This window comes from Streptomyces sp. NPDC048434, assembly GCF_043200375.1.
Lineage (GTDB): Bacteria > Actinomycetota > Actinomycetes > Streptomycetales > Streptomycetaceae > Streptomyces.
On record NZ_JBICXQ010000023.1, the window covers coordinates 56,417 to 111,447 of the forward strand.

At 72.3% G+C, this 55,031-nt stretch carries 56 protein-coding genes and 1 riboswitch (1 of these 57 cut by a window edge); of the genes, 25 read left to right on the plus strand and 31 right to left on the minus strand.

Annotated features, from left to right (window positions below; all coding sequences use genetic code 11):
- Positions 1-175: 175 nt before the first annotated feature.
- Positions 176-463: a hypothetical protein gene (locus ACGFWI_RS25730; protein ID WP_393908384.1), complete on the plus strand. Its 288-nt coding sequence runs from the start codon at positions 176-178 to the stop codon at positions 461-463.
- 289 nt (positions 464-752) lie between these two features.
- Positions 753-1,151, plus strand: coding sequence for a hypothetical protein (locus ACGFWI_RS25735; protein ID WP_393908475.1), 399 nt, complete (start codon positions 753-755; stop codon positions 1,149-1,151).
- Positions 1,152-1,332: 181 nt separating this feature from the next.
- Here the strand turns inward: ACGFWI_RS25735 and ACGFWI_RS25740 are convergent, their stop codons facing one another.
- The 3 genes from ACGFWI_RS25740 to ACGFWI_RS25750 all read right to left on the minus strand — a co-directional run bounded on the left by ACGFWI_RS25740 (position 1,333) and on the right by ACGFWI_RS25750 (position 3,646).
- Positions 1,333-1,713 (minus strand): hypothetical protein, encoded by a 381-nt coding sequence (locus ACGFWI_RS25740; RefSeq protein WP_393908385.1) that lies wholly within the window; start codon positions 1,711-1,713, stop codon positions 1,333-1,335.
- 205 nt (positions 1,714-1,918) lie between these two features.
- On the minus strand, positions 1,919-2,581 hold the full coding sequence (locus ACGFWI_RS25745; protein ID WP_393908386.1) for a transglycosylase family protein: 663 nt from the start codon (positions 2,579-2,581) through the stop codon (positions 1,919-1,921).
- A 300-nt stretch (positions 2,582-2,881) separates the two neighbouring features.
- The gene (locus ACGFWI_RS25750) at positions 2,882-3,646 is read right to left on the minus strand and encodes a hypothetical protein (protein WP_393908387.1); all 765 of its coding nucleotides are present in this window, start codon (positions 3,644-3,646) and stop codon (positions 2,882-2,884) included.
- Positions 3,647-4,009: 363 nt separating this feature from the next.
- Between ACGFWI_RS25750 and ACGFWI_RS25755 the strand changes: the two genes are divergently transcribed.
- Positions 4,010-5,158 (plus strand): sensor histidine kinase, encoded by a 1,149-nt coding sequence (locus ACGFWI_RS25755; protein ID WP_393908388.1) that lies wholly within the window; start codon positions 4,010-4,012, stop codon positions 5,156-5,158.
- Positions 5,159-5,217: 59 nt separating this feature from the next.
- Positions 5,218-5,973: a response regulator gene (locus ACGFWI_RS25760; RefSeq protein WP_393908389.1), complete on the plus strand. Its 756-nt coding sequence runs from the start codon at positions 5,218-5,220 to the stop codon at positions 5,971-5,973.
- Between the two features lie 34 nt (positions 5,974-6,007).
- On the opposite strand, the gene ACGFWI_RS25765 is transcribed toward ACGFWI_RS25760, so the two are convergent.
- From ACGFWI_RS25765 to ACGFWI_RS25795, 7 genes are all read right to left on the minus strand, one after another.
- Positions 6,008-7,885, minus strand: coding sequence for an FAD/NAD(P)-binding protein (locus ACGFWI_RS25765; protein WP_393908390.1), 1,878 nt, complete (start codon positions 7,883-7,885; stop codon positions 6,008-6,010).
- Positions 7,886-7,968: 83 nt separating this feature from the next.
- A complete protein-coding gene (locus tag ACGFWI_RS25770; protein ID WP_260639602.1) occupies positions 7,969-8,088 on the minus strand; it encodes a class III lanthipeptide in 120 nt (39 codons plus the stop codon).
- Positions 8,089-8,145: 57 nt separating this feature from the next.
- Complete coding sequence (locus ACGFWI_RS25775; protein WP_199838955.1) at positions 8,146-8,232, minus strand: class III lanthipeptide; 87 nt, start codon at positions 8,230-8,232, stop codon at positions 8,146-8,148.
- Between the two features lie 127 nt (positions 8,233-8,359).
- Entirely contained in the window at positions 8,360-8,446 is an 87-nt protein-coding gene (locus ACGFWI_RS25780; protein ID WP_199838955.1) for a class III lanthipeptide, read from the minus strand.
- The gene (gene lanKC, locus ACGFWI_RS25785) at positions 8,447-11,128 is read right to left on the minus strand and encodes a class III lanthionine synthetase LanKC (RefSeq protein ID WP_393908391.1); all 2,682 of its coding nucleotides are present in this window, start codon (positions 11,126-11,128) and stop codon (positions 8,447-8,449) included.
- Entirely contained in the window at positions 11,125-11,904 is a 780-nt protein-coding gene (locus ACGFWI_RS25790) for a GNAT family N-acetyltransferase (RefSeq protein WP_393908392.1), read from the minus strand. Before ACGFWI_RS25790 ends, lanKC begins: the two co-directional genes overlap by 4 nt.
- A 15-nt stretch (positions 11,905-11,919) precedes the next feature.
- Positions 11,920-13,179, minus strand: coding sequence for a beta-ketoacyl-[acyl-carrier-protein] synthase family protein (locus ACGFWI_RS25795; RefSeq protein ID WP_393908393.1), 1,260 nt, complete (start codon positions 13,177-13,179; stop codon positions 11,920-11,922).
- 542 nt (positions 13,180-13,721) lie between these two features.
- Between ACGFWI_RS25795 and ACGFWI_RS25800 the strand changes: the two genes are divergently transcribed.
- The gene (locus ACGFWI_RS25800; protein ID WP_030075520.1) at positions 13,722-13,901 is read left to right on the plus strand and encodes a DUF5708 family protein; all 180 of its coding nucleotides are present in this window, start codon (positions 13,722-13,724) and stop codon (positions 13,899-13,901) included.
- A gap of 60 nt (positions 13,902-13,961) precedes the next feature.
- Here the strand turns inward: ACGFWI_RS25800 and ACGFWI_RS25805 are convergent, their stop codons facing one another.
- Positions 13,962-15,209, minus strand: coding sequence for a helix-turn-helix domain-containing protein (locus ACGFWI_RS25805; protein ID WP_393908394.1), 1,248 nt, complete (start codon positions 15,207-15,209; stop codon positions 13,962-13,964).
- Between the two features lie 371 nt (positions 15,210-15,580).
- Here ACGFWI_RS25805 and ACGFWI_RS25810 point away from each other — a divergent pair, with 371 nt between their 5' ends.
- Together ACGFWI_RS25810 and ACGFWI_RS25815 are read left to right on the plus strand one after the other, a co-directional pair.
- Positions 15,581-16,234: a DUF1707 domain-containing protein gene (locus ACGFWI_RS25810; RefSeq protein ID WP_393908395.1), complete on the plus strand. Its 654-nt coding sequence runs from the start codon at positions 15,581-15,583 to the stop codon at positions 16,232-16,234.
- 14 nt (positions 16,235-16,248) lie between these two features.
- Positions 16,249-17,085 (plus strand): ABC transporter permease, encoded by an 837-nt coding sequence (locus ACGFWI_RS25815; protein WP_393908396.1) that lies wholly within the window; start codon positions 16,249-16,251, stop codon positions 17,083-17,085.
- 627 nt (positions 17,086-17,712) lie between these two features.
- On the opposite strand, the gene ACGFWI_RS25820 is transcribed toward ACGFWI_RS25815, so the two are convergent.
- Together ACGFWI_RS25820 and ACGFWI_RS25825 are read right to left on the minus strand one after the other, a co-directional pair.
- Positions 17,713-19,428, minus strand: a complete 1,716-nt coding sequence (locus ACGFWI_RS25820; protein ID WP_393908397.1) for a thiamine pyrophosphate-binding protein — start codon at positions 19,426-19,428, stop codon at positions 17,713-17,715.
- Positions 19,425-20,666: an aldehyde dehydrogenase family protein gene (locus ACGFWI_RS25825; protein WP_393908398.1), complete on the minus strand. Its 1,242-nt coding sequence runs from the start codon at positions 20,664-20,666 to the stop codon at positions 19,425-19,427. The genes ACGFWI_RS25820 and ACGFWI_RS25825 overlap by 4 nt, the downstream gene beginning before the upstream one ends.
- A gap of 416 nt (positions 20,667-21,082) precedes the next feature.
- On the opposite strand from ACGFWI_RS25825, the gene ACGFWI_RS25830 reads away from it, so the two are divergent.
- Positions 21,083-22,324 (plus strand): helix-turn-helix domain-containing protein, encoded by a 1,242-nt coding sequence (locus ACGFWI_RS25830; protein WP_393908399.1) that lies wholly within the window; start codon positions 21,083-21,085, stop codon positions 22,322-22,324.
- Here ACGFWI_RS25830 and ACGFWI_RS25835 read toward each other — a convergent pair.
- Positions 22,314-22,895, minus strand: a complete 582-nt coding sequence (locus tag ACGFWI_RS25835) for a hypothetical protein (protein WP_393908400.1) — start codon at positions 22,893-22,895, stop codon at positions 22,314-22,316. The genes ACGFWI_RS25830 and ACGFWI_RS25835 overlap by 11 nt on opposite strands.
- Positions 22,896-23,452: 557 nt before the next feature.
- A complete protein-coding gene (locus ACGFWI_RS25840) occupies positions 23,453-23,707 on the minus strand; it encodes an acyl carrier protein (RefSeq protein ID WP_393908476.1) in 255 nt (84 codons plus the stop codon).
- A gap of 327 nt (positions 23,708-24,034) precedes the next feature.
- On the opposite strand from ACGFWI_RS25840, the gene fabI reads away from it, so the two are divergent.
- From fabI to ACGFWI_RS25855, 3 genes are read left to right on the plus strand one after another with little or no spacing between them, the layout of a single operon-like run.
- Positions 24,035-24,805, plus strand: coding sequence for an enoyl-ACP reductase FabI (fabI, locus tag ACGFWI_RS25845; protein WP_393908401.1), 771 nt, complete (start codon positions 24,035-24,037; stop codon positions 24,803-24,805).
- A 6-nt stretch (positions 24,806-24,811) separates the two neighbouring features.
- Positions 24,812-25,300, plus strand: coding sequence for a MaoC family dehydratase (locus ACGFWI_RS25850; protein ID WP_393908402.1), 489 nt, complete (start codon positions 24,812-24,814; stop codon positions 25,298-25,300).
- Positions 25,297-26,796, plus strand: a complete 1,500-nt coding sequence (locus ACGFWI_RS25855) for a class I adenylate-forming enzyme family protein (protein ID WP_393908403.1) — start codon at positions 25,297-25,299, stop codon at positions 26,794-26,796. The genes ACGFWI_RS25850 and ACGFWI_RS25855 overlap by 4 nt, the downstream gene beginning before the upstream one ends.
- 470 nt (positions 26,797-27,266) lie before the next feature.
- On the opposite strand, the gene ACGFWI_RS25860 is transcribed toward ACGFWI_RS25855, so the two are convergent.
- The 4 genes from ACGFWI_RS25860 to ACGFWI_RS25875 form a co-directional block, all read right to left on the minus strand.
- Positions 27,267-27,806: a DUF6344 domain-containing protein gene (locus ACGFWI_RS25860; protein ID WP_393908404.1), complete on the minus strand. Its 540-nt coding sequence runs from the start codon at positions 27,804-27,806 to the stop codon at positions 27,267-27,269.
- Between the two features lie 486 nt (positions 27,807-28,292).
- The gene (locus ACGFWI_RS25865; protein ID WP_393908405.1) at positions 28,293-28,709 is read right to left on the minus strand and encodes a DUF5994 family protein; all 417 of its coding nucleotides are present in this window, start codon (positions 28,707-28,709) and stop codon (positions 28,293-28,295) included.
- On the minus strand, positions 28,706-29,692 hold the full coding sequence (locus ACGFWI_RS25870; protein WP_393908406.1) for an acyl-CoA desaturase: 987 nt from the start codon (positions 29,690-29,692) through the stop codon (positions 28,706-28,708). The genes ACGFWI_RS25865 and ACGFWI_RS25870 overlap by 4 nt, the downstream gene beginning before the upstream one ends.
- Positions 29,689-29,919, minus strand: a complete 231-nt coding sequence (locus ACGFWI_RS25875) for a hypothetical protein (RefSeq protein WP_393908407.1) — start codon at positions 29,917-29,919, stop codon at positions 29,689-29,691. The genes ACGFWI_RS25870 and ACGFWI_RS25875 overlap by 4 nt, the downstream gene beginning before the upstream one ends.
- 358 nt (positions 29,920-30,277) lie before the next feature.
- Here ACGFWI_RS25875 and ACGFWI_RS25880 point away from each other — a divergent pair, with 358 nt between their 5' ends.
- The 4 genes from ACGFWI_RS25880 (at position 30,278) to ACGFWI_RS25895 (ending at position 33,749) form a co-directional block, all read left to right on the plus strand.
- Entirely contained in the window at positions 30,278-30,769 is a 492-nt protein-coding gene (locus tag ACGFWI_RS25880) for a BlaI/MecI/CopY family transcriptional regulator (protein WP_393908408.1), read from the plus strand.
- Positions 30,770-30,772: 3 nt separating this feature from the next.
- Positions 30,773-31,738, plus strand: a complete 966-nt coding sequence (locus tag ACGFWI_RS25885; RefSeq protein ID WP_393908409.1) for a M56 family metallopeptidase — start codon at positions 30,773-30,775, stop codon at positions 31,736-31,738.
- Positions 31,739-31,880: 142 nt separating this feature from the next.
- Entirely contained in the window at positions 31,881-32,129 is a 249-nt protein-coding gene (locus ACGFWI_RS25890) for a hypothetical protein (RefSeq protein WP_393908410.1), read from the plus strand.
- A 291-nt stretch (positions 32,130-32,420) separates the two neighbouring features.
- The gene (locus ACGFWI_RS25895) at positions 32,421-33,749 is read left to right on the plus strand and encodes an LCP family protein (protein WP_393908477.1); all 1,329 of its coding nucleotides are present in this window, start codon (positions 32,421-32,423) and stop codon (positions 33,747-33,749) included.
- A gap of 161 nt (positions 33,750-33,910) precedes the next feature.
- Here ACGFWI_RS25895 and ACGFWI_RS25900 read toward each other — a convergent pair whose 3' ends face one another.
- A complete protein-coding gene (locus tag ACGFWI_RS25900; protein WP_393908411.1) occupies positions 33,911-34,183 on the minus strand; it encodes a DUF1876 domain-containing protein in 273 nt (90 codons plus the stop codon).
- Between the two features lie 219 nt (positions 34,184-34,402).
- Here ACGFWI_RS25900 and ACGFWI_RS25905 point away from each other — a divergent pair, with 219 nt between their 5' ends.
- Positions 34,403-35,134: a DUF4097 domain-containing protein gene (locus ACGFWI_RS25905; RefSeq protein WP_393908412.1), complete on the plus strand. Its 732-nt coding sequence runs from the start codon at positions 34,403-34,405 to the stop codon at positions 35,132-35,134.
- 97 nt (positions 35,135-35,231) lie between these two features.
- Here ACGFWI_RS25905 and cobN read toward each other — a convergent pair whose 3' ends face one another.
- A complete protein-coding gene (gene cobN, locus ACGFWI_RS25910; protein WP_393908413.1) occupies positions 35,232-38,834 on the minus strand; it encodes a cobaltochelatase subunit CobN in 3,603 nt (1,200 codons plus the stop codon).
- A gap of 37 nt (positions 38,835-38,871) precedes the next feature.
- Positions 38,872-38,997, minus strand: a riboswitch (cobalamin riboswitch).
- 166 nt (positions 38,998-39,163) lie between these two features.
- On the opposite strand from cobN, the gene cobG reads away from it, so the two are divergent.
- From cobG to ACGFWI_RS25925, 3 genes are all read left to right on the plus strand, one after another.
- On the plus strand, positions 39,164-40,522 hold the full coding sequence (gene cobG / locus ACGFWI_RS25915; RefSeq protein ID WP_393908414.1) for a precorrin-3B synthase: 1,359 nt from the start codon (positions 39,164-39,166) through the stop codon (positions 40,520-40,522).
- Between the two features lie 91 nt (positions 40,523-40,613).
- Positions 40,614-41,246 (plus strand): precorrin-8X methylmutase, encoded by a 633-nt coding sequence (locus ACGFWI_RS25920; protein ID WP_393908478.1) that lies wholly within the window; start codon positions 40,614-40,616, stop codon positions 41,244-41,246.
- Positions 41,247-41,248: 2 nt separating this feature from the next.
- Complete coding sequence (locus tag ACGFWI_RS25925; RefSeq protein ID WP_393908415.1) at positions 41,249-42,916, plus strand: precorrin-2 C(20)-methyltransferase; 1,668 nt, start codon at positions 41,249-41,251, stop codon at positions 42,914-42,916.
- A gap of 64 nt (positions 42,917-42,980) precedes the next feature.
- Here the strand turns inward: ACGFWI_RS25925 and ACGFWI_RS25930 are convergent, their stop codons facing one another.
- The 5 genes from ACGFWI_RS25930 to ACGFWI_RS25950 all read right to left on the minus strand — a co-directional run bounded on the left by ACGFWI_RS25930 (position 42,981) and on the right by ACGFWI_RS25950 (position 45,884).
- On the minus strand, positions 42,981-43,790 hold the full coding sequence (locus tag ACGFWI_RS25930; protein ID WP_393908416.1) for a hypothetical protein: 810 nt from the start codon (positions 43,788-43,790) through the stop codon (positions 42,981-42,983).
- A gap of 45 nt (positions 43,791-43,835) precedes the next feature.
- Positions 43,836-44,318 carry a hypothetical protein gene (locus ACGFWI_RS25935; RefSeq protein ID WP_393908417.1) on the minus strand — a complete coding sequence of 161 codons (483 nt, stop codon included), beginning with the start codon at positions 44,316-44,318 and terminating at the stop codon, positions 43,836-43,838.
- A 303-nt stretch (positions 44,319-44,621) separates the two neighbouring features.
- Positions 44,622-44,831, minus strand: a complete 210-nt coding sequence (locus tag ACGFWI_RS25940) for a DUF397 domain-containing protein (protein ID WP_393908418.1) — start codon at positions 44,829-44,831, stop codon at positions 44,622-44,624.
- Positions 44,832-44,853: 22 nt separating this feature from the next.
- The gene (locus tag ACGFWI_RS25945; RefSeq protein ID WP_393908419.1) at positions 44,854-45,063 is read right to left on the minus strand and encodes a DUF397 domain-containing protein; all 210 of its coding nucleotides are present in this window, start codon (positions 45,061-45,063) and stop codon (positions 44,854-44,856) included.
- Positions 45,060-45,884 carry a helix-turn-helix domain-containing protein gene (locus tag ACGFWI_RS25950; protein ID WP_393908420.1) on the minus strand — a complete coding sequence of 275 codons (825 nt, stop codon included), beginning with the start codon at positions 45,882-45,884 and terminating at the stop codon, positions 45,060-45,062. The genes ACGFWI_RS25945 and ACGFWI_RS25950 overlap by 4 nt, the downstream gene beginning before the upstream one ends.
- A 131-nt stretch (positions 45,885-46,015) precedes the next feature.
- Between ACGFWI_RS25950 and ACGFWI_RS25955 the strand changes: the two genes are divergently transcribed.
- Positions 46,016-46,243 (plus strand): hypothetical protein, encoded by a 228-nt coding sequence (locus tag ACGFWI_RS25955; RefSeq protein WP_393908421.1) that lies wholly within the window; start codon positions 46,016-46,018, stop codon positions 46,241-46,243.
- A gap of 114 nt (positions 46,244-46,357) precedes the next feature.
- Here the strand turns inward: ACGFWI_RS25955 and ACGFWI_RS25960 are convergent, their stop codons facing one another.
- Positions 46,358-47,137 carry a cobalt-precorrin-6A reductase gene (locus tag ACGFWI_RS25960; protein WP_393908422.1) on the minus strand — a complete coding sequence of 260 codons (780 nt, stop codon included), beginning with the start codon at positions 47,135-47,137 and terminating at the stop codon, positions 46,358-46,360.
- A 17-nt stretch (positions 47,138-47,154) separates the two neighbouring features.
- Between ACGFWI_RS25960 and ACGFWI_RS25965 the strand changes: the two genes are divergently transcribed.
- Entirely contained in the window at positions 47,155-48,348 is a 1,194-nt protein-coding gene (locus tag ACGFWI_RS25965; protein WP_393908423.1) for a cobalt-precorrin-5B (C(1))-methyltransferase, read from the plus strand.
- Between the two features lie 24 nt (positions 48,349-48,372).
- On the opposite strand, the gene ACGFWI_RS25970 is transcribed toward ACGFWI_RS25965, so the two are convergent.
- Entirely contained in the window at positions 48,373-48,738 is a 366-nt protein-coding gene (locus ACGFWI_RS25970; protein ID WP_393908424.1) for a hypothetical protein, read from the minus strand.
- A 643-nt stretch (positions 48,739-49,381) separates the two neighbouring features.
- Between ACGFWI_RS25970 and ACGFWI_RS25975 the strand changes: the two genes are divergently transcribed.
- Positions 49,382-49,600 (plus strand): hypothetical protein, encoded by a 219-nt coding sequence (locus ACGFWI_RS25975; protein WP_393908425.1) that lies wholly within the window; start codon positions 49,382-49,384, stop codon positions 49,598-49,600.
- A gap of 191 nt (positions 49,601-49,791) precedes the next feature.
- Here ACGFWI_RS25975 and cobM read toward each other — a convergent pair whose 3' ends face one another.
- The 3 genes from cobM to ACGFWI_RS25990 all read right to left on the minus strand — a co-directional run bounded on the left by cobM (position 49,792) and on the right by ACGFWI_RS25990 (position 52,380).
- Positions 49,792-50,565, minus strand: coding sequence for a precorrin-4 C(11)-methyltransferase (gene cobM, locus ACGFWI_RS25980; RefSeq protein ID WP_393908426.1), 774 nt, complete (start codon positions 50,563-50,565; stop codon positions 49,792-49,794).
- On the minus strand, positions 50,562-51,878 hold the full coding sequence (gene cbiE, locus ACGFWI_RS25985; RefSeq protein WP_393908427.1) for a precorrin-6y C5,15-methyltransferase (decarboxylating) subunit CbiE: 1,317 nt from the start codon (positions 51,876-51,878) through the stop codon (positions 50,562-50,564). The genes cobM and cbiE overlap by 4 nt, the downstream gene beginning before the upstream one ends.
- Positions 51,879-52,110: 232 nt before the next feature.
- Positions 52,111-52,380, minus strand: coding sequence for a hypothetical protein (locus tag ACGFWI_RS25990; RefSeq protein WP_393908428.1), 270 nt, complete (start codon positions 52,378-52,380; stop codon positions 52,111-52,113).
- A gap of 226 nt (positions 52,381-52,606) precedes the next feature.
- On the opposite strand from ACGFWI_RS25990, the gene ACGFWI_RS25995 reads away from it, so the two are divergent.
- The 3 genes from ACGFWI_RS25995 to ACGFWI_RS26005 form a co-directional block, all read left to right on the plus strand.
- The gene (locus tag ACGFWI_RS25995; RefSeq protein ID WP_393908429.1) at positions 52,607-53,626 is read left to right on the plus strand and encodes a cation diffusion facilitator family transporter; all 1,020 of its coding nucleotides are present in this window, start codon (positions 52,607-52,609) and stop codon (positions 53,624-53,626) included.
- Positions 53,627-53,719: 93 nt separating this feature from the next.
- Positions 53,720-54,385 (plus strand): hypothetical protein, encoded by a 666-nt coding sequence (locus ACGFWI_RS26000; protein ID WP_393908430.1) that lies wholly within the window; start codon positions 53,720-53,722, stop codon positions 54,383-54,385.
- Between the two features lie 207 nt (positions 54,386-54,592).
- A protein-coding gene (locus tag ACGFWI_RS26005; RefSeq protein WP_393908431.1) for a hypothetical protein crosses the window boundary here: on the plus strand, positions 54,593-55,031 show its start. Its footprint extends 557 nt past the window's final position; only the first 439 of its 996 coding nucleotides appear in the window; it begins with the start codon at positions 54,593-54,595; its stop codon lies beyond the right edge, outside the window.

The window sequence follows — 55,031 nt, forward strand, 5'->3', positions numbered from 1 at the left end:
CCAGCCGGCCCGGCGCCCGGTCCCTCCGAGCAGGCCTTGGCGACCTGCACTCCGTGGACCGGCCGATCCGGCGTCCACCACAATTGTCGCTCGCGGAACCTGCTGGCGGTACGAGAGGACTGCCGGTCGTACGGGTGGCACGCTGGTCGTACGGACGGAATGCCGGAGGTGCGTCATGGGACACAGCCACCACTTCCACCTGGACCAAGGTGATCACTCGATCACCGTGAACGTCGGGCCCGGCCGGGCCGGGGAGATCGAGCTGCTGGTCGACGGCAAGGTGGTCGCGTACCGGAAGGAGCACAGCCCCGGCATGAATGTGCTGACCGGCGAACTCCCCGAAGAGCCCGCCCACCCCTTCCGGATCCTCCTGCGCCAGCCGCACCTGGTCCCCTCCATGCCCCGCTGCACGCTGGAGCTGGACGGTGTGGAGCAGCCCATGCCGGAGCGGCTGGTGCTGTGAGCGCCGGTGAGCTGCCCGTCGGATGACGGCAAGCTCCCGGTGGCACGACCGGAGGCGGACCGGCCCCCGGTGACGCGGCGTGACCGGGAGGTGCCCGTCGGCCTGCCCGCGGACGCGTGTGTGTCCGTCCCCGCAGCGGAAAGCGCCCGAGGTTTTGGGCCACCCGGCTGATTGTGGCCGACGAGCGTTTCGCTTCCCGCGGGTTGAACGACGATGCGGACCGACAACGGCAGCACGATACGTCTGGCATCAGAAGGACGAAGCGGCGAGGAGCGACGTGAGAAGAATTGTGCAGACGGGAAGTGTCGTCGGGGCGTGCGGGCTGGTGCTGTTCGGCGGCGGGCTGGCCCGCGCGCAGACCATTCCGGGCGATTCCCTGCTCTCCGCCGCGGTGGGCGCCGATGTAGGCACCGTGGCCGGCATGGTCTCCGGGGTGATCTGCAACAACCGCCTCGCCGACTTCAACTACAAGTCGCCGGTGGTCAAGTCGCCGCACCCCTGCATCAACGGGCCCGTGCACAGCGGCAACAGCCTGAACAGCGGAAACTTCCTCAACCACGGAAACCCGAACAACAGCGGCAACATCGCCAACACGAACGGGTCCACCAACAGCGCCAACTCCGCCTCGGGCGATTCGGTCGCCAGCAGCAACAACATCCAGCGCATCCTCGGAGGCCTCTTCCACTGACACGGAGCTGAACTCCTGAGAAGGCCGGGACCACGGCCTCTTCGCGAGTCGTCCCCCGATCGCCCGGCGAACTCCGCCGGGCGATCGCCGTTTCCGGCCCCGGCCCCCGAGCGCCCCGCCGCCGGACATGACTCCGGCCCCGGAGCGAGCCCGGGGCCGGAGGGGTCGGATCAGCGTCGGGTCACAGCTTCTGCTTGTCGTGGCGGCCGACGTTCTGCAGGTGGTTGCGGGTCCTCGACTCGACGCCGTGCGTCTCGTTGTGCGAGTTGGTGTTTCCGTTGATGTTGGTCGGGCTCCCGCTGTCGTTGTTGTTGCCCCGCATGTAGACGTTCTGCGAGTTCCTGAGGTTTCCGCTGTTCAGCGGTCCGTTGATGCAGAACTGGGTCCGGCGCGGGCAGCGGATTCCGGTGCGGATCTCGGCGATGGTGTCGCTGTCCCACACGCTGTCACCGCCCCCGCGCCACGGCCCGCCCCACGCCTGGGCGGGCGACGCCCCACCGACGGCCAGGAGCAGGCCGCAGGCTCCTGCGATCACATAATTGATGCGTGCGTTGTTCTTCACTGTGTGCTCCTGCACCTCGCGGTTTGGTACCCCGCGGTCTTGCTACCGGGCCTTCCCCCATCCGCCAAGCCTGAGCAACGGCCCGTCCCGCTCATTCACTCTGAACGATCAGTGGATTCACCGTGACGGCCCTCCCCGCGACCCCGGCAGCGGGCTTCGCCGGCGAGGTGGAGGTACCGCATCCGGCACGGCCCGGGCGCCGGCCTCACCCCCGCAGCCGCAGCCGCTGGCCCGGGTAGATGTGGTCCGGTCCCTGGTCGAGCGTGTGTTTGTTCAGTGCGTACAGGGCCTTGGCGCCGCCCGGGGCGTGGGTGCGTTCGGCGATGGCGGAGAGACAGTCCCCGGGATGGACGACATAGCTGCGGGCGGTGGTGCCGGTGGTCGGGGTGTGGGCGCGCGGGGCCGCGGCCTGGGCGGCCGAGGGGGCCTGCCGGGCGGCGGGGGCGGAGCCGTCGTCGGAGTCGCCCGTGGAGCTGCCGCCGGCGCCGCCGGCGCCGCTCGTGGACGCACGGGCGCAGTTGGGCCACGCGGACAGTCCACGGTCCCGGACGATGCGCCTGCCGACGGTGATCTGCTCGGCGCGGCTGGCGAGGTCGGCACGCGGGGCATAGCGGCGACCGCCGTAGGCGCGCCAGGTGGCGAGGTCGATCTGCAGACCTCCGTGGTAGCCGTTGCCGGTGTTGATGTGCCAGCGGCCGTTGCTCTCGCAGGCGGCGATGCGCTCCCAGTCGGGCCTCGGCGAGCCGGAGAACGGGCCGGCCGCCGCGGCGCTCGGGCCGGCGAGGGCGGCCAGGCCCACGACGCTCAGGAGGACCAGCAGCGCGGACAGCAGCGTTTCGACGGACCGTTTGGCGAGGGGCGACGGCATCACGGGAATCCTCCGCTGTGCTCCGGCTACGCCGTGACGGAGTACTCGCCACGACCGGTGGGCACGCACCAACTAACCCGGCAATATGGTTTTCGGCATGCCTGGGGAGCACGACATGCGCGTGTTTCACCCGGGTGGGTGCAGAGTGCGAGGTCCCCGCGTCTCATGGCCTCTTGACCCCGTGGCCGTGCGATTGCGCCGCTATTCCTGTGCCGTCGCCCTACGTCAAGGTCCGAATTCAAGCCAGCCAAAGCAATTTCGGCCCGGTGCGCTTGCCGCCGTCCATGTGGGAACGGGCATTTACGTGACCGAATAGGCGAAAGACGGGGTGAGATCGAGGGGTTCCGGGGTGGCGACGGCGAACTCGTAGGAGGGGGACAAGGAGAAGTTCCTTACGAAGACCGGGACTTCGAAGCCATAAGGTCCGGGGACGATGACTGTGCCACGGTCGGCGGGGAAACCGGCCTCGATGCGTTCGGGCGCGATGGACAGGCCGCGGCCAACGGCCTGCAGGGCGGCGTCCTTGCGGACCCAGAAACGGGTGATGAGGCGTTCCCGCTCGGCGGCCGGGCGGCCGGCCGCGGTGCGTGACTCATGGGCCGTCAGCACCTCGTACGGGGTGTGCGGCGGGGAGGCTTCGGGCCGGACGGATTCCACCGAGAAGCCCATCTGGCCGGCGTCGTCGCCGCACGCCACGATCAGCAGGCCGCGGGTTCCGTACAGCTCCCAGTGGGTGGCGGTGGCCATCGCGGCGCCCACCCGGTCGGGAAGCCGGGCCAGCAGCCAGCTGCGGGACGCACCGTCGAGGGTGGCCCGGGAGTGGCCGTTGAGGCCCAGGCAGCTGTCGGGGGACAGTCCCGTTCCCGAACCGCGGGAAGGGGTGGATCCTATGGGGACGACGAATATCGGAACGGGTGTGGACGAAAGATCCGGGTGATCGTGAGCAGCTGCGGATGCGGCTGCGAGCGGTGCCGGGTGCGCCTGGCCGGGGTGTTGCCGGTGATGATGAACGCCCAGGTCAAGGGGATCCGGACAGAGTTCGAGAAGAGCGGCGTTCGTTTCCACGTACTTTCCGTCCTCCGCAGTTGAGCGGTGCCAAGGCCGTCCTGGGTGAGTGACGGCCCGTCATTCAGTGAGGTCTCTCCCCCTTTTTCGCCTACATCGATCGATACAGACAGCCCAAGGTTTGCAGATCCTCCGGAACCTTCGAGTCATCCCTCTTGCTGATGTACGGCTACATACTTCGATGTACTGGAGACCGACCCAAATTCGGGCGCCAGGGCCAGGAGAACGGGCAATGCACCGAAGTACTGTCCTCATGTGTGGTTACGTCTTTTCACAAGTACGCACGCGCGCCGCCGCCCCATACCGCTCCGTGACCTCAGACTGGCAGTGGGTTTCTTTGCCGGCTGTCTGATCCTGTATGTCGTGGGCGGCCCACAGGTGATGGGGGGCGATATCCCCGTTTGGCAGGCCGTCCTGCCCGTCCTCGTGCTGTGTGCCGCGACTGCCCTGCGCAGTGCCCTGCCGCCGGTCGCGGTCGCCGTCGGCACCCTCACCGTCACGGTGGAGACCACGTCCAGCGGTGGCCTGGGCCCCGTCCTCATCTATACGGATCTGCTCTATGCGGCCGCGCTGTACGGAGCTCCGTGGCTGTGCCGGCTGCTGCAGTTCGGGACCGTCGCGGCCACCCTCGCCACCACCGTGGCCCTGGTCCTCACCGGCGACCGTTCGGAGGGGGTGACGACCGGTGTCATCGTCGCGCTGCTGCTCATCTCCCCCGTATGGACCGGGGTGTTGATACGGAACCACAAGGAGCGGGCGGATGCCGAACGGCAGCGTGCCGCGCAGATCAACCGGCTGGCGGAGCTGGACCGCAAGACCGTGCTGCAGACCGAGCGCACCCGTATGGCCCGTGAGCTGCACGATCTGGTGGCCAACCACCTCAGCGCCATCGCCATCCACTCCAGCGCCGTGCTCTCCCTGACCGAGACGAAGGAGGAGAAGAACGGCGTCGCCGAGGAGGATCCGGTGCTGCGGGCGCTCGCGGTGATCCGCGAGAACAGTGTGCAGGGACTGGCCGAAATGCGGCGGATGGTGGTGCTGTTGCGGTCCGACCGGGGGGTGGACGACGACTGGGACCGGCCCCAGTTGAACGCGCTGGAGGCGCTGGTCGAACAGGCCCGGCCGGCCGCCGACGCGGCGGCGCTGACCCTGCACACCGAGTTCCCCGAGAGCTTCCCCGACGTGTCGTCGGTGATCGAGGTGACGGCGTACCGCATCGTGCAGGAGGCGCTGACCAATGTCCTCAAGCATGCCTCGGCGGGGCGGGTGCGGATCCGCTGTGAGGCCGGCGCCGAGCAGCTGACCATCTCGGTCGACAGCCCGCTGATCCGGCCCGACGGCCGGGCCCGGCAGCGCCCCGTGGAGCACCTGACCACCGGAGCGGGCGCCGGGCTCGCCGGGATGTCCGAGCGGGCCGCGCTGGTCGGCGGCATCTTCGACGCGGGACCCGACCGCACCGCCCCCGGACGCTGGCGGGTGCGGGCCGTGCTCCCGCTGACCCAGAACTCCTAGGACCGTGCCGGACGTCGCGGGCCCGCGCTCATCCGAAACCAACGGGGGTGACGAGAAAGGTGGAGCAGCCAGTGGAGGAACTCATGGCGGACGAGCGGAGGGGCAGGCCGGCCGGTGCGCCGGCGGAGGCCCCGGTGGGCCGGCCCGAGGGCATACGGGTGCTGGTGGCCGATGACCAGGCCGCTGTGCGGTCCGGGCTGGTCCTGGTGCTGCAGACCGACCCGGGCATCACGGTGGTCGGCGAGGCCGGTGACGGTGCGGCCGCGGTCCGGATGGCCGCCGAGCTGCGGCCCGATGTGGTGCTGATGGACGTACAGATGCCGCAGCTCAACGGGGTCGCGGCCACCCGCAGGATCGTGGAGCGCGGACTCGCCGAGGTGCTGGTGCTGACCACCTTCGACCTCAACGAGTACATCTTCGGGGCGCTACGGGCCGGGGCCGGCGGCTTCATCCTCAAGAACGCGGAACCGGCCGTACTGGTCAGCGCGGTACGGGAGGTGGCACACGGGGACGGGTTCCTCACCCCGGCCATCGCCCGGCGGCTGATCACCGAGTTCGCCGGCCGCCCGCCGGTGGCGGGCCCCACACTCCCGGAGGGCGCCGCGCAGGCCCTCGACACCCTCACCAAAAGGGAGTTGGAGGTGCTGGCCTGTATCGCCCGCGGGCTGGCCAACAGCGCCATCGCGGAAACCCTCAACCTCGCGGAGGGCACCGTGAAGACACACACCAGCCGCATTCTGTCGAAGCTGCATCTGCGCAGCCGGGTGCAGGCAGCGATCCTGGCACAGCAGCACGGGATCGCCCTGCAGGGCTGAACGGGCCGCGTGCGGGGGGGTGCGGCCCCCCGCGTCACCCGTCGGTGAGCAGCCGGCGCGCCAGGGCGTCGTTCTGGCGGAAGTAGACGGCGTTGGTGTGCGGACGGGGGAACTGGGCCGGCCCGGCGACGATCCGGTCCCGGTGCACGGTGCCGGACGCGTCGACGGGGTGCAGTCCCGCACCGGACAGCCGCAGCATGCCGCCCGCACCGCCCTCGGTGCCGTCCTGGACCAGCTCACCGCGGGACAGCAGGGCACCCAGCAGGGGGTCGGCGGCCTCGCCGGGACCGGGGGCCGCCAGCCGGGCGTCGAGGAGGACGGCCGCCTCGTGGACGGCACCGGGAACGGCAGGGCTGGCCGCACGGAACACACCGCCGCCCGGGACCCGCTCCCCGGCCCCGGCCCCGCCCCCGTCTCCGTCTCCGTCTCCGTCTCCGTCTCCGTCTCCGGCCACGGTCTCCACCCGCATACCGGGCCCCACGAACGTCACGATCCCCGCCTCGGCGAGCGCCAGCAGCTGCTCGGCGCGCAGCGGCGGCGGGCCCGAGCTGAGGTAGGTGCCGATCGCGAAGCGGTCCAGCGCCTCCGCGACCTGGGGGGCGTCCAGGCCGCCGGAGCGCCACAGCTCCTCGATGACCACGCCGGCCCGCTGCAGGGCGTCGACCAGCGCGGTGTCGACGCCGCGCGCCGGACCGGTACGGCCGCGCAGGACCTCGGCGAGGTGGCCGCGCAACTGCCGCTGCAGCGCGTCGGTGCCGGGGAAGTGCAGCCCGGCGAGCGGAGCGGCCAGCCGCTCCAGGTCGAACCGGTCGGCGGGGTCGGGCACCGCCGCACGGGCGAGCTTGGCCAGCCGGTCGGCGTCGGTGAGCAGCAGCGTGTACTGGGCGTCGAAGTCCTGCCAGGTCATACGGGTACGGGCGGGCTGTCCGGCGAAGAGCGCGCGGTAGTGGGCCCAGCCCAGTTCGGCCACCACCAGCGGCCAGACCTCGCGGCCGAAGGAGGCACCGGGCCGGGACAGCAGGGCCCGGCAGGCCTCGACGGTGGCGAAGCGCGGGGCGGCGGGCGGCGCCAGGGGGGTGGCCGGCGCCGTGTGAGCCGGTTTCGGCGGCAGGGGGACGCCGCGGCGGGAGCCGGCGTACAGGCGGGGCTCGCGCCCGGACGGCAGATAGCGCAGCGGGCCGCCGGGGGTGCGGACGAAGCGGCCGCCGCGGCCCTCCGTCAGCAGCGCCACACAGTCGATGAAGACCAGTCCGAGGCCACGGACGACGACGGGCGCGCCGGGCGGGATGCGCTCCAGCGCGTCCGGGTCGGCGGGCCCGGGGCCGATCCGGGTCAGACCGGCCGGCACGGGGGCGGCGAGGGTCTCGGTATGGCCCTGGGCGAACACCACCCGGTCGGCGAGGAAGGGGGGTTCTCCGGAGTCGAGGATCACCTGCTGGCGGCCCCGTCCGTCCGGTGCCGCCCCGCCGTCGGCCGTGCGCCGCAGATCGGTCACCCGGGCCCGGTGGACGAACAGCCGCACCGAGGCGGGCCGTTCGCGGGTCACCGTCTCGAAGAAATGGCGCAGATAGCGGCCCTGGTCGCGGCGGGCGGCGTAGGCGCCGTCGTGGAGCGGGGAGCCGAGCCAGCCGGCGGTGGTGGGGCCGGGGCGCGGCGGGCCGGCGCACTCCACGCTCTCGTCCGGGTACATCGTGACCTGCTCGGCGGCGGAGTTCATCCACAGCAGACCGGGCTGGTCGGTGCGCCAGGTGCGGCCCGCGCCCGGTGGGTACGGGTCGACGATGTGCAGGTCCAGGGGGCGGTCGCCGTACAGGGCGGGGACGTTGGCGAGGATCCGCTCGACGATCGAGGCACCGCGCGGGCCGCAGCCGATGAGGCAGAGGGTGCGCACCGCGTCAGCATGGTCGTTCAACTGGCCTCCGTCCGTGGGCCCTTGTCCGGAAAACACAGGGGCCCGGTGGCCCGTGCCGAAGCACGGGACCACCGGGCGCCGTGTCAGCAGCCGCCGCTGATCGTGGAGCCGAGCGCCTGGGCGTCACGCTCGCCCGGCACCTCCAGACCCTGAAGATCCATGATGCTCATCTCGACACCTCCCTTCCGTGGATCGGTGGACATGTGTACGGTGATATACACGGTGCGTGGTGGAGACCCCACACCATGTGATCGGCTGCGTCAGCAGCCGCCGCTGACGGTGGAGCCGAGCGCCTGAGCGTCACGCTCGCCCGGCACCTCCAGACCCTGAAGATCCATGATGGTCATGTACGACACCTCCTCCCGAGGACTCGTCGTGGTGATCGGTCACGGTGATGACGTGCCAGGTGCCGTTGCGGGACACCTGGAGCCGGTGGGCCGTGCATGCCAGATGCATGGCCCGCCCGGCGTCGCGTCAGCAGCCGCCGCTGACGGTGGAGCCGAGCGCCTGAGCGTCACGCTCGCCCGGCACCTCCAGGCCCTGAAGGTCCATGATGGTCATTTACGACACCTCCCTTCCGTGGTGCGCAGTGCCCGCTGCCCCGGACGGGGCGGTGGGGGTGGCGGCGCTCGTGGCGCCGCCGCCGCGTCCCGGGGCGGCCGAGTGAACGGCCGCCGCGGAGCGCGAGTCGGTGAGGAACGGGAGCAGCGGGGTGCCCCGTTCGGAGGCGGACAGCGCCAGCAGCACTCCGGCGCCACCGCCGGCCAGGTCCATGGAGATCCGGGCGCGGCCGTCGCAGGGGAAGACCGTCGCTCCGTTCCGCGTCATGGCGTGCTGGCCGAGGTTGGTCAGATGGCGGCGCAGATACCGCTCGGTCGCCTCCGGGGGCACGGGCACCCGCCCGCGCAGCGCCGCCAGTGTGGCGAGCAGTCCCGCGCGGCCGCCCAGCAGCCCGGACTCGATGACGAAGTCGGCGGCGCAGGCGCGCAGCAGGGCGGGCAGCGCCTCGCGGATCCGGTCGTCGTCGCGCAGGTCCAGCAGCTCGGCCGCCACCAGGGCGATCCCGGCGCTGCCGTTGTCCAGGTAGGGCAGCAACCGGAATCCCTCGTCGACCTGGAGGGTGTCCTGGGGGCCGGGCGAGCAGCGGTCGAGGTCGCGGTGGACGGCGCGTACCGCCTCGTCCAGCAGTGCGGTGTCCCCGGTGGCCTGGTGGGCGCGCAGCAGGAAGAGTGCGGCGCCGGACCAGCCGTACATCAGCCCGGCGGCATCCTTCGAGCCGTGCCGGCGCTTGCGGGCGACCGGTTCGCCGCGGGCCGCGGTCAGCCGCTGGGTGACGCGGTCGGCGAGGCCGAGGGCCTGCTGCCGCAGGGCGTCGCTGTCCAGTGCGGCGGCGAAGTGCAGAAGGTTCAGGCCGACGCCCGACAGGCCGCGGTAGAGGCTGGGGCAGTGGCGTACGGAGAGCCGGCCGGCGGCCCGGTCGAGGGCGTGCAGCGCGCCCTGTTCGTCGCCCAGCTCCTGTAAGACGTAGGCCATTCCGTGCAGGCCGTCGTAGAAGCCGATCCGCTCGGCGGGTACCCGGTCGACGGCGGCGCGCAGCCAGGCCGCGCCCTCCTCGTCGCGTTCCCCGAGCGCGGTGTGCCGGGCCCACAGGACACCGGCCGCGCCGTGTCCGAAGCCGGCACCGCCCTCGATGAACTGCTCGAAGTCGCCGGGGTGGAGCCGGTCCTCGCGGTGCGGGGTGGCGCTGTCGCGCAGCCCGCGGCCCAGGGAGGCGAGCAGGTCGGAGGGCGGCCACGGGCCTGGTGGACAGGCCAGTTCGGAGGTCGTGTCGTCATTGGGGGCCAGCTGCGGAGCCAGCCGCGACACCAGGTGGTCCGGCAGTCCGTAGCGCTCGGCGGCGGTGGCCAGCAGCGCGGGTGCCTTGTCGGGGGCGAGGCCGCCGAGCGCGGCCAGCGGCAGGAACAGCCACAGTCCGATGGCGGCGAGCGCGTAGTGGTCGCCGTCGGTGCCGGTCGCGTCGGCACGGTGGAAGCCGGGGGCGCCGAGGCTGCTCGGGGTGGCCCGGTCGGCCTCGTCGGCCACCTCGAAGTCGAGGAGGACGGGGATGTCGCCGGGCTTGATGATGAGGTTGCCCGGGTGCAGGTCGCCGATCCGGATGCCGCGGGCGTGGACCGCCGCGACCAGCGCCTCGATCCGGCCGAGCAGGGTCAGCGCGCGGTCCCGGTAGCGCGCGACGGCGCCTTCGTCGGGATCGGGGACGGTCAGCGGGTGGTGGGCGGCGAGCCAGGTCTGGAAGTCCTGGCCGGCGATGTCCTCCAGGACCAGGAAGAGATGGTCGCGGACCTGGAGGGTGCCGAAGGTGCGCGGGATCCCGGGGAGTCCGGCCAGCCGCTCCAGCATCCGGTGCTCGTGGGCGAGCCGGCTGACCGCGTCGCGGCCGACGCCGTCGGTCCCGGAGTAGGGCCGGCCCTCCTTGAGGACGACGCTGCGCTCACCGGCGCCGGGGGCGTCGGCGCCGGCCGGGACGGCGCGGTAGACGCCACCGCCGTTGGAGAACTGCAGCGCCCCGGTGATCCGGTACGGGAAGTCGTCCACGGCCTGCCGGGCGGCCAGCGAGTCCTTGAGGATGTCCGGCACCGCCACCCAGTCGGGGGTGTGGAAGACCGGGGTCCGGCGGTCCGGCTCCGGTGTGCCGTCGGGACGCCGGAAGGCCGTCACCAGCTCGCCGTCGCCGTCCTCCATGTAGCGGGTGCGGAAGCCGCCGTAGCGTACGTACAGCGGGCCCTGGCGGAAGCGCAGGTCGGTCAGGACGTACGGGCCCGGACGGCCGCCGACGAGCGCGTCCAGTCCTTCGAGGGTGCGGGCCAGCTCGGCCTCGTCCACGGGGTAGACGGTCAGCAGCTTCCCGGCGGCGGAGCGCTGGGCGTACTTGCGGCTCAGGGCCCGCAGGACGTTGGCGCTCTTGAGGTACTTGAAGGCGATGCCGTGCCGGGTGCAATAGGCGGCGACGTCGGCGAGGGTGCGGCGGGCGTCGTCGGGGGCCGCGCTGACGTGGATCTTCCAGCCCTGGTCGGGGAGTTGGTCCTCGGCGGGACGGCAGAAGGTCCAGGCCTCGTTGTCGTCGCGGGTCCAGCCGTCGGGCAGCGGCGGGGCGGGGAAGCGGGTGGCTTCCAGGTCCCAGTTGCCGGGCCAGTCGAAGAAGGTGCGGTCGGCCAGGGCGAAGCTCTCGGCGCCGTCTCTCATGCGGCACCTCGGGCGGGTGCGGCGGCCGGGGCCGGCTCGGGGGTCAGGACGGTGCCGTGCGGCCCGCCGGCGCTGCCGGGCGTGGCCTCGTCGTGGCGCGTGGTCTCGTCGTGGCGCGTGGTCTCGTCGTCCAGGAACCCCGCGAGCGCGGTGCGGCGGGTCGTCGTCAGATGCTCGGCGAGGATGGCGCGGGCCTGGGTCTTGTCGTCCTCGTCCACGAAGTCGGCGAGTCCCACGGCCAGTACGCGGTTGTCGGCGCTGGGCTTCAGCGAGGCGTAGTGCTCGTCGCGGAGCAGCCCCCACACGATGGAGTCGTGATACGCACCGTCGAGATAGCAGTGGTCGCGCAGGATGCCCTCGACCACGAACCGGGTCTTGGTCATCAGCCGGATGATGCCCTTGTTGTAGCCGGCGGTGGTGACCTGCACGCGGTGCGCGTCGAGCTGGTGGAAGAGGTAGTCGACGAGCAGGACGACGGCCTCCGCGCCATAGCCGCGCCGCCACAGCTCGGGGGAGCCGATCGCGCCCCCGACGGTGAAGCCGCCGATCCGGCCGCTGCGCTGGTAGCTGACGGTGCCGATGCCCTCGCCGTCCTTCGTACGGATCACCAGATGGTGGACCCGTCCCGAGCGGTTGGCCTGCTCGACCTCGGCGGCGCCCAGCAGCTCCCAGTCCCCGCTGAGCACGGCGGCCGGCGAGCCGGGCCGCAGCCAGGAGGCGATCGCGGCCCAGTCGTCGTCGCCGGGCCATTCCAAGGTCACCAGTCGTCCCTGCACGGTGCGTCTCCCTCCTCAGCCGGTGTAGCGGGTCAGTACGAGTACGGCGTTGTGTCCGCCGAATCCGAAGGAATTGCTCAGCACCACGTCGCCGTCCCAGTCGCGGGCACCCTTGATGACCAGGTCGAGATCCGGTTCCTCGGGGTGGTCGCAGTTACGGATCGGTGGGATCTTGCGGTCGCGGAGCGAGAGCACCGCGGCGGCGGCCTCGGCGGCCCCGGAGGCGCCGAGCATGTGCCCGGTCATGCTCTTGACGGCGGTGACCGGCGTCCGGCGCAGCTGGTCGGGGCCGAGCACCTCGCGCAGCGCCGCGGCCTCGATGCGGTCGTTGAGCACGGTGCCGGTGCCGTGGGCGCTGATCTGCCCGACGTCCTCGGGGGCGCAGCCCGCGTCGGCGAGTGCGCCACGCATCGCGCGGATGGCTCCGGCGCCGGTCGGGTCGGGGGCGGTCGGGTGGTGGGCGTCGGTGGTCGCGGCGTAACCGGCCACCTCGGCGAGGATCGGGGCGCCGCGGCGCTCGGCGTGCCCGGCCTCCTCCAATGTCAGGACGGTGGCACCGGCGGCCATCACAAAGCCGTCGCGGTCCCGGTCGAACGGCCGGCTGGCGCCTTCGGGGTCGTCGTTGCGGCGGGAGAGGGCCTGGGCGTTGGCGGTGCCGGCCAGGTCGACGGCGGTGAGCGAATCGTCCGCCCCGCCGGCCAGCGTGATATCGGCGCGGCCGTGGCGGATCAGCTCGGCCGCCTCGCCGATGGCCACCGCGCCGGTGGCGCAGGCCGCGGACACCGCGCAACTGGGGCCGCCGATGCCGTACTTGATGGACAGCAGGCTCGCCGGGTGGTCGATGGCGGTGAGGACCGAGTGGTAGGGGGAGACCCGCCGCGGGCCCTGCTTCTTGAGGACGTCGTACTGCTGCTGGATCGCGGAGGCGGCGCCGTAACCGGAGCCGATCACCGCGGCGAAGCGGTACGGGTCGATGCCAACGGGCGGTTCGAGGCCGGCGTCCCGCAGGGCCTGGGCGGCGGCGACCACCGCGTACTGGGTGAAGCTGTCGCTGCGCCGGGCTTCCTGCGGGGTGAGGTAGCCGGTCGTGTCGAAGCCGGTGACCTCGCCGCCGATCCGGACCGGGAGGTCCGAGGCGTCGAAGCGGGTGACGGTGCCGAGGCCGCTGCGGCCGTCCAGGAGGGCGGCCCAGAAGTCCGCGGTGGTGTTTCCCACGGGGGACACCACGCCGCAGCCGGTGACGACAACGCGCCGCCGATCCTCGCGTAACTCCATGAAAGCCGCCTCCTACTTTTCTGCCCCGTTGTCACGCTTGGGGCGTCCTCATGACCAGAAACATGACAGGCGAGTCATTGGCCTGTCAACAGTTCTCTGGGAAGGTCGTCCGTCACGGTTCTCCGCATCGACCGACCCGCAGGCCTCGTACCAGCGGAAACGCTCTCAACGAGATGACTGACCGAGTCATGAAAATTGACTCTGGCGGGAATGCGACTGCCGCTGACGGGGAGGCCGGGGGCGCGGACGGCGGGCGGCGGCGGCCGGGGAAGAGCCGTCGCCGGGCCGCCGCCGACTCACTGCCGGGCCGCCGCCCACACCCGCCGAACCCCTGCTGGGGGCGGGCTCTGCCGGTCCATGGCGGCCCCGCGGTGCCCCCGCCGGTGCCCCCACACCTCCCCCCGGCAAGGCCAGGAGTACATAGAAAGTGACAGACGGCGGGGCGGAAAGTGCCTACCTGCGGATGATCCGAATGTGCCGGCCGGGCGGGACGCTGGTCCGTACAACGAGCTCCGACACATCACAAGGAACGAGGGGAACCCATGAAGGGTATTGCCGTAGGCATTGTTCTGGCGATCGTAGGTTTGGTCCTATGGCTGACCACAAAGGAAGTGGAGACCCCGATCGTCTCGCTCCACAAGGCCGGGCTGATCCTGGCGATCATCGGCGGCGCGGAGGCCTTGTTCGCGCTACTGGGATTGGGAAAGAAAGCTAATAAATAAACGCGCATTGCGCGCAATAACGGCATTTGCGCCGCGGCGGCACCGAGACCCCGGTGGTCGTCAGTCCCGCTTTTCGATGAGATCAGCCAGCCGTTCCCGGGCCCGCTCGGCGTGCCGGTACGCCTGGGCCCGCCGGAACAGCTCGGCGGAATACCGGAAGTGTCCGGCCGCCCTTTCCCGGTCCCCCACCCGCTCACATGCCGCCGCGATCTCCCAGAGCGCGGCGGCTTTCTCATGGCTGCGGCCGGTATCGGGCAGCGCGGCCAGCCGCTCGCCCAGCACCACGACGCGGCCGGTGTCACCGGCCGCCTCCGCGCAGACCGCCTCCGCGGCCGTGAGCCAGAGCGGGAACTCCGGTTCCTGCGCCACCGAGGCCACGACCAGGCCGCGCTCGACGATGCTGCGGGCCTGTGCCGTCTCGCCGCGGTGCAGCAACAGCAGGGCGTAATGGCCGTTGATCTTCTCCCAGAGCGGGAAGCCGGCGGCGGGGGTGACCCGGCGCGCGCACTCCCCCAGCAGGGCGACGGCGCGCTCCGCCTCGCCCCGGTCGCGCAGGTCGAGCGCCCGGTGCAGATCGATGGCGGCGCGCGGACCGGGGAGCACACCGTCCGCCGAGGGCCGGCCGTGGTCGGTATCGGGGGCCCAGTCCGGGCAGCCGCTCCAATAGGCGCAGCGGGTGAGCACATCGAGGACCAGCAGCGAGTGGAATCCGGTGCCCGGTCGCTGATCTGCGCATTCGAGGGAGCCGGTGAGCGCGTAGCGCAGCCCGTCCTGGACCCGGCCGGCCGACTCCAGCAGATCGGCGAGCGCGATCAGGGCGCGCAGCCGGGGCTCGGCGTACGGCGCGGGGGCCAGCGCGTCCAGCATCCGCAGCAGGACCTCGGCGCCCTCGTCCGCGCGGCCGAGTGTGCCCAGTATTTCGGCAATGGCGAGCTGCGCCTCGGTAAATACGTCGTCCTGCCGAGCGGCCGGCCCCATCTCGGCCAGTGCGCGGAATTCCGACAGCGCGCCCTCGGCGTCACCGCCGTCCCATTGCCTGCGCGCCGCCACCAATCGCCCGACGAGGTCGAGCCTGCGGACCCGGCCGGTGGTTTCGGCCTGCTCGGCGGTGCCGGATATTTCGTCCACGCCGACGCCGAGGCGTTCCGCCAGGATCTTGAGTGCCCGGCCGCTGGGAATACGCTTCCCGCGTTCGACGAGCGAGATGTAGCTGGACGACATGTCGGACCCGGCAAGGTCGTGCTGTGTCATTCCAGCGCCGACCCGAAGCTCTTTGATTCTCCTCCCGGTGGCCGCCAGCTCAGGCATTCGACAAACCCTCCGGATTTCGAACAGTGGATGGCCCCGGCCGGCTGCATCAAAGCGCCGAGTCACAATGAGTGCTAGTCACTTTACCAAGCAGTCAAGAAGAAGTCGACCGCTATTCGGATTCCGTCATCGGTCTTCACCGAGTCCGCCGAGATCATTTCGATGGGCTCGGCGGATTGCGCACAGCACCCCCACGAGAGACCGGTGTACCCGCCGAAAAACCGGCCGCCGGGTACACCGAACTGTGTGCCGCGGCGCCGTGGGTCAACCTTTCGATGTACTACCGCACGGCGATGCACACCTCCCCGGTGACGTGGTCGGATGACGCAGCAAGCGCCCCACCACCGCCGGACTCCGCGGAGGCACCACCCATGACGCAGCCCCAACGCCCTGATCTGCAGAAGGATTTGGCGTCCCTTTCCACCTCCTCGCCGTCGGTGCTGGCCTCGGACGCCGAACGCGAGAACATGGTCGAACAGCTCAGAGAGGCCACCGTGGAGGGCCGGTTAACCCTGGAGGAGCTGGCCGAGCGGTCCGAGGCGGCCTATCTGGCGCGTACCCGCGCGGAGTTGATGTCCGTCGGCGAGGATCTGCCGCATGTGACACCCCCCGCATCGACGGATCCGACGGGACAGCGCACCTTCCGCGCCACGTTCGGCGACCTCGTCCACCACAGCCCCGTTCTGGAACACGGCATCGAGGCGACCGCCGTCTTCGGGGATCTCACCCTCGACCTGTGCGCCTCCCCGGCACCGTCCACCGGCGAGCTGACCATCGCGGCCCGCGCGCTCGTCGGCGATGTGCATCTGGTGCTCCCGGAGGGCGTCCGGGTCGAGATGAACTGCAGCAAGGTCTTCGGCGATCTGCGCGATCTGACCCGGGAGCACGCCGGCCCGGAAGCCGTCACCCCGCTCGTGCGCATCACCGGCTCCGCCGTCCTCGGTGACATCGTCGTCGCCCACCCCGACAGCGACCGCCGCACGTACTGGCAGAAGTGGCTCGACGAGCGCCGCAACCGAGCCTGAGCGGAGGAGAATCCGTGACGTCCGCTCAGGTCCTGCCCCGCTCCGGGCCGTCCGCCCCGCTCCGCGACGAGGGCCGGATCGGCCTGTGGGCCACGGTGCGGCACACCGGCGCGCTGGTCCGCCGCAACTTCCTCCACATCCGGCAGAACCCGACGTCGATGTCCGACGCGCTGCTGATGCCGATCGTGCTGCCCCTGCTGTTCGTCTACGTCTTCGGCGGCTCGATCGGCGCCGGCGGCGACCGTGCGCAGTACACCGCCTTCCTGGTCCCGGGGCTGATGGTGATCCTCGGCATGACCATCGCCATGGCCGTGGGCGTCGGCGTCAACGACGACTTCCGTACGGGCGTGATGGACCGCTTCCGCACGATGCCCATCTCCCGCTCTTCGGTGCTGGTGGCCAAGGTCGTGGTGGAGACCGGCCGGATGCTGGTCGCCATCACGGTGCTGCTGATCGTCGGCGCGATGCTCGGCTTCGACGTCACCGCGCACTTGCCGGGTCTGCTGGCCGCGATCGGCCTGACCGCCCTCTTCGGCACCTCACTGGTGTGGGGCTTCATGCTGCTGGGCCTGACCCTGCGCACCCCGCAGGCCATCCAGGGGCTCTCGGTCCTGGTGCTGACCCCGCTGGAGTTCGGCTCCTCGATCTTCGTACCGACCTCGACCATGCCGGACTGGCTGTACACCTTCACCCGCTTCAACCCCCTGACCCACATGGCCGACGCCGCCCGTGGACTCGCCCTGGGCGAGGGCCCGGTGGCCGGCCCGGCGCTCTGGACGCTGGTGTGGTCGGCAGGCCTCACCGCGCTCACCGCCCCGGCGGCCGTCGTCAAGTTCCGCACCAAGACCTGACACCGATCCGTACGGAACGGAGTGCCTCCCCGGCACGCCCTCGGCGTGGCTCCCTCCGTACGAAGAAGACGTGCCCGGCCCCCTCCGGCCACCCCCGGGGCGGAGGGGGACCGGGCACGCGACCACCCCCGCCGGGAACCGGGCGTACGCGATACGCCTGCCGTCCTGCCTGCCGTCCCAACTGCCGCCGGGCCCGCACCGCCACGGGCGTCGCGCCGTCGCGGAGGAGCGTTCTTCCGCCGCGACGGCGACCGGCCGCAGTGGTGCGGGTCCGGGGACAGGGAAGGCGGCAGCCGGCGACGGGCCGGCCTTTCGGATCAGCGCGGGCCCGCGACACTCCCCCGGCTCACGCTGGGAGGTGCCCCGGGTACGGCTCGTCGCCGCGTTGTCGCCTCACCCACGGCCCAGGGCCTGTCGTCAACGTCCCGTGGTTCGCCCGTAGGACGGGCCTCACGGCGTCGGTGCGTGCGATCGCAAGGCGGAGGGGCCCCGATACCGGGTACCGGGTACCGAGTACTGGGACGATCCCGACAACGCGGACGAGGGCTCCCCCGCGCCTTTCAGGCGTGGGGGAGTGCGTGCCGGACGCCGCGAGGCAGACGGGACTCCGCAGACAGGCGGCCGGCCCTAGTGGCCTTCCCGCTCCGGGAAGTCCCCCGCGGAGGCCGTCATCCCGGGCGGGGTGTCGGCGAGCGCGGTCGCCACCTCCACCACGGTGGTGGTCCCGGCCGCGACCCGCCGCCAGGCGTCCGCCAGCGCCCCGGGCAGCTCGTCGGCGTCCGTCACCCGCCGGTAGCCCAGGCCATAGGCGCCGGTCAGGCCCTCGGTACCGGTCGGGCGGGAGCGGGTGAAGGCGAACCGCGAGCCGGTGCCGGAGACCCGGTCGAGGTTGGACTGCAGCCAGCCGTAGCCGCCGTTGTCGAGGACGACGTAGAGGACGGCGACGCCCGCGTCGGCGACGGTGGGCAGCTCGCCGCGGAAGAGGTTGAAGGCGCCGTCGCCGACCACCGCGACCACCGGCCGCCCGGCCGGCTCGGCCAGCCGTACGCCCACCGCGGCGGCCGCGCCGAAGCCGAGCGGGGTCTGCTCGCTGGGCACCACGGAGCCGCCGCCGGACCCCAGCGACCAGTGCGGGAAGAAGTACGACCACATGTCCTGCAGGCCGTTCTCCTGGACCAGGACCCGGTCGGCGGGGACGGCGCGGTCGAGCGCGGCCAGTACCTGGGCGACCGGCACGGCCCCCTCGGTCACCGTCTTGGCGGCCTCCTCGGCACGGTCAGCGGCGCGCTGCACCAGCGCGGCCCGCGCCGCATGGACCCGCGCCGGCCAGGCGTCGGCGGCCCGGTGACCGGCCAGCAGTCCCGCCCAGCCGTCGACGATCCGTCCGGCGTCGCCGAGCACATAGCCGCCGGGCCGCTCCATGACCAGGTTCTCTTCACCCAACACCACCTGGATGACCGGAAGTTGAGCTGCTTCCTCGGGCCAGCCGAAGGTGGCGGTCTCCTCCAGGCGGCTGCCCAGCGCGATGACGAGGTCCGCCTCGCGCCACAGCGCGTCCATCGGGGCGACCGTGTAGAGGCCGCTGACGCCGCAGTAGAGCGGGTGGTCCTCGGCGACCGTGCCGCGCCCGGAGGCGGTGCTGAAGAGGCCGGCGCCGAGCCGCTCGGCGAGCTGCTCGATCCGGCGGCCGGTGTTGCGGTGCCGGGCCCCGCCGCCGACCAGCAGCAACGGCCGCTCGGCCGCGGCGATCCGCGCGGCGGTGGCGGCCAGCGCGTCCGGGTCCGGGGCCGGCCGCTGGGGCGTGGCCGGGCGCCACGGCCCGCTGCGGGGGACCGGTTCGGCGGCGATCTGTTCGGCGAGCTCCAGGTAGACGGGCCCCGGGGCGCCGTTGACGGCGAGCGCGGCGCCCTTCTCCAGGGCCCCGGGCAGCCGCTCGGGATGGTCGACCCGGGTCGCCCACTTCACATACGGGCGGATCGCGGTCAGCTGGTCCAGCTCCTGGAAGGCGCCGGTGCCGAGCCGGTCGAGCCGGGTGCCGTCGGCGATCAGGATCAGCGGCGCGGCGGCGGAGCGCGCCTCCAGGACACCGGTCAGCGCATTGGTCAGCGCCGGGCCCTTGCCGATCACACAGACGCCGGGGCGGCCCGCGGCGAGCGCGTAACCGGTCGCCATGAACAGGGCGTTGCGCTGGTCGCGGCAGAGCACCACCGTGGTGTCGGACCGCTCCAGCTCGCCGAGCAGCGCCATATCGTCGCCGGGCAGCCCGAACACCACGTCGGTGCCCAGGTGGTGGAGGTGGTCGGCGATGGCGGCCCAGGCGGTGGGGTGGGTGGCAGGGGTCATCGGCCGGCTCCCGGACGGTAGGCGGCGACGGCCTTGGAGATCAGGACGGGCTCGGCCCGCACGTCCTCGCCGTCGGCGATGTAGTTGGCCATCCGGCCGTAGCCGCCGAACGGGGCGTTGCCGTTGTCGATGGAGAGCAAGGTGGTGTCGAGGGTGACGGTGGTGCGTCGGCGCAGCGCCGCCACGAGGCCGGGGGCGTGGCCGTAGACGCTGGAGCCCAGGGCGCGTTCGGTGAACATGCCGGTGGTGAGGGTCGCGGCCAGCGCACCCTCGTCGCGGTAGCCGGCGATATTGAAGATCGGGGCGAAGAACTCCGGCACGTGGGTGCGCGGGGTGACCTCCGCACCGACGACGACGGTGGGATCGAGCCGCCGGGCGCGGAAGTCGACATGCCCGCCGTGCACGATGCCGGCGCGGTTGCGGGCGAGGAACTGTGCCCCGTCCTCCAGCGCGCTCTCGTAGAAGATCGGCCCGAAGTCCGCCTCCGGGTCGGAGTACGGGCCGTACCGCAGCCCCTTCAGCTCGCTGACCAGGGCGTCCACGAACGGGTCGAGCAGCGAGTCATGGACGCTGAACAGGTCGGGGCCCAGGCAGTCCTGGCCGGTGTTGAGGACCCGGACGGCGATCGCGTCGCGGGCCGCCTGCTCGACATCGGCGCCGGGGGCGACGACGAACGGGTTCACGCCGGAGCCGAGGAAGAGGAAGAGCTGCCCGGGGGAGAGCTGGGCGCGGATCTGTTCGGCGTTGGCGTAGGCGCCGGTGAAGACGACGACATCGGCGGGGCGTACGTGGTCCTGCACAAACTCCCGCTGGCTGGCGCCGGTGAGGGTGATCGGCAGACCGTGCCGCTCGGCGAGCAGGGTGTGCAGCCGGAGCATCTGGTCCTTGACCCGGCTGGAGGGACGGAAGACCAGCCGGTCGGTGTAGAGCGCCGGGACCAGGAGGTAGAGGGCGTAGGAGTAGAGGATGACGTTCGACGGCATGAAGGCGGCCAGCCGGGGGACCCGGCCGGGCCGGTGGGCGGCCACCTCGTCCAGGGCCCCGTCGAGGGTGGCAATGGTCGACTCGATCTCGTAGCGCGCGGCGCTGTGGGTGGAGATCTCGCACAGCAGCTCGTGCACGGTACCGGCGTCGTTGACCAGGAAGTCCCGGACCCGGTGCAAGGCCGCCGCGCGCCGGCTGTCGGTGCTGGCCTCCGGCTCGGCGGCCACGGTCGGCCATGCGGGAGCGGAGCTCATATGTCCCTCCTCGGGGCGTAGTCCATGGAGGGTCAGCGTCAGCCAATTGTCATTTATTGTCAAGCAAAGTCATTGCACTCGACCGCCTCATATGACAAGCGGCGCCGCTTCCGGGAGGTCCGCGAGGTGCCCCAGCCCCCCGCCCTGCCCGGCACAGCGCCCACGAGCTGGCCTCCCAGCTGTCGCAATGCCCATATACGGCCAACGGGAATGCCAAGCTCCGCAAGTGACAAAAAATGACTCCCGGCCGGGAGGCAGGTCGTCCACAGGCACCCCTGAGCGGGCCCGCGATGAGTAGACTCGCGGCCATCACGTTCCCTCTGTCCGCAGCCGTCGCGCCCCCGTCACCGTCCGTCCGCCCCACTCAACTGCGAGCGATTTTCTTGACGATTGAGCAGCCTGCTTTCGGTAAGCGAGTGCGGGAGGTCCGGCGCGCTCAGGGTCTGTCCCAGGGGGACCTCGCCGCGGACGATCTCTCCCCCAGCTATGTCTCGCTGGTCGAGAACGGCCGCAGAATCCCCGGCGCCAAGATCGCCCGGTCCATCGCGGAGCGCCTCGGCACGACGGTCGAGGCGCTGTGCGCCACCGACGAGCCCGGCGACCGACTGACCCGACGCCTCGGCCTGGTCGGCCAGTTGGTGGCCGCCCGCGCCAGCCAGCTGGCCGGTGACTGGCCGGCGGCCAGGCGGCAGCTGGAGTCCGTGGTGGAGCAGGCCGGCACCGGTCAGGACGAGGTGCGCTGGGAGGCGCACTGGGAACTGACCACCGTCCTCGGGCGGCTCGACGACCCGGCCCGCCATGAAGCGGCGCTGCGGCAGCTGCTCGACGATCCGCTCACCCGCTCCGCGCCCGTGCTGCACGCCCGCGTCGCCATCGAACTCGCCCAGCTGCTGCGCGCCGCGGGCCGTCTCTCGGACGGGGTCCGCTTCGCCGAGGAAGCGGTCCGGGTCACCGGCGAGCTGGAGCCCGGCCGCCCGGAGCGGGCACAGGCCCGGGTGGCGCTGCTGTCCGTGTCCGTCGACAGCGGGGAGTGGAGCCGCGCCGAGCAGCTCGGGGCGGAGCTGCAGGCGGAGGTCGCCCCCCTGCCGGCCGGTGAACTGCGGGCGAGCGCGCTGTGGGCGGTGGCCGGTGCGCAGTATCTCGGCGGGCACCCGGACCGGGCGCTGGAGCTGCTGGCCGAGGCGGAGCAACTGCTCGCCGCGACGGACGGTATGCGGCTGCGGCTGCGACTGGCCCGCGCCCGTACGCTGCTGGCGCTCGCGGCGGGCCCGGCGGAGGAGGCCGACGCCCTGCTGGAGCGGGCCCGGCAGGCCGCCGCGCTCGTCGACACCCCGCCCGCCAGGACCTGGCTGGCCGTCCTGGAGACGGCCGCGGCACTGCGGCGCCATGCGCCGGCGGCGGCTTCCGGGCACGCCGCCGCGATCGACCCCGATGTCAGCGGGCTGACGCCCCTCGACCGTGCCCGCTGTCTGCTCCACCTGGCCCGCGCCCATCGCGCGGACGGTGGCCAGGAGGCCGCGGAGGCCGACTTCAAGGAGGCCGCCGAGGGCTATGAGAAGGCCGGCGCCTTCCGGCTGGCGCTGGAGAGCTGGCGTGAGCTGAGCGCGGGGGGCCGGGCGGGCGAGGGACCGGATCCGCACGCGGTACTCATGCCGTAGCGGTATCCGTGGCCTGGGCGGCGGTACCCGCCTCGGCCGCCGGGCCGCCGTGCGTATGGGCGTGCCCGTCAGGGGAGTTCGCCCGCCAGAGCCGGACCTCGGGGGCCAGAGCGGAGGTCGCCGCGCAGGCCACGGCCCGCGGGCCGGCGGGCAGATCGCGGACGTAGGCGGTGCCGCCGGGGCGTGCGGGGGAACCGGGGATCACGATCTTGCCCTCCCGGGCGCCGCTCAGCGCGTCGATCGCGTCGGCGGCGGCCAGCTCGCCCCGGCCGGTCAGCCGCAGCGCCGCTTCCTTGCGGGTCCACAGCTGGGCCAGTCGCTGTGCCCGCCGGCCCACCGGGGCCTCCTGGACGTAGCCGCGCTCCAACGGCGTGAAGGGAAGCAGCAGTTCGCTGACCGGTCCGCGCGGCACGGTGTGCACGGACAGGGCCACCGGGAGGTCCCGGGTCAGGACCAGGAACTGCCGGCCCGTGTCCGCACCGGCGTCGAGACAAAGGCGGGAGCCCACCGGCCAGCCGGTCGTGGCGGGCGGTTCGGCGAACACCGGTCGCCCGAAGCCGTCCCTGGTCACCGGAATATCGCTCGGGGAACAATGCAGCAGTCGGCCGAGAAATTCCGTTAAAGAGTCGGGTTGTCGAATGTCACCGGGGACGTTCGAGAATATATGTAAACAGCCGTCGGCTAATTCGGATGAGCGGGACGGATCCCAACTGGCGTCCCCTCGGGGCGCGTTGGCCGGGATGTCGTGGTTGAGCGAATGTGCGCCACAGGAAAGCTGGTCCCCCCGCATAGATCCCCTCGCACCATGTCTCCTTTCCGGAATGGTCACATCCGAGAAAGCAGTGCACCGAGTCGATTTGATTCACCCTCCGGAGATCTTCAAGGTAACCCTGGTCTATGCCTGCGTCAACAAGCGACGACCGAAAATCAACCTCGTTTTACCCGGCGGCATTACCAGATTTCGCCAACGTACGGACCGGCGGGACGCGGTGAACCCGGGGCGGCCGCAAGTCGAGGACTGGTCGATCGTCAGTTGACGGCAATCCGCCTCTTATTCACATCCCTTGCACGGGTGCGCTTCTGCCGGTGTGGCGCGGTCGGCGGAAGCGCACCGGCCGGGGGCCGCACTCAGGACGCCGACTGCTTCTCCACCCGGATCACGATGTCCAAAACCGTGCGCATGTCCTTCATCTCCTCTTCGGGCAGCTCGACCCCGAAGCGCTCCTCCGCCACGACGATGACCTCGGCCATCGCGAGCGAGTCCACATCCAGCTCCTCGACCAAGGACTTCTCCTCGGTCACCTCGGCCGGCACCACGCCGGCCACCTCGTGCAGGATCTCGGCGAGTTGAGCAACGATCTCTTCGCGGGTCGGGACGGTCATGACGGTCACCTCTCTGAGGAGTTCGGGGTGGTGCTGATGGAGGGTGCGGCCCCGGGGCCGTGCGGTGCGGGTGCGGCGCACGCGGCGGCCCGCGGCGGGCTGCGGCACCTCGGCGGGGGGCGGCGACATCGAGGAGCAACGTGCTCCGGCGCGGCATCCGAGTCCCCCGTGACACGCGAGTCATTGTTTTGACTATGCTTGACTACTCTAGTCAACGGGAGGTCCGATAAGTTGTCAACGACTGTCTATCAAGACCAAGCCAGGACAATGCTTCTGAGTTATGTTCAGTGACTCTGAAGTCGAGAATGAGTCAGACGGAGGAACCGCATGAGCGGTCTGCTCGACGGAAAGCAGCTGGTCATCACCGGTGTGATCACCGAAAGCTCGATCGCCTACGCGGTGGCACGGCTCGCCCAGGAAGAGGGCGCCAAGATCGTCCTCACCGCCTACGGGCGGCCGAGTCTGGTGGCCCGGCTCGCCCGGCGGCTGCCGGAAGTGCCCCCCGTCGTGGAGCTGGACGTCACGGACGAAGAGCAGCTCAGCACCCTCGCCGACCGGGTCGGCGAGCACCTCGACGGCCTCGACGGCGTACTGCACTCCGTCGCCAACGCCCCCGCCAACTGCCTGGACGGCGGCTTCCTGACCGCACCGTGGCGCGATGTGTCCGCCGCCCTGCACACCTCGACGTACTCCTTGGTCGCGCTGACCATGGCCTGCCGGCCGCTGCTCCGCCCCGGCTCCTCCGTCGTCGGCGTCGACTTCGACGCCTCCCGCGCCTGGCCCGGCTACGACTGGATGGGCGTCGCCAAGGCGGGACTTGAGGCCTGCTCCCGCTATCTGGCGCGCGACCTGGGCGGCCAGGGCATACGGGCCAACCTCGTCGCGGCCGGCCCGCTGCGCACTCTGGCCGCGCGCGGTATCGGCGGTGACGGGCCGTCCTTCGAGAAGAGCTGGGCGACCCGCGCCCCGCTCGGCTGGGATCCGCAGGACGCCGGGCCGGTCGCCCGTACCTGTGTGGCGCTGCTGTCGGACTGGCTGCCCGCCACCACCGGCGAGATCGTGCACGCGGACGGCGGGCACCACATGATCGGCGACTGAGCGGCGATGACGGAGAGAGCGGCGGCGCCCACCACCCTTTGCTGCGGCCCGTACGCCATCGAGCGGAAGCGGATCGCCGCCTTCGCCGCCGCGCTCGGCGACCCCCACCCCGCGTACACGGATCCGGCCGCCGCCCGCGCCCTCGGCCACCCGGACATCATCGCCCCGCCCACCTACCTGGCCACCCTCGCCACCGACGCCGAGGACCAACTCCTCGCCGCCCAACCGGATTTCCCGACCACCGAGGGCGCCGTGCACCGCGCGCAGACGCTGCGCCACGCCCGCCCCGCCCACGCCGGCGACACCCTGCACGCGACCGTGCGCCTTGCCGCCGCCACCACCCTCGCCGGCCGCCCACTCCTCACCCTCGACTGCGAGTTCCGCGACGAGGGCGGCGCCTGGGTGGCCACCACCACGTCCACGCTGCTGTGCCCGGCCGCCACACCGTGGCCCGCCCGGCGCCCGCTCGACACCACGGGATCGGAGCACCCATGACCGACACCATCGCCCCTCCGGTCGCCGCCGCCCGGCTCGTCGACGGCACCGCTGCCCCGCTCGGCGGCACCGGCCGCCTCGACGGCCCGACGCTCGGCCACCGGATACGGACCACCGCACACGCCTTACGGCAGCTCGGCCTCCGCACCGGCGACCGGGTCCTGGTGCAGGGTGACAACAGCGTCGACTATGTCGTCACACTGCTGGCCCTGATGCAGCTCGACACCTCCCTCATCCCGCTCGACCACCGGGTCTCCGCGGCCGACGCCGCCGCGGCCGGCCGTCAGGCCCAGGCCCGCTGGCTGGTCACCGCCGCCGACCGCGCCGCCGGCTTCCCCGGCATCCCCGACCGGCGCGTCATCCACTACCCGCGGCTGGCCACCGATGCCCCGCCGCCGCCCGCCGCCGTCGATCTGGCGCCCTGGTTCCGCCGCCCCGACGCCCTCGTCCTGTGGTCCTCCGGCACCACCGGGCGGCCCAAGGGCATCATCAAGCCCGGCAGGGCCGTCCTCGACAACTCACTGCGCACCATCCAGGCCATGGGCTACCGGGAGGACGACGTCCTCGCGCCCCTGCTGCCCTTCTCACACCAGTACGGGCTCTCCGTCATCCTGCTGTGGTGGCTGGCCCGTTGCACCCTGCTGGTCACCCCCTACCAGCGGCTCGACGCGGCCGTCGGCCAGGCCGCGGCGCACGGCGCCACCGCCGTGGACGCCGCCCCGTCCACGTATCACTCGCTCCTCGGCGTGGTGCGCCGCCGCCCGGAGGTACGCGCCGGGCTCGCGGGCGTACGGCTCTGGGGTGTGGGCGGTGCACCGCTGCCCGCCCCGCTGGCCGAGACCTTCCACACGACAATGGGCCGCCCGCTCCTGGACGGCTACGGTCTGACGGAACTCGGCAATGTCGCGCTGGCGACCCCCGACGCACCGCACGGCTGCGGGCGTCCGCTGCCCGGCGTACGGCTGCGCGTCATGCGCCCCGACGGCACGGCTGCCCGCCCCGGCGAGCTCGGCGGCATCGAGGTGCGCTCCCCCGGACTGATGGCCGGCTACCTCCAGGAGGACGGCTCGCTCACACCGGTCGACCCGGACGGCTGGTATCCGACGGCCGACCTGGGCAGCGTCGACGCCGACGGCACCGTGCGGGTGGTGGGCCGCAATCAGGCCGTGCACCGGCTGGGCTTCACGCTCTACCCCGAGAGCCTGGAACGCCGTGCCGAGGCCGGTGGCCGGCCGGTGAAGGTACTGGCGGTCGAGGACCAACGCCGTGGCAGTGCACTGCACTTCGTGGTCGCCGACCCCGAGGGTGCGGCCCCGCTCACCTGGCGCCGGCGGCTCGCCGAGCACCTGGCGGAGTATGAACAGCCCAATGCGGTCCATGTCGTCGACCACTTCCCGCTCACTGCCAACGGAAAGCCCGACACGCGTGCGCTGCGTGCGGAGCTCGGGCTGGAGCTGGGAGGGGGTCCGGGGACCGGCGCCCCGGTCGGGGGCTGAGCGGTAGAACTCCGGGCGTATCGCGGGTGGTTCAAGTCTGTGGGTGTTCGGGCATCTCCGGGTGGTTCACGTCTGCGGATGTTTCACGTGGAACATGTCGTCTTGCGCTTCGTCGTCCTCTTGCGCTTCGTGATCGGCTTGCGCTTCGTCGCCGACCACTGCGTCGCCCTCTGTGTTGACGTCTGGCTCGGGCCTCTGCATCGAAGCCTGGCTCAAGCCTCGGCGTTGGCGTCCGGGTCCGTATCGGGTGGATCAGATCCGGATACCTCGGTGGACCGGATCCCCATGCATCCGGTGGATCCCGTCTGCACGCTGCCGGTGGATCACAAGTGCGCGCTTCCTGCGGAGCACCTCTGCGTGCTCCTGGTGGAATCCGTCGGCGTCCGGTCTCCTGGGCGCGGAGCTGTCACGCGCCGTTTCGCCCCTTTTCAGGGCCGGTGGGGCCGGCTGCACAGCGGCTGCCGACCGGTTCAGACGACGCGAGCGGTGTGCGCATGACGACGGGCCGCCGGGACGGCCGCTGAGCGTGCATCCGCCTCGGCACCTCGGTCCGGCGTGGCCTCGGCACTGCTGTCCAGCGCGGTCCCGGCCGAGTCGTCGAACTCGTCGGCCATCAGCGGAGCGGTGCGGGTGCGGCTGCGGCTGCGCAGACCGGGCGAGGTTCCATGTGCCTCGGCGCTGATGCGCTGCTTGATCGTCGGCGGCAGCTCGGGCCGGGCGAACATCCGCCGGGCGGGCTCGGCTTGGCCGAACAGCGGTACGGCACGCGGCGCGGGCACGGCAGGGGTCCCTGTCCCTGGCCCAGGGTCCGGTGCGGCGCAGCGCGCCGCCTCCGGGGCCTCGGCACCCGGGGCGTCGGTGCCCGCGTTCCCGTTGCCCAGGGTCCGCTCGTACAGTGCGGCATCCCGGCGTGCGGCCGATGCCGCCGCGGAGACACCCAGTGATGCCAGCAGCTTGCCCAGCATGGCAAGGCACACCGCCCAGAACTTCATGACCTTGGTCGCAGCCATGGCCCCTCACTTTCGATCGAGGATCTCCCCGAGAGATCCGTTGCGTCCACTTCGGTTGTGTTTCCTCTGTTGCTTCGCTTCAGTTGCGCCGCTTCCGGTGCACCGCTTAGATGGCGTCGCTTCTGTTGCGTTTTCTTATGATGAGTACGCAATGGGAAGATTCACGGACCGACGCCCCGGGATCGGCGTTCTTCCGATGAACACCACCCGTACGCAGTAGCCACAGCCGTCGGACGGCAGGCCGGCGGCGGGTCGCAGACCGCGGTCAAGCGATCGGTTGATGCCGTTCCGAACGCGACGGGCGAGGCGCCACCGGGTGCGTGGGGCGGATTCTCGGGTGAGGGCAGTCGTCGAAGTCACCGGGCTGCGCAAGGTCCACGGGAGTCCGAACGGCGCCGGCAAGACGACCATCGTCGAGTGCGTCGCGGGCCTCGACCAGGTCACCCAGGTCCGGACGGAGACTCGGCCGGTGAGGCTTTGTCCCGCTCAGGCCGGTGCCAGCTCCCCCGTGCGCGCCATCTCCGCCATCATGCGGACGGCCTCGGGCTCGGGGGTGTCGGGCGGGATGATCAGCAGGTCCCAGCGGCCGTGGCCGGGGGAGACCAGGCAGACGGTGTCCGGGCCGGGGCGGCCGGTGGTTCTGCGGAGGCGGACGACATGGCCCTCGACGAGGATCCGGGCGGGCAGGGCGGGCCAGGGCGCGCCGTTCACCGTGGCGTGCGAGATCCGGGGCCAGTCGAAGGGCAGGGCGGCCAGCAGCTCGGGGAGTTCGGCCAGCAGGTCGGCCGAGTGGGGCCACCAGACACCGTCGATGCACCGCACCGTATCGGTGTGCGGGGCGATGGTCAGACGGGCGACGGGGGGTGGCGCGTGATGCGGGGGAGGGCCGCCGGTGGTGGTCATGCGGTGCTCCTGGTGCGGCGGGCCGCCACCCGTGCGGGGTCGGGCCAGCGCACGTCCCGGACCCAGCCGAGGCGTTCGAAGAGCCGGATCACGGCGGCGGACACATCGAGCTGACCGCGATCGACGCCGTGCCGGGCGCAGGTCGGGTCGGCGTGGTGCAGGTTGTGCCAGCTCTCGCCGAACGAGAGCAGGGCCAGCGGCCACAGGTTGGTCGCCCGGTCGTGGCGCCGGGTGCGGAACGGCCGCTCACCGATGACATGGCAGAGCGAATTGACGCTCCAGGTGACGTGGTGCAGCAGCGCGATCCGGATGAACCCCGCCCACAGCAGGGCGGTCAGCGCGGTGACCCAGGAGCCGCCGAGCGCCCAGCCCAGCCCGAACGGCAGCCCGAGCGTGAGCAGACACAGCACGGGGAACGCCCGGTCGACCGCGCGGATCCCGGGGTCGGCGAGCAGATCGGGCGCAAAGCGGCGGTGCGAGGTGGGGTCGTTGCCGAACAGCCAGCCGATGTGCGAGTACAGCAGTCCGCGCAGCTGACCGCGCAGGCTGGTGCCGTAGCGATAGGGGGAGTGCGGATCGCCGGGCCGGTCGGTGTAGGCGTGGTGGCGACGGTGGGTGGCGACCCAGTCGATGACATCGCCCTGGAAACTGAGCGAACCGGCGAGGGCGAGCGCGACGCGCAGTGCGGGGGTGGCGGTATAGCTGCCGTGGGTGAGGCCGCGGTGGAAGCCGACGGTGACGCCCAGGCCGCTGATGACATAGAAGACGGCCAGCAGAACGAGGTCGGTGAGGTGTACGACGCTGCCCCACAGGAGGGGGATCGCGACGGCCAGGCCGACGAACGGGGCGACGACGATGATGCCGGTCACCGTGACGTACATACGGCGGCCGCTGGTCGGCGGGGGCTCGGCGGTGCTCTCGGGGAACGGCGAGGTGCCGTCATAGTCCGGTGCCGGCGGGAAATCGCGGGCGGTGGACGTCACGGGTCGTCACCCGCCTTCCCCGGGGGCGGCGGTGGGCCGGGCACCGGCGTTCCGGGGTGGGCATCGTCGTGCGGCCGCTTGTGCTTCCGCTGCCGCATCGACTGCTTCCAGTCCGCGTACCGGTGGCCGGCCATCCGTCCGGCTCCCTGGGCATTGACCCGGGCGATGAACAGCGCCCCCAGCGCGACCAGCGCCAGCAGCACGACCACGGTCCACAGAGTCTGCATGGTGCTCACCTCACCGAATGCCGGGCGTCCCTCGGCATCCTTCGGTTCCGGTGTTTCCAAGGTACCCCGCGGTGGGCCTGTACATCCCGTTGTGGGCGGTTATGGGCAGGAGGCGCACCCGGGAGGCGAGACGGCGGGCGGGCGGTGCGGGCGGCCGCTGCCGGGGCCCCCATGACCTCCCTCCAGGCGTTGCCTGCACTCCGGGCGAGCCTCAAAATCTACAGAAGTGTAGAAGTGAGGAGTCGGGAGTCTGCGGCGTCCGGCTGCCGCGCGCGGACCACCGCCCGGATCCGGCCGCTCAGTAGGATGCCCCGACGTCCCGGCCACCGGGACGCCCGGCGCGGCAGGAGGCGACGGCATGGGCGGGAAGTCCTTCGGGAACTTCGGCGGCTCCGGGCGGGAGCGTGCCCGCAGGCGGGGGCAGGGCCAGCTGGAGGCCCAGGTGCTGGCCGCGCTGCACCGCTCGCCGGGACCGGCCACCGCCGCCTGGGTACAGGAACGGCTCGGCGGCGACCTCGCGTACACGACCGTGATGACGATCCTGTCCCGGCTGCACGCCAAGCAGGCCGTCACCCGCGAGCGGTCCGGCCGCGCCTACGTCTGGACCCCGGCCGCCGACGAGGCCGGGCTCGCCGCACTGCGGATGCGCCGCGTCCTGGACGGCGAACCGGACCGGGACGCCGTGCTGACCAGCTTCGTCTCCGCGCTCTCCGCGCATGACGAGCAGTTGCTGCGTACCCTCCTCGACCGCGACGCGGCCGCCGGCGCCGGGACGGCCGGCGCCCCCGCGACCGCCGAGGACCCGGCCCCCGGACGGCACCATCCCTCGGACGAAGCACGCGGAGGCTGACCGGTGGGTGTCTTCGTGTTCCTGCCGCTCGTCCTGCCGCTCACCGCGCTGCCGATCGCCCGGCTCGCGGAGCAGCACCTCCACCCGCGCGCCACCACCCGTCTGCTGACCCTGCTCGCCGCGGTCCTCGGCCTGTGCAACACGCTCTGCCTGGGTCTGCTGGTGGTCGTCGGCACCGCCCAACTGCGCGGCAATCCGCTGCCCGACGGCTGGTCGGACCCCGAGGTGCGGGCCGCCGTCCCGTCCGCCGAGGTCGCCGGCGTCGCCGCGATTCCCCTGCTGGCCGCCGCGCTCATCGTGTGCGGCGCCGCGCTGCGCCGGCACCGCCGCATCCGGGCCCGTACCCACCGTGCGCTGGACGTGCTGCCGGCCGGCACCGGCCCCGTCGTGCTGCCGGACGACGAGCCCTACGCCTACGCCGTGCCCGGCACCCCGGCCCGCCCCGGACGGCCCGCCAGGCCCGGCCGGATCGCGGTCTCCCGCGGCATGCTGCGCAGCCTGGACGGCGACGAGCGGCGCGCCCTGTTCGCCCATGAGCGCGCGCATCTGCGCTGCCGCCACCATCGCTATCTGCTCGCCATACGCCTGGCCGGCTGTGTCAACCCGCTGCTGCTGCCGCTGCGTTCCGCGGTCGCCTTCGCCACCGAGCGCTGGGCGGACGAGGAGGCGGCGCAGGTGGTCGGCGACCGGCGGCTGACGGCGCGTGCGGTGGGCAAGGCGGCGCTGGTCACACGGCCCGCGCCGGCAGCGGGGCCGGCGCACTTCGCGGCGCCCGAACCCGGGCCGGTGCCGCGCCGGGTGGCGGCACTGCTCGGGCCCGTGCCGCCGGCCCGCCACTGGCCGCCGGCGCTGACCCCGGCCGGTCTGGCGGCCCTGGTCGCCGCGGCGGGCACGGCCGCCTCCGCGGTCTCCGCGCTCAACGCGGCGGTAGCGCTGTTCGTTGTTCTGAAGGCAGCAACGCCGCTCTAGGGGCACACTGACCCTTGACCCTCACCGGGCACGCACCGCGCACCGCGCTGTGACCGCCCCATACCAGGCAACTTCTACAACACTGTAGATCTTCCCGGTAGAGTGGCGCGCACATGCGCAACAGGCGTGGCCGGAGGGGGAGATGGCAACGAGGTGCGGACTCCTGACCTGGGACTGCCCGCCTCCAGAGGCGGAGGTGCGATGGGTCTATCAGCCGGTGGAGGTCCAATACCCGGACGGCCGGTGGACGTTGGGCCGCATCAACGCCTGGTGGACGGACGGGGCGGGCGAGTTGTGGTGCCGGCTGCGCACCCTGCCCGGCAGCGCGTGTCCGCAGTGGCTGCGTTACGACCCCGAGTCCATCCTGCTGCTGCCCAGCACCGGCATCTGACCCGCCACCTCCCGCCGGCACCGCCGGCCGCCGCTGCCGCCCCCTCCCCCGTACCGCCCCACCAGCATCAGAAGGACCAGAAGGGCCATCGGCGTGCATGACAGGCAGACGCACCAGCAGACGGCCCGGCGGGGCAGCGGCGGCACACCCGCAGCGTCCCGTACCACCGGCGATGCCTCCCGTGACCCCGGCGGCTCCCGCGCTTCCGGCGCCGGCTCGCGCCGTAGGCCGTCCGGTGCCCGCAGGTCCGGCGGCGGCTCCCGCCAGGCGGGCGGTACGGGCACGCTGCGGATGACCCGCCGCGGCCGCATCCTCGCCTGGACCGGCGGCGCGCTCGGCGTGCTGCTGCTCGGCACGGCCGGCGTCGGGGCGTGGGTCTACCAGCACCTGGACGGCAATATCCACGGCGCGGACATCGGGGTCGACGGCGCCCGGCCGGTCAATCTCAGCCCCGGCTCCAAGAACATCCTGGTCGTCGGCTCCGACAGCCGCGCCGGCGCCAACGCCAAGTACGGCAAGGGCCTGACCACCATGCAGTCGGACACACTGATGGTGCTGCACATCGCCGCCAACCGTAAGTGGGCGACCGCGCTGTCCTTCCCCCGGGACTCCTGGGTGCAGATCCCCGCCTGCACCCGCGGCAACGGCTCGAAGTCGTCCCCGCACCACTTCAAGATCAACGAGGCGTTCTCGATCGGCGGTGACTCCGGCGAGATCGGCAAGGCCGCGGCCTGCACCATCAAGACCGTCGAGAAGAACACCGGGCTGCGCATCGACCACTTCACCTCGGTCGACTTCCAGGGCTTCAAGGGCATGGTCAACGCGCTGGGCGGCATAGAGGTCTGCCCCAAGCACGCCATCCACGACAAGAAGGCCCACCTGGACATGGACGCGGGCTGCCAGAACGTCCAGGACGAGAAGGCGCTCGGCTATGTCCGCACCCGCTACAGCGTCGGAGACGGCTCCGACCTCGGCCGCATCGGCCGCCAGCAGGAGTTCATGAAGGCACTGGCGGCCAAGGCCCAGTCCAAGCTCACCAGCCCCGGCGAGCTCTACGACTTCCTGGACTCGGCCACCAAGTCCATCACCACCGACAAGGACCTGGCCGGCCTCAAGCCGCTCTACGACCTGGCCGCGACCGTCAAGGACATCCCCACCGACCGCCTCACCTTCCTGACCATCCCCAACTACTACCGCGAGGCCGACGTCCCCACCGACAAGGCCAATGTGGTCTGGCAGTATCCGCAGGCCGGCCGGCTCTTCAGCGACCTCGCGCACGACCGCGAGATCGGCGCCGCCGGCAAGAAGAAGCTCGCCGAGGCCGCCAAGAACCCGGTGACCGCGCGCTCCGTGCAGGTCCGCGTCCTCAACGGCACCGGCGCCCCCGGCCGGGCCGCCTCCGCCGGCGACCAGCTGCGCAAGCTCGGCTTCACGGTCACCGGCACCGGCAACGCCCCGGCGACGGACAAGACCACGGTCACCTACCCGGCCGCGCTCAAGACGCAGAGCGAGGTGCTCGCCTCCCGCCTCCCCGGCACCAAGGCCACGGAGTCGGCCGGGGCGGCGCCGGGCGCCGTGACGCTGACGATCGGGCCGGACTTCCCGGCGGACATGCCCTGAGGAACCGCGTCGGCCCGGCGCACTGCGTCCTGCCGACGTGTGCGCACCACTCTGCTTACTGCTGCGGCCTGCGCCGTGCTCCGTGCCGACCGCGTGCCCTCCGTCATGCCGACAGGGGCCCGTCCACGATCCGCCGGACGGGCCCCGACGGCCCGGGTCCCTCAGGCGTGCAGGCGTTCCACCGGCCGGGCCGTGTGCACCTCGATGTCGTGCGCGGCGCGCTGCAGCAGCTGATGGCTGAGGTCCGACATCGCACGGGCCACCGCCAGCTCGTCCCCGATGGCCGGGACGTTCTCGTCGGCGGGGTTACAGCGAGCCGCTCCCTGGCCGACCATCTGCCCGCCGTCCTTGCCACGCAGCCTGGCCTCGGCCCGGACCTCGCTGTCGGTCTCGGTGATGCTGATCTCGGCGTTCCATGTCTTCGTGCCAGTCACCGGAAGCCTCCTCGTCCGCCCCATAAACAGCACATGAACCGCCCCCACGAAAATCCTCGCACCGGCGTCCGCGGGCCGCACCTGGGGCCCGCCACACCTCGATCCGGGGGTTTTCCTCATGGTGGAGCCGCCGCACGCCGCCCTAGCCTCGTCGTAGCGGGGAACCGGGCGGCGGGCGCCCCCTCGCCTCACCAACTACCGAGCTTTCCGGGGGACTTCATGCGCAAGCGCGTCCGCTTCATCGGGATCGTCGCGATGGCCGCCATCGGGTCAGTGGGCATCAGCGCATGCGGACTGCTGCCCGGGAAGACCTTCAGAGACGACGCCGTGGTGTCGAAGAAGATCACGGCCGTCCGGCTGGACAGCACCTCGGGCGGCCTCACGGTGCACGGCGGCAAGGGCGGCGGCAAGGTCTCGGTCCACCGCTCGGTGACGTACCACGGCGACCGGCCCAAGGGGGCCACCCACCGGGTCGAGGACGGTGTGCTGGTGCTCACCGGCTGCGGCAAGAACTGCTCGGTGGACTACACCGTCGAGCTGCCCGCGGGCATCCCGGTCAGCGGCGAGACCTCGTCCGGCTCGGTGGATCTGACCCAGGTGGGCCCGGTGAAGGTGACGACCAGCTCCGGCACCATCGACCTGGACGGCGTGGCCGGCACGGTCGACGCACGGACCTCCAACGGCCGGATCACCGGACGCGGCCTGTCCGGCAAGCGCATCGCGGCAGAGACCTCCAACGGGGCGATCGATCTCACCCCGGCCCGCGCCCAGAGCGTCCGGGCGAAGACGTCCAACGGCGGCATCACCCTGCGGCTGCCGAAGGGTCCGTACCGGGTAGCCGCGGAGACCAGCAACGGGGACAAGCACATAGGTGTCGCCCAGGACCCGGCGGGACGCTTCCACCTGGACCTGACCACCAGCAACGGGGACATCACCGCACGCCCCGCCTGATGCCGTGGCATCGGGCGGGGCCGGGACGGCCGAGCGGGCCCGGTCTCCGGGCCCCGGCCGCCTGCCGACCGGGACGGGACGGACCCCGCCCCCGGCGTCAGTCCTCCCCCTCCAGCTCCCCTTCGGTCTCCAGGAACGCCTGCCGCAGGGCCGCCAGCGTCTCGGCGTCCGGCTTCTCCCACATACCGCGGGATTCGGCCTCCAGGAGGCGTTCGGCGATGCCGTGCAGGGCCCAGGGGTTGGCCTCCTGCAGGAAGTCGCGGTTCTCGGGGTCGAGCACGTAGGTCTGGGCGAGCTTGTCGTACATCCAGTCGGCGATCACGCCCGTGGTGGCGTCGTAGCCGAACAAGTAGTCCACGGTCGCGGCGAGTTCGAAGGCGCCCTTGTAACCGTGGCGGCGCATCGCCTCGATCCAGCGGGGGTTGACCACCCGGGCGCGGAAGACCCGGGAGGTCTCCTCGACGAGGGTGCGGGTGCGGACCGTCTCCGGACGGGTGGAGTCACCGATGTACGCCTCCGGGGCCTTGCCCTTGAGCGCCTTGACGGTGGCGACCATGCCGCCGTGGTACTGGAAGTAGTCGTCGGAGTCCGCGATGTCGTGCTCGCGGGTATCGGTGTTCTTGGCGGCGACCGCGATGCGCTTGTAGGCGGTCTCCATCTCGTCCCGGGCCGGCCGGCCTTCGAGACCGCGGCCGTAGGCGTAACCGCCCCAGACGGTGTAGACCTCGGCGAGGTCGGCGTCGGTGCGCCAGTCGCGGGAATCGATCAGCTGGAGCAGTCCCGCGCCGTACGTCCCCGGACGGGAGCCGAAGATGCGGGTGGTGGCGCGCCGCTCGTCGCCGTGCTCGGCCAGGTCGGCCTGGGCGTGGGCGCGTACGAAGTTGGACTCCGCGGGCTCGTCCAGGCCGGCGGCGAGCCGTACTGCGTCGTCGAGCAGGCCGATGACGTGCGGGAAGGCGTCACGGAAGAAGCCGGAGATGCGCAGGGTGACATCGATACGGGGGCGGCCGAGCTCGGCCAGCGCGATGGGCTCCAGGCCGTTGACCCGGCGCGAGGCGTCGTCCCATACGGGGCGGACCCCCAGCAGGGCGAGGGCCTCGGCGATATCGTCGCCGCTGGTCCGCATCGCGCTGGTGCCCCACAGGGACAGACCGACCGACTGCGGCCAGTCGCCGTTGTCGGTGCGGTAGCGCTCCAGCAGGGAGTCAGCGAGGGCCTGGCCGGTCTCCCAGGCGAGGCGGGAGGGGACGGCCTTGGGGTCGACGGAGTAGAAGTTACGGCCCGTCGGCAGGACGTTGACCAGGCCGCGCAGCGGGGAGCCGGAGGGACCGGCCGGAACGAAACCGCCGTTCAGCGCGTGCACCGCGTGGTCGATCTCGTCGGTGGTGGCGGCGAGGCGCGGGACGACCTGGCGGGCGGCGAAGTCGAGGATGTCGGCGACCGCGGCCGGGTGCCCCTCGGCGGTCCCGGCCACCGCCGCCGGGTCCCAGTCCGCGTCCTCCATCGCCTGGACCAGCGCGCGGGCCGTGGCCTCGGCCTCGTCGGCGGTCGTCCGGGTCGCGGCGGACTCGTCGAGACCGAGCGCCTCGCGCAGACCGGGCAGGGCGGACGTACCGCCCCAGATCTGGCGGGCGCGGAGGATGGACAGGACGAGGTTGACGCGGGCCTCGCCGGCCGGTGCGCCGCCCAGGACATGCAGACCGTCGCGGATCTGGGCGTCCTTGACCTCGCACAGCCAGCCGTCGACGTGCAGCAGGAAGTCGTCGAAGCCCTCGTCGTCCGGGCGGGCCTCCAGGCCCAGGTCGTGGTCGAGCCTGGCGGCCTGGATCAGCGTCCAGATCTGGGCGCGGATCGCGGGCAGCTTGGCCGGGTCCATGGCGGAGATGGCCGCGTACTCGTCGAGCAGCTGCTCCAGGCGCGCGATATCGCCGTAGGACTCGGCGCGGGCCATCGGCGGGACGAGGTGGTCGACGAGGGTGGCGTGGACCCGGCGCTTGGCCTGGGTGCCCTCGCCCGGGTCGTTGACCAGGAAGGGGTAGACGAGCGGGAGATCGCCGAGGGCGGCGTCCGGGCCGCAGGCCGCGGACAGCCCGGCGTTCTTGCCGGGCAGCCACTCCAGGTTGCCGTGCTTGCCCAGGTGGACCATGGCGTCCGCGCCGAATCCGCCGTCGTCGGCCGAGGCCGCGATCCAGCGGTACGCCGCCAAGTAGTGGTGCGAGGGCGGCAGATCGGGGTCGTGGTAGATCGCGATCGGGTTCTCGCCGAAGCCGCGCGGCGGCTGGATGAGGATGAGGAGATTGCCGCGGCGCAGGGCGGCCAGCACGATGTCGCCGTCGGGGTTGCGGCTGCGGTCGACGAACATCTCGCCGGGCGGCGGCCCCCAGTGCTGCTCGACGGAGTCCCGCAGTTCCTGCGGGAGCGTGGCGTACCAGCGCTTGTAGTCGGCGGCCGGGATACGGACCGGGTTGCGGGCGAGCTGCTCCTCGGTCAGCCACTCCTGGTCGTGGCCGCCGGCCTCGATGAGGGCGTAGATCAGCTCGTCGCCGTCGCCGGACACGAGGCCGGGAACCTCTTCGGTGCCGAAGTCATAGCCGTCGGCCTGCAGACGGCGCAGCAGCGCGACGGCGCTGGCGGGGGTGTCCAGGCCGACCGCGTTGCCGATCCGGGAGTGCTTGGTCGGGTACGCGGACAGCACCAGGGCGAGGCGCTTCTCGGCGGCCGGGATGTGGCGCAGCCGGGCATGCCGGACGGCGATGCCGGCGACCCGGGCGGCGCGCTCGGCGTCGGCGACGTACACCGGCAGACCGTCCTCGTCGACCTCCTTGAAGGAGAACGGAACGGTGATCAGCCGGCCGTCGAACTCGGGGACGGCGATCTGCGAGGCGGCGTCCAGCGGCGACAGCCCCTCGTCGCTCTCCTCCCAGGCACTGCGCGGCCCGGTCAGGCACAGGGCCTGCAGGATCGGAACGTCGAGGGCGGCCAGCGCGCCCGCGTCCCAGGACTCGTCATCGCCGCCGGCGGAGGCCTCGGCGGGCTTGCTGCCGCCCGCGGCGAGGACCGTGGTGACCAGGGTGTCGGCGGCCCGCAGCTCCTCGATCAGCTCCGGCTCGGGGGCACGGAGGGAAGCGACGAAGAGCGGGCGGGCACGGCCGCCCGCCGCCTCGATCTGCTCGCACAGGGTCCGTACGAAGCCGGTGTTGCCGCTCATGTGGTGGGCGCGGTAGTAGAGCACGGCGATCAGCGGGCCGGTCTCGTTGCGGGCTTCCCACTCCAGCGGGCCCCAGCTGGGGGCGGGCGCGGGCGGCTCGAAGCCATGACCGGTCAGCAGCACCGTGTCGGAGAGGAAGCGGGCGAGCTGGTCGAGATTGGCGGGCCCGCCGTGCGCGAGGTAGGCGTGCGCCTCGGCCGCGATGCCGACCGGGACCGTGGACTGCTCCATGAGCTGGGCGTCGGGGGCCTGTTCACCGGTGAGCACGACGACCGGCCGGTGCTGGTCCTCGGCGAGCAGCACCTCCAGGCCCTCCTCCCAGGCCCGGATCCCGCCGAGGAGACGCACGACGACGAGGTCGCAGCCCTCCAGCAGTGCGGGCAGCTCGGCGACGTCGAGACGGGCGGGGTTGGCGAGCCGGTACGGCACGGGACCCGTGGCCGCGCGGGCACTGAGCAGGTCGGTGTCGGAGGTCGACAGCAGCAGAAGCATGCGAGCGCAGGCCTTCCTCGGGGTGTCCGCGCCCCGGGTGGTCGTAAGGACGGCGGGAGTTCCTGGCTCGCCCGGCAGGCCGGGTTCACAGTGGCGGGACCGCGCCGGATTCTCACCGGGCTTCCTCCCTAGGGCCGTAGGACCCTGCGCCGTCGCTGGCGTCGGCGGGCCAGCCGACCCACCGACCTGCATAGTAAGGGCTGTGGCCGGGCGAGGTAAGCGGGCCTCCTGGCAGGCCGCGGCGGGACGGGGGCGTGCACGCGGCGGGCCGGGTGCATGGCCGGATCCGGCCCGGATCGGCGCCCACCCCCGTGGGTATGCTCGCGGCCATGCCGCCCTCCCCCTCGACACGGCCGCAGGCCGCCGCACCGCCTCTGCGCGACCGCGGTGACGCCTGCCCGGGAGCGCTGCGGCTGCATACGGCCGCCGACGGCAATCTCGCCCGTATCCGGGTACCCGCCGGAGATTTGACGGCCCGTCAGGCCACTGTCCTGGCCAACGCCGCGGAACTGCTCGGCGACGGCCACCTCTCCCTCACCTCCCGCGGCAACGCCGAGCTCCGCGGCCTTGCGGAGGACTGCGGCGCCCGGCTCGCCGGTCTGCTGCGCGACGCCGGTCTGCTGCCCTCCGAGCGCCACGAACGCATCCGCAACATCCTCGCCTCCCCGCTGGCCGGACTGGACCGGCACACCCCTTCTGACGTGCGACGGTGGGCCCGTGAGCTGGACGCACTGCTCTGTGCGAGCGAGTCAGCGACCGCCCTCTCCGGCCGTTTCCTGTTCGTTGTGGACGACGGACGGGGCGATGTGGCGGCGCTCGGCGGAGATGTGAGCTTGCTCGCAGAACCGGACGGGGACCGGACCGGACCGGCGGGCAGCGCCCTGCTGCGGGTCGGCGACGATCCGGCGGCGCTGCGGATCGCCGGCCCGGACGTACCGCGCGCCGCGCTCACCGCCGCCGAGGCCTTCCTGACCGCCGCCGGGGCGAGCGGCAGCGGCGCCTGGCGGGTCCGCGAACTCCCGGACGGGCACGGGCTGAGCGCCCTGGACGTGGCCGACGCGCTGCGGTCGGCGGGCATCGGGGCCGCGTACGTGCCCGAGGCTCCCGCACCCGGAACCCGCACCTCCCCGCCGTATGCGGACTCCTCCGCCCCCGGCATCGTCGAGGGCCCCGACGGCGACCGGGCGCTCTCGGTCCTGGCGCCGCTGGGCCGGCTGTCGGTGGCCCAATGGCGGCTGCTGACCGCGATCGCCGCCGACGACGGCGCCGGCGCACTGCGCCTCACCCCGTGGCGCGGCATCGTCCTGCCCGGACTGCCGGCCGCCGCGGCACCCGGCCGGCTGGCGGAGCTCACCACCGCCGGACTGATCACCGACCCGGCCTCCCCCTGGCACCGCCTGGGCGCCTGTACGGGCCGCCCCGGCTGTGCCAAGTCCCTCACCGACGTACGCGCCGACGCCACGGCCGCCGTCGCCGCCGGCACAGCCGTCCCGGACGAAGCACCCACCGGCCCGCCTCCCGAGGGTGTCCCCGTGTACTGGTCGGGCTGCGCACGCCGCTGCGGTCACCCGCACGGCACCTGGGTCGACGTGCTGGCCACGGCGGAGGGCTACCGGGTAGCACTGGTACGTCCGGACACCGCACCGGACACCGCACACACCGCGGCGGCCCCGCCCCCGGCCCCATGAACCGCCCCGAAGCCCCATGCCCCACCCCATGAATCACCCGAGTCCCCCGATCCCCCCGAGCCCTCCCGCACCCGACAACCCCGAGGCCACAGTGACCGCGTTCGACTACGAGAAGGACGGTGCGGCGATCTACCGCCAGTCCTTCGCCACCATCCGCGCCGAGGCGGACCTCGCCGGGCTGCCCGCCGACGTCAGCCAGGTCGCGGTCCGGATGATCCACGCCTGCGGCATGGTCGACCTGGTACGCGATCTGGCCTTCACCCCCGACGTGGTGGCAGCCGCCCGCAAGGCGCTGCACGCCGGTGCGCCGATCCTCTGCGACGCCAACATGGTCGCCAGCGGCGTCACCCGTAAGCGGCTGCCGGCCGGCAACGAGGTGCTGTGCACCCTCGCCGACCCGTCGGTCGCGGACCTGGCCGCCCGGAGGGGGACCACCCGCAGCGCCGCGGCCCTGGAGCTGTGGCGGGACCGGCTGGAAGGCGCCGTGGTCGCGTTCGGCAACGCCCCCACCGCCCTCTTCCGGTTCCTCGAAATGATCGAGGAAGGCGCGCCCCGCCCGGCCGCCGTCATCGGCATACCCGTGGGCTTCATCGGCGCCGCCGAGTCCAAGGACGCGCTGATCGCCCATCCGTCGAAGCTGGACCACATCGTGGTGCGCGGACGCCGGGGCGGCAGCGCCATGGCCGCGGCCGCGATCAACGCCATGGCAAGCGAGGAAGAGTAAGCGTGAGCGAGCAGCAGGCAACCGGTGACGGCAGCGTCGCGACGACGGCCGGCCCCGGCCGCCTTTACGGGGTCGGTCTCGGCCCCGGCGACCCGTCCCTCATGACGGTCCGGGCGGTCGACGTCATCGCCGGCGCCGACGTCATCGCGTACCACAGCGCCCGGCACGGACGCTCGATCGCGCGCTCCATCGCCGCCGAGCATCTGCGCGCCGACCACATCGAGGAGGCGCTGGTCTACCCGGTCACCACCGAGTCGACCGACCATCCCGGCGGCTACCGGGGCGCCCTGGACGAGTTCTACGAGTCCGCGGCCGCCCGCCTCACCGTCCACCTCGACGCCGGCCGCACCGTCGCCGTCATCTCCGAGGGCGACCCGCTCTTCTACGGCTCCTACCAGCACATGCACAAGCGGCTGGCCCACCGCTACCCGACCGAGGTCATCCCCGGCGTCACCTCCATCAGCGCCGCCGCGGCCCGCCTGGGCAAGCCGCTCGCCGAGGCCGACGAGGTCCTGACGATCCTCCCCGGCACGCTCCCGGAGGAGGAACTGACCGCCCGTCTGGCCTCGACCGACACCGCCGTCGTCATGAAGCTCGGCCGCACCTTCCCCACCGTCCGCCGCGCCATGGAACGCGCCGGCCGCCTGCCGGAGGCCCACTACGTCGAGCGCGCCACCATGCCCGGCGAGCGCACGCGGAAGCTGGCGGACATCGACGCGGAGACGGTCCCGTACTTCTCGGTCAGCGTCGTGCCGAGCCGTATCGCGGACGTTCCGCCGCCGGCGATGGCCACACGCGCCGAGGGTGAGGTGGCCGCGCAGCCCGGCAGCAGCACCGGCGAGTCCACGTCGGCCGACGGTCCCGGCGAGGTAGCCGCATCGCCGGACAGCACCGACGAGTTGGCCGCGTCACTCGACGAGCCCGGCGAGGTGGTCGTCGTCGGCACCGGCCCGGCCGGCCCGCTCTGGCTGACCCCCGAATCCCGTGGCGCCCTGGCCGCCGCCGAAGACCTCGTCGGCTACACCACCTACCTGGACCGCGTCCCGGTACGTCCCGGCCAGCGCCGCCACGCCTCTGACAACAAGGTCGAGTCCGAACGCGCCGAACTCGCCCTCGACCTGGCCCGGCGCGGCCGTCGGGTGGCCGTGGTCTCCGGCGGCGACCCGGGCATCTTCGCCATGGCCACCGCCGTCCTGGAGGTCGCCTCCCAGGACCCGTACCGCGCCATCCCCGTACGCGTCCTCCCGGGCGTCACCGCCGCCAACGCCGCCGCCGCCCGCGCCGGCGCCCCCCTCGGCCACGACTACGCGGTCATCTCCCTCTCCGACCGCCTCAAGCCCTGGGAAGTCATCGCCGAACGCCTCCACGCGGCCGCGGGCGCCGATCTGGCCCTGGCCCTGTACAACCCCGGCTCCCGCAGCCGTACGTGGCAGGTCGGCAAGGCCCGCGAACTCCTCCTGGAACACCGCGCGCCCGACACCCCGGTCATCCTCGCCCGCGACATCGGCGGCCCCGGGGAATCCGTCCGCACCGTCCACCTGGCCGACCTGGACCCGCTCCAGGTCGACATGCGCACGCTCCTGATCGTCGGCTCGTCCCAGACCCAGGCGGTACGGCGCGACGACGGGACCGAGGTGGTGTGGACGCCGCGGAGGTATCCGGAGGGGTGAGCCGGGGCTTTCCGAGCCCTGCCGGCCTCAGCGAGTGGGGGATGCATCCCCCTGCCCACGGATCTCAGACCTCCGAAGAGACCGTGATGAGGATCAGGCCCGAGAGTCCCGTCACCGCCCGGATCGAGTCCGCGAACACCTCGGTCGTCCACGCGGCCACATCCGTGGACCACTCCCGCACGCCGCAGCGGAAGGCGAGCGCCCGGCGCAAGCCCTCGGCCTGCACCTCCCCGGCGAGAGGACCGGCGAGCCCCGGAGTCGTCGTGCCGGCGGGCTTGAAGACCTCCACCGTCATGTGCTGATACGTGCGTTCAAGTGCCGCTTCGCGGATCTCGGCGGCCCGTGCGGCGAGGTTGGCCGACGGCAGGGCGGACACGGTGACCGTCAGCGAGGCCGCGCCGGACGGGTCGGCGAGGGCGAACCAGTCGGCCACTTCGGCGAGTTCGATGCGGGCGTCCCCGGCGCGGTGCAGCGGCACGAGGGCGTGTGTGCCGGTGAGGCGGATGGTGCCGACGCGGCGCAGCGCGTCCGAGAGGACCGTGATGACGGGCAGGATCGGGAGGCGGCGGGCGCGCTGCTTCTTGCCCGGAGTGTTCACGGGCCGGGGAAGCGACGACTGCAGCCAGGCCAACTGATGGACCTGGCCGTCCTGCGTCCAGTCGCCGTCCGCGTCGTTGTGGTCCCAGAGGTTGTCGGCGGGCTTGTCCGTAAGGGCGGTGGAACTCCAGGCATAGGCGGACGCCCGCTTCACGGCGAGGCTGAAGACGTCCTCGTCGAGGTCGAACTCGGCGCTCACCCGGTCGATCCAGGGATACCGGTCCAGTACGCCGTGCAGTCCCACGATGAGGGTGGCGCCCGGACCGGTATCACTCATGGTCGTACTCCTGGATCAAGCGGATGGAATGGCAGAACTAGACAATCAGACGCCGCACTTGACCGTGACCGGCTTCGTGTAGGCCTTCTCCGGCGAGTCGGCCACGCCGATGAGGTCGACGTCGATCATGGTGCGCCACTGGTGCTTGCTGCTGTTCGCGCACTTCTTGCGCGCGACGACCCGACGGGCGCTGCCGCCGTTGCCGGACTTGAGGTTCTTCGCGTTCTTGGCGACCGAGTGCCACGTCCTGCCGGACTTCATCTGCAGCCAGATGGTGACCTTGGCCTTGGTACCGGGGCCGCTGACGTGGGTCCACCAGGCGTGGGCGGACGCCGTGCGCGGCGGGGTGCTCGAAATGTGCACGCGGTCGCCGTTGGTGATGAAGACGCCGGGGCCGTTCGCGGTTGCCGGCGCGGCCATCACGGGGGCCGGCGCGGGGGCCGGCGCGGCCGGCGCAGCCATCGCGGGGGCGACGGAGCCGCCGAGCAGTGCGGCGGCCAGAGCCGCCGACGTTATGAGGGTGCGCATGCGCATGGTGTGGTGTCCTCCGTTGGTCATGATTCCGTGTGCGCGGGATGTGCCGACGGTGGACGGATCTGACGTATTCATGTCATATCGGACATGCCATACCCGCGCCGGTCAAGCGCAGGCGTGTGACATGACGTCAGCTCCGATAGAGCATCCCCGTGATCCCCGTTCCCCCGTGGGCGGCCGGCAAGATCAATGCCGTCCGCGCACCGGCAGGTTACGGGGGAGCACGCAGTGGCGCAATCGCATTACGTGTCGTCAGCAAACCGATCGCTTCCACGGCTTGCCGGCCGCCCGTTGTCCTCAGCTCAGTTGGTTCACCTTGACGGTGGCTATGAACGCCGACCACGCCTCGGCCGGGAAGACCAGCACACCGCCAGCCGGGTTCTTGCTGTCACGGACAGGGACGGCGCCGGGGAAGCCGTCGGATATCTCGACGCAGTTGTTGTCTCCGCCGTCGCTGTAGCTGCTCTTGCGCCACGCGAGGGCGGCCGGGTTCGGGATCGTCATCATGTCTGCTGTCCTCCCCTAGCCCTCAGCTCAGTTGCTCAGCCTTCACGGTGGCTATGAACGACGACCATGCGCCGGCCGGGAAGAGGAGCACACCGCCGGTGGGGTTCTTGCTGTCACGGACGGGGACGGCGCCGGGGACGCCGTCGGATATCTCGACGCAGTTGTCGGCTCCCCCATCGCTGTAGCTGCTCTTGCGCCACACGGCCTCGACCAGGTCGGGGTTGCTGTTCATGGTCTGCTGCCCTCCACCAACTGCCGGATGAATACTGCTGAATCAGGCGGCGAGAGTGCCGCGTCGCGAAGCTGATCGTAAGACAGGCGGTATCGCTCAACATCCGCTGGCTCTTCGAGCAGTTCGCCTGACTTGTTGCCTTCCAGGTAGGCAACAGCACCACCGTCCGCCAACCACAAGAGCCAGAGTGAACCACCCATCAGGCTATGCACTCCGGCGGCGAAGGGAAGCACCTGGATGGTCACATGCTGAGCCTCGGCAGCCTCTGAGATGCGCACCAACTGGTCATGCCAGATCTTGGGATCGGGCACCGGTCGGCGCAATGCCGACTCGTCAAGGATGACTCGGACATGCGGCGGTCGGTCACGCTGCAGCAACTCCTGTCGGCCCAGTCGTGCGGCGACGGACTCTTCGAGCTCGTCGGGGTCTATGGGCGTCGGCGAAGACGACAGCGAGAACGTGGCGAAGTCCTCGGTCTGCAGCAGGCCAGGAACCGCGATCGCATACGAATGCAGGATCGTCGCCTTCGCCTCCAGCTGCATGAACAGCCGGTACTTGTCCTTGAAGGCATCCAGTCGCGCCAAGCCCCACAAGTGCACCAGCAGCTCACCCGTGCCGTAGACCCGGTCCAGCGCCTCCATGACCGGCAGCTTGGAGAGACGTTCGCCGGTCTCCAGGCGGTGCAGGTAGGTGCGGTCGTAGTTGGTTTCGTCGGCGAGCTGGGCCAGCGACTTGCCGGACGCCTCCCGTAACCGCTTGAGCTCGCCGGCGAGGACCCAGCGAGCCGAACCCTCGTACTCCTCGGAATTCTTTTCGACCATTCCCCAATCCCCCTGTTGTCCCGTTCTGACGGCAACGCCAACTCCCTTTCGGCAGCGTCCCGTTGTGACGACTCTAGGGCCGTGAACGGGCTTTTGCAGCCCAGTCAGGATCCGAACGGAGAAGAGGAAAAATGGGAATGGCGGAGCGCAGCCCGGCGGCCGGGAAGCTCAGGGACGCGGAGCAGGCGTGCGGCGAACTGCGGGCGGCGCTGAAGGGCGCGGGCATCACCCTGCCGTCGCTGGCCGTGGACCCGGTCTCGCTGGCGGATCACTTTCCGCGGCCGCTCGTGGAGCTGGGGCGATGTACCCCGGAGGTCGCGCGGCGGCTCGCGGATGCGGTGCGGGCGTGCGCCCCGTGAGTGAGGCGAAGGGTGATTCCGCGACCGTCCGTGACCCGAGCGGTGACGACGAACCAGAGGAATCCGTAAAGCGCCGCGAAGAATTAGCGCAAAGGGTCCGCGAGGCCAATCACCTCAGTGTGAATCGGCCTCGCTGAAAAGGCTGCGGACCCAGTTCGCGGCTTCGTCCGGGCCTGCCGCGACCGGAACTCCCTCCGGCAGAGGCGGCCGCCGTACGACCACCACCGGCACCCCCGCCTCCCGCGCCGCCGTCAGCTTGGCGGCGGTGGCGGCGGCACCGCTGTCCTTGGTCACCAGGACGTCGATGCGGTGTTCCCGGAGCAGCTCCCGCTCGCCGTCCAGGGTGAACGGGCCCCGGTCGAGAAGAGTGGTCATCCGCGGCGGGTACGGGGGCTCGGGCGCGTCCACCGAGCGGACGAGGAACCAGAGGTCGGTGAGGTGGGCGAAGTGGGCCAGGCCCATGCGGCCCGTGGTGAGGAAGATGCGGGTGCCGAGGGCGGGGAGCGCGGCGGCGGCCTCGTCCAGGGAGGTGACCTGGTGCCAGGTGTCGCCGGGTCCCGGTACCCAGCCGGGCCTGCGGAGGGCGAGCAGGGGAACATGGGCGGTGGCGGCGGCCAGGGCCGCGTGGTGACTGATCGTGTCGGCGAAAGGATGGGTGGCGTCGATGAGTGCTTCCACCGCGTGCTCGCGCAGCCAGCGGGCTTGGCCCTCGGGGCCGCCGAACCCGCCGATGCGTACCTCCCCGGCGGGCAGCCGGGGCGCGGCGACCCGGCCGGCGAGCGAGGTCGTCACGCGCAGGGACGGCTCCGGTGCCAGCGCGGCGGCCAGGCGGCGGGCCTCCGTCGTACCGCCGAGGATCAGTACATGGCGTGGCGGGCGAGCTGCGTCGGGCATGGGATGTGGGTTCCTCCGTGGCTGAAGCGCAACCGCAGGGTACGGGCAAGGCCACGGGCGGGCGTAGCGCGCAGCTCGCGCACACCGGGCTGCGGCCCGGCTGGACGACCGGCGCCTGTGCGACGGCGGCGAGCACGGCCGCGTACACGGCGCTGCTGAGCGGCGCGTTCCCCGACCCGGTGACGATCACGCTGCCGAAGGGGCAGACGCCGTCCTTCGCCCTGGCGGTGGAGGAGCTGGCACCGGGGCGGACGGCCGCCACGGCGGGAGTGGTGAAGGACGCGGGCGACGATCCGGATGTGACGCACGGGGCGCTCGTCCGGGCCACCGTGCGGGCGCTGCCCGCCGGGTCGGGGGTCGTCTTCAAGGCCGGTCCTGGGGTCGGGACCGTGACCCGGCCCGGCCTGCCGCTGGACGTCGGTGAGCCGGCGGTCAATCCCGTACCGCGGCAGATGATGCGGGAGCACCTGGCCGAGGTCGCCCGGCGATATGGCGGTGGTACCGGGGCGGCGGCCGACGTCGAGGTCGAGATCTCCGTCGATCACGGGGAGGAGATCGCCCGGAGTACCTGGAATCCGCGGCTGGGAATTCTGGGCGGGCTGTCGATCCTGGGGACCACCGGGATCGTGGTGCCGTACTCCTGCTCGGCCTGGATCGACTCCATCCGGCGGGGTGTGGACGTGGCGCGGGCGGCGGGGCGGCGGCATGTGGCCGGGTGTACGGGATCGACGTCGGAGAAGGCCGCCGTCGCGCTGCACCACCTGCCCGAGGATGCACTGCTGGACATGGGGGATTTCGCGGGGGCGGTGCTGAAGTACATCCGGCGCCATCCGGTGGAGCGGCTGACCATCTGCGGCGGATTCGCCAAGCTGTCCAAGCTGGCGGCCGGGCATCTGGATCTGCACTCCGCGCGGTCCCAGGTCGACAAGGGGTTCCTGGCCGAGCTGGCCCGTCGGGGCGGGGCGGACGAGGCGCTGGCGGAGGCGGTGGCACAGGCCAACACGGGCCTGGCGGCGCTGCAGTTGTGTGCCGCGGCGGGCGTCCCGCTGGGGGATCTGGTGGCGGCGACGGCGCGTGACGAGTCGCTGGCCGTACTGCGGGGCGCGCCCGTCGCGGTCGATGTCATCTGTATCGACCGTGCGGGGATGGTGGTGGGGCGGGCGGAGCCGCGGGGTCCGGGGGACGCCCGTCAGGGAGGCGCGCTCCGGTGAACGGCTCCGCCGCCTCCGCACCTGTCAGTTGCGGAACCCGCGACCGAGCCGGTTGGCCGCGCAGTCGTTGCCGCGGCCGGTGATCCTTCCCAGCGCCGTCCCGAGGGCACAGGTGGTCAGCTGCAGCGGGTTGTCGCGGAACCTCCCCGGGCGGTTGAAGCGCCCTTCCCGGCGGTCGTAGCGGCCTACCGGGCGGCCGTTCATCAGGGCGGGCTGGTCGTTCATCCGGGGCGGGGTGTCGTGCATCCATGGCGAGCTGTCGTGCGTCTGTCCCGGGGTGTCCTTGGCCTGCGCGACGTGGTCCGTGCCGTCGGCTCCGGCGACGTTGCCGCCGAAAAGTGTCAGCAGGGCTGCGGCGGCGACCACACCGGCGGCCAGTCTGGTACGCATCGTGGCGTACTCCTTTGCTTCGGCCCCCCTTGGGTGTCGCAGCTTCCTTACCGGCCCCGGGGAGCCGAGTAACGGACATTCACCCCGATGCGGTCATATGGTCAGCCGGACGGTCCCGGAGGGGCTGCCGGCAGGCGGTCGGCGGGGCGCGCGCAGCCCCCTGTGCGTACATTTACCTTTTTGCGGTACGCCAGGGCGCCTTTCGCATCGAAAATTACCGAAAGCGTGACCACGCCAGGACCGGCCGATTCCCATGCCGCCGATGCGCAGGAAATGTCTACATCTCACACCATCTCGCTCACCGGGCGTTCGGCGAACCGTACCCGCAGATATACCCGAAACGGGCTTATGAAAGGGATTCCCCCAGGCAGCCGGCCCGCGGCTGCCGTACGACGATTCGCCGGTCAGAAGCAGCCAAAGCCGCACGTCAGGAGATTATTGCGCCGAATTGCCCACCGGATAAAAACCCGGCCGATAAGTTGCCGGGCGGCCCATTGGCGTGGTTGCATCCTGCCAGCACACGGGTCGTCACCATGGACGCATCATTTCCGCGTCAGGAGACCCTGGAACGGCCGGATTTGCTTTACCGGCAATTCCGCCCGGGTGAGTTCAGAACCCACAGCAGTGAAGGGAAGAGCGCGCCATGCGTAACGGCTTCACCCCTGAGATCGACACCTGCGAGATTTCCGACGGCGAGCTGGACAACATTTCCGGTGGCCTCGCCGGCGCCGGTGCCGAGGTCGCCGGGCACGGCGCCGCCGCGAACGTCGGCGATGTCGTCGGGACCGCCGAGTCCCTCGTGTCCTCCACGCCCGTCGGGCAGCTCGCCGGTCTGGCCACCATGCACACCACCAGCGGCTGAGTGCCGGCCCTCGCCGCCGGCACCGAGGTCGGCGGCGAGGAAGGCGTGACGGCCAGGAGCATGAACCGGCCCACCGGTACCTGCGCGTGCCGGTGGCGCCGGGCGGAACCCCGGGGCCGCCGGTCCCGGGGTTCCGGCAGTTCCGGACGGAGGGGAACCCGCAGGCGCCGGCCACGGACCCGGCGCGTCGGCTACGGGGTCTCCGGCGCCTCGCACGGCGCATGGGGCCGCTCGCGGTCCGCCGAGTAGAGGTGGCTGTCGCGGAACTGCTCGGCGCCCAGGGTGCGGCCGACCATGATGACGGCCGTACGGACCACGCCCGCGGCCTTCACCTGGTCGGCGATATCGGCGAGGGTGCCGCGCAGGACCAGTTCGTCGGGGCGGGAGGCCATCGCGACGACGGCGGCCGGGCAGTCGGCGCCGTAGTGCGGCAGAAGTTCGGCGACGACCCGGTCGACGTACATCGCGGCCAGGTGGAGGACCAGCAACGCACCGCTGCGGCCGAGGGTGGCGAGGTCCTCGCCCTCGGGCATGGGGGTGGCGCGCTGGGCGACGCGGGTGAGGATGACGGTCTGGCCGACGGTGGGGACGGTCAGCTCGCGCTTGAGGGCGGCGGCCGCCGCGGCGAACGCGGGGACGCCCGGCACCACCTCGTACGGCACCCCGGCCGCATCCAGCCTGCGCATCTGCTCGGCGACCGCGCTGAAGACGGACGGGTCGCCGGAGTGCAGCCGGGCGACGTCGTGGCCCTCCTCGTGGGCGCGGACCATCTCGGCGGTGATCGTGTCGAGGTCCAGCTGCGCGGTGTCGACGAGCCGGGCGCCGGGCGGGCACTCGGCGAGCAGCTCGCGCGGCACCAGGCTGCCCGCGTAGAGGCAGACCCCGCAGGAGGCGAGCGTACGGGCGCCGCGCACGGTGATCAGGTCGGCGGCGCCGGGACCCGCGCCGATGAAGTGGACGGTCATGGTTGCTCGGTCTCCTGGGGGAGGGAGGACGGGGACGGGGAGGCGGCCGGTGGCTTCACGGCCGACCACTGGGTGACCGGCATCGCCTGCCGCCAGCCCGTGAAGCCGCCGACCGGCACCGCATGGGCGACCGCGAGCCGGACCAGTTCACCGCCGTGCTGCCGGTAGCGGTCGGCGAGCAGCGCCTCGGACTCCAGCGTCACGGTGTTCGCGACGATCCGGCCGCCCGCCGGCAGCGCCTCCCAGCACGCGGCCAGCAGGCCGGGGGCGGTCAGCCCGCCGCCGATGAACACCGCGTCCGGCGTGGGCAGTCCGTCCAGCGCGGCGGGCGCGGAGCCGTGAACGACGCGCAGTGCCGGTACGCCGAGCGAGCGCGCGTTGCGGCCGATCCGCTCGGCCCGTACGGCGTCGCGCTCGACGCTGAGGGCGCGGCAGCTGCGGTGTGCCCGCAGCCATTCGACGGCGATGGAGCCGGAGCCGCCGCCGATGTCCCACAGGAGTTCGCCGGGAGCGGGTGCCAGCGCGGCGAGGGTGGCGGCGCGGACATGGCGCTTGGTGAGCTGGCCGTCGTGTTCGTAGGCGGCGTCGGGGAGGCCGGGGACGGTGGCCAGCGGCGGGGTGCCGGGCTCGCGGCGGCAGTCGAGGGCGATGACGTTCAGGGGGTCGGCGGGCGGTGCGTCCCAGTCGGCGGCGGTGCCCTCGGCCGTCCGCTCGCGGTGGCCGCCGAGTTGCTCCAGTACCCGCATACGGGTCGGGCCGAAGCCGTGTGCGCGCAGCAGGGCGGCGACCTCGGCGGGGGTGCCGGCACCGGCGGACAGCACCAGCAGGCGGTGGCCGTCGTACAGCGCGCGGGCCAGGTTCTCGGTGGGCCGCCCGACGAGCGTGATGACCTCGGTGTCCTCCAGCGGCCAGCCGAGGCGGGCGCAGGCGTAGGAGACGGAGGAGGGGTGGGGGAGGATGCGGAGCCGTGGCCCGCCCCGGGCCGCTTCCGCCGCCCCGTCCGCCAACACCTCGGTCAGCGTCCGCCCGATCCCGTAGAACATCGGGTCGCCGCTGGCCAGCACGCACACCCGGCGCCCGGCGTGCGCGGCCAGCAGTCCGGGGACGGCAGGGCGCAGGGGCGACGGCCACGGGACGCGCTCACCGGCGCACTCCCCGGGCAGCAGCGCGAGCTGGCGGGGGCCGCCGATCAGCACCTCGGCGCTGCGCAGGGCCTGCCGGGAGGCGTCGGGCAGCCCGTCCCAGCCGTCGGCCCCGATGCCGACGACGGTGACGGGTTCAGGAGCGGCCGGGGCGGGTGGTGCGGGGCTCACTGCCGAGTACCTCAGAGGTCGGGAGGGGCCGGCCCCGGGAGGGGTGCCGGTCCGGGGGACGGGAGCCGAACTTTACTGACCGGTCGGGTCACGCGGTCCCGCTGCCCCCCACGAATCCCCGCAAGGCCGCGGCACGCCTCACCGGCCGCGGCGCGCTGGAGCCGCACCCCGTACACGCCTACAGCAGCGGCGGCCGCCGTGCCGGGCGGCCGTACTCATCCGCCCCACGCCCTCACGCCAGCAGTGCGGTCAGGAACTGCCCGGAGAACAGAAACGCCGCGCAGAAGCCCAGGCCCGCCGGCAGCCACTGCCAGATGCCGCGCGGGGAGTCGAAGCAGACCAGGTAGCCGAGGACGGCGACCACGCCGGTCAGGGCGCCCAGCCAGAAGGGGAGGCCGTCGTGGTGCGTGGACAGGATGGCGACGGCGGCCAGCAGGCCGAGCACCGCCAGGATCTGGCCCTTGCCGGGTGCGGGCCGCGCGATCTCGCCCGTAGCGCTCATAGCGCCGGATGCTACCCGGGCACGGGGACCTCGGCGGCTTCCCACGCCAGCCGGGAGCGGACATCCGCACTCCGCTTTCGGCACCCGCTCCCCTCCTCATCCGCACCGCTCTGACCAGGCACGATAGGCCGTTCGACGGTAATGACAACGGTCACCGATGCAGCCTTTGGATCTTTTGCCGAAGTGCGGTTTGCTTCGGAACGAGGAGCCAGGAAGGAGCGCGCCCATGACCCAGGACGCCCACAGCCACGGGCACAGCCACAGCCACGCCCACGGGGTCGCGCCGGACGCCGACCGGCGCTGGCTGCGTTCCGCGCTCATCCTGCTCACCGCGTACATGGCGGTCGAGGTCGTCATCGGTGTCGTGGCGCAGTCCCTGGCACTGATCTCGGACGCCGCCCACATGCTCACCGACGCGGTCTCGATCGTGCTGGCCCTGGTCGCGATGCGGCTGGCCGCGCGGCCCGCGCGCGGTGGCTACACCTACGGGCTCAAGCGCGCCGAGATCCTCTCCGCCCAGGCCAACGGCACCACCCTGCTGCTGCTGTCGGTCTGGCTGGCGTACGAGGCGGTCCAGCGGCTGATCTCGCCGCCCGCGGTGACCGGCGGGCTGGTGCTGGTCACCGCGCTGTCCGGGATCGTGGTGAATCTGATCTGCACCTGGCTGCTGTCCCGGGCGAACCGCTCCAGCCTCAACGTCGAGGGCGCCTACCAGCACATCCTCACCGACCTGTTCGGGTTCGTCGCCACCGCCCTCGCCGGTCTGATCGTGCTGACGACGGGCTTCGAGCGGGCGGATGCGATCGCCTCGCTGGTGGTCGTCGCGCTGATGCTGCGGGCCGGTACGGGGCTGGTGCGCGAGTCCGGACGGATCTTCATGGAGGCTGCACCGGCCGGCGTCGACCCGGACGCGCTGGGCGAGCATCTGGTCGCCACGGACGAGGTCGTCGAGGTGCACGATCTGCACATCTGGCAGATCACCTCCGGGCATCCGGCGCTGTCGGCGCACATCCTGGTGGCGCCGGGCGGCGACTGCCACAAGGTCCGCCGCAGTCTGCAGGAGCTGCTCAGCGGCGAGTACGGCATCGGCCACGCCACCCTCCAGGTCGACCACGTCGGTGAACAGGGCACGCCCGATGACGTCCTGACGCTGGGCCCACGGCCCGGACCCGATCCGGAGCAGCAGGCCGGCCACTGCGAGGACGCCCATGGTCCGGTGCACCGGTCGGGGCCGAACCGACAGTGAGGGACGGGGCCGCCGCCCCTCACTCGGGTGAACCCGGCCCGGGAGGAGGCCGCCTGCCGCCGGTGACGGGGGCCGCGGTGCTCGGATGACGGCATGAGAACCGCCGCTGTCTGCGCACTGCTGTGCGCCGCCACGCTCCCCGGACCGTCCGCCGCCGCGTACGCCCCGCAGGCACCGCTCACCGCGGGGTACGCCCCGCGGGCTCCACGCACCGCCGGGCACGCCCCGCAGGCACCGCCCGCCGTCTCGGTCACGGTGGCGGTGACCGACGGCCGGGACGACGCCGAGGCCGGCAAACGGCTCGACTACCGGATCACCGTGCACAACCTGGGCCCCACCGATGTCCACCGGGCCCGCATCGAGCAGGAGATGCCGGCCACCACGACCTCCGCCGCCGCGCCCGGCGCCACCGTCGAAGGGCGCGGCGTGGGCCGGCAGAAGGCCGTCTGGCGCTCCGATCTGCCCGCGCACGACATCCAGGTGTTCACCGCCTCGGCCGTGCTCGGCGACCGCGCCGACCTCACCGGCAGCGCGGCCCCCGGCACCCTGCGCGCCGCCGCCACGGTCTGTGTCTACGTGGGCGAGTCCTTCGCCCCCACGGCCTGCTCGGGCGATCTGGACGACTTGCCGGAGACGCATGCGGAGGCCGAGGACGGCGACGGCTGGGTGTGGTGGGCGGCGGCCGCCGCGGCCGCCGCGCTGTTCGGGCCGGGGGTGGTACGGGCGGTACGGCGGCGGCGCGCCGCGCAGCCACGCTGAGCCCCGGGAGGGCGCGCCCCGGGGCCCGTCCGGAAGGCCGGGGCCGCGCGCCGGGTCACCCGTTGGCACCGGCCCCGCTCGCGGACGGCGGGCGTTCGCACTTGCCTGGGAGAGGGCCCGTGGGGCACGTCGTGGGGGGTCTTCCCGGACCCGGCCGATCCATCGGACGCGCCCCGTTCCGCCGCCGGGCAGGAAGGACCAGACGCGATGTCAGCGAGCGCACCCGTACGCCCCGGCGGGCGGGTGACGGAGGGGGAGCGGTCGTCGCGGCCGCTGTGGCGGCGCGGGCGGGCGGCGGCCGGCGGGGTGCTGCTGCTGTTGGGGGCGTTGCTGGTGCCGCTGAGTCTGGCCGCGACCTGGGCGCGGGCCGAGCTGACCGAGACCGACAGCTATGTGGCGGCGGTCGCCCCGCTGGCCGGGAACGCCGCCGTCCAGGACGCGGTCGTCGACGATGTGACGGACGGGGTGATGGCGCATGTCCGGCTCGACGGGCTGCTGCACGCCGTCCCGCGCGCCGAACGTCCCGCGCTGCGGAAGCACTTCACCCGCGGCCTCCGCGAGTTCGTGGACAAGCAGGTACGGCAGGTCGTCACCGGTCGCGGCTTCCCCGCGATGTGGAACGGAGTGCACCGCACCGCCCACCGGA

Coding starts and splice junctions, on each gene's coding strand:
- ACGFWI_RS25730 (WP_393908384.1), top strand. CDS start 176: ATGGGACACAGCCACCACTTCCACCTGGACCAAGGTGATCACTCGATC.
- ACGFWI_RS25745 (WP_393908386.1), bottom strand. CDS start 2,581: ATGCCGTCGCCCCTCGCCAAACGGTCCGTCGAAACGCTGCTGTCCGCG.
- ACGFWI_RS25770 (WP_260639602.1), bottom strand. CDS start 8,088: ATGTCCACCGATCCACGGAAGGGAGGTGTCGAGATGAGCATCATGGAT.
- ACGFWI_RS25775 (WP_199838955.1), bottom strand. CDS start 8,232: ATGACCATCATGGATCTTCAGGGTCTGGAGGTGCCGGGCGAGCGTGAC.
- ACGFWI_RS25780 (WP_199838955.1), bottom strand. CDS start 8,446: ATGACCATCATGGACCTTCAGGGCCTGGAGGTGCCGGGCGAGCGTGAC.
- lanKC (WP_393908391.1), bottom strand. CDS start 11,128: ATGAGAGACGGCGCCGAGAGCTTCGCCCTGGCCGACCGCACCTTCTTC.
- ACGFWI_RS25795 (WP_393908393.1), bottom strand. CDS start 13,179: ATGGAGTTACGCGAGGATCGGCGGCGCGTTGTCGTCACCGGCTGCGGC.
- ACGFWI_RS25800 (WP_030075520.1), top strand. CDS start 13,722: ATGAAGGGTATTGCCGTAGGCATTGTTCTGGCGATCGTAGGTTTGGTC.
- ACGFWI_RS25805 (WP_393908394.1), bottom strand. CDS start 15,209: ATGCCTGAGCTGGCGGCCACCGGGAGGAGAATCAAAGAGCTTCGGGTC.
- ACGFWI_RS25810 (WP_393908395.1), top strand. CDS start 15,581: ATGACGCAGCCCCAACGCCCTGATCTGCAGAAGGATTTGGCGTCCCTT.
- ACGFWI_RS25820 (WP_393908397.1), bottom strand. CDS start 19,428: ATGACCCCTGCCACCCACCCCACCGCCTGGGCCGCCATCGCCGACCAC.
- ACGFWI_RS25825 (WP_393908398.1), bottom strand. CDS start 20,666: ATGAGCTCCGCTCCCGCATGGCCGACCGTGGCCGCCGAGCCGGAGGCC.
- ACGFWI_RS25840 (WP_393908476.1), bottom strand. CDS start 23,707: ATGACCGTCCCGACCCGCGAAGAGATCGTTGCTCAACTCGCCGAGATC.
- fabI (WP_393908401.1), top strand. CDS start 24,035: ATGAGCGGTCTGCTCGACGGAAAGCAGCTGGTCATCACCGGTGTGATC.
- ACGFWI_RS25850 (WP_393908402.1), top strand. CDS start 24,812: ATGACGGAGAGAGCGGCGGCGCCCACCACCCTTTGCTGCGGCCCGTAC.
- ACGFWI_RS25855 (WP_393908403.1), top strand. CDS start 25,297: ATGACCGACACCATCGCCCCTCCGGTCGCCGCCGCCCGGCTCGTCGAC.
- ACGFWI_RS25860 (WP_393908404.1), bottom strand. CDS start 27,806: ATGGCTGCGACCAAGGTCATGAAGTTCTGGGCGGTGTGCCTTGCCATG.
- ACGFWI_RS25865 (WP_393908405.1), bottom strand. CDS start 28,709: ATGACCACCACCGGCGGCCCTCCCCCGCATCACGCGCCACCCCCCGTC.
- ACGFWI_RS25875 (WP_393908407.1), bottom strand. CDS start 29,919: ATGCAGACTCTGTGGACCGTGGTCGTGCTGCTGGCGCTGGTCGCGCTG.
- ACGFWI_RS25880 (WP_393908408.1), top strand. CDS start 30,278: ATGGGCGGGAAGTCCTTCGGGAACTTCGGCGGCTCCGGGCGGGAGCGT.
- ACGFWI_RS25890 (WP_393908410.1), top strand. CDS start 31,881: ATGGCAACGAGGTGCGGACTCCTGACCTGGGACTGCCCGCCTCCAGAG.
- ACGFWI_RS25895 (WP_393908477.1), top strand. CDS start 32,421: ATGACCCGCCGCGGCCGCATCCTCGCCTGGACCGGCGGCGCGCTCGGC.
- ACGFWI_RS25905 (WP_393908412.1), top strand. CDS start 34,403: ATGCGCAAGCGCGTCCGCTTCATCGGGATCGTCGCGATGGCCGCCATC.
- cobN (WP_393908413.1), bottom strand. CDS start 38,834: ATGCTTCTGCTGCTGTCGACCTCCGACACCGACCTGCTCAGTGCCCGC.
- cobG (WP_393908414.1), top strand. CDS start 39,164: ATGCCGCCCTCCCCCTCGACACGGCCGCAGGCCGCCGCACCGCCTCTG.
- ACGFWI_RS25930 (WP_393908416.1), bottom strand. CDS start 43,790: ATGAGTGATACCGGTCCGGGCGCCACCCTCATCGTGGGACTGCACGGC.
- ACGFWI_RS25935 (WP_393908417.1), bottom strand. CDS start 44,318: ATGCGCACCCTCATAACGTCGGCGGCTCTGGCCGCCGCACTGCTCGGC.
- ACGFWI_RS25940 (WP_393908418.1), bottom strand. CDS start 44,831: ATGATGACGATCCCGAACCCGGCCGCCCTCGCGTGGCGCAAGAGCAGC.
- ACGFWI_RS25945 (WP_393908419.1), bottom strand. CDS start 45,063: ATGAACAGCAACCCCGACCTGGTCGAGGCCGTGTGGCGCAAGAGCAGC.
- ACGFWI_RS25950 (WP_393908420.1), bottom strand. CDS start 45,884: ATGGTCGAAAAGAATTCCGAGGAGTACGAGGGTTCGGCTCGCTGGGTC.
- ACGFWI_RS25955 (WP_393908421.1), top strand. CDS start 46,016: ATGGGAATGGCGGAGCGCAGCCCGGCGGCCGGGAAGCTCAGGGACGCG.
- ACGFWI_RS25960 (WP_393908422.1), bottom strand. CDS start 47,137: ATGCCCGACGCAGCTCGCCCGCCACGCCATGTACTGATCCTCGGCGGT.
- ACGFWI_RS25970 (WP_393908424.1), bottom strand. CDS start 48,738: ATGCGTACCAGACTGGCCGCCGGTGTGGTCGCCGCCGCAGCCCTGCTG.
- ACGFWI_RS25975 (WP_393908425.1), top strand. CDS start 49,382: ATGCGTAACGGCTTCACCCCTGAGATCGACACCTGCGAGATTTCCGAC.
- cobM (WP_393908426.1), bottom strand. CDS start 50,565: ATGACCGTCCACTTCATCGGCGCGGGTCCCGGCGCCGCCGACCTGATC.
- ACGFWI_RS25990 (WP_393908428.1), bottom strand. CDS start 52,380: ATGAGCGCTACGGGCGAGATCGCGCGGCCCGCACCCGGCAAGGGCCAG.
- ACGFWI_RS25995 (WP_393908429.1), top strand. CDS start 52,607: ATGACCCAGGACGCCCACAGCCACGGGCACAGCCACAGCCACGCCCAC.
- ACGFWI_RS26000 (WP_393908430.1), top strand. CDS start 53,720: ATGAGAACCGCCGCTGTCTGCGCACTGCTGTGCGCCGCCACGCTCCCC.